This is a genomic window from Sphingomonas sp. Marseille-Q8236, from assembly GCF_965112005.1.
The window spans coordinates 634,089-690,043 of the sequence record NZ_CBCOPO010000001.1 but is presented as its reverse complement, the minus strand read 5'-3'; the positions used below and the strand labels follow the sequence as shown (position 1 = coordinate 690,043).

The 55,955-nt window shown below is 66.2% G+C and carries 56 protein-coding genes, 1 tRNA gene, 1 pseudogene and 1 riboswitch (2 of these 59 cut by a window edge); of the genes and pseudogenes, 32 read left to right on the top strand and 26 right to left on the bottom strand.

What is annotated here, in order from left to right; all coding sequences use genetic code 11:
- The 7 genes from ACWPWT_RS03220 to ACWPWT_RS03190 form a co-directional block, all read right to left on the bottom strand.
- Positions 1–121: the beginning of a hypothetical protein gene (locus tag ACWPWT_RS03220; RefSeq protein WP_454278534.1), read on the bottom strand. Its footprint begins 1,055 nt before the window's first position; the window shows 121 of its 1,176 coding nt (coding positions 1–121); its start codon is at positions 119–121; the stop codon falls past the left edge of the window.
- A gap of 268 nt (positions 122–389) precedes the next feature.
- Positions 390–875, bottom strand: a complete 486-nt coding sequence (locus tag ACWPWT_RS03215) for a hypothetical protein (protein WP_454278533.1) — start codon at positions 873–875, stop codon at positions 390–392.
- An 18-nt stretch (positions 876–893) separates the two neighbouring features.
- On the bottom strand, positions 894–1,874 hold the full coding sequence (locus tag ACWPWT_RS03210) for a MobA/MobL family protein (RefSeq protein ID WP_454278532.1): 981 nt from the start codon (positions 1,872–1,874) through the stop codon (positions 894–896).
- Positions 1,826–2,377, bottom strand: a complete 552-nt coding sequence (locus ACWPWT_RS03205) for a hypothetical protein (protein WP_454278530.1) — start codon at positions 2,375–2,377, stop codon at positions 1,826–1,828. Before ACWPWT_RS03205 ends, ACWPWT_RS03210 begins: the two co-directional genes overlap by 49 nt.
- Positions 2,378–2,463: 86 nt before the next feature.
- Positions 2,464–3,399 carry an AAA family ATPase gene (locus tag ACWPWT_RS03200; RefSeq protein WP_454278529.1) on the bottom strand — a complete coding sequence of 312 codons (936 nt, stop codon included), beginning with the start codon at positions 3,397–3,399 and terminating at the stop codon, positions 2,464–2,466.
- On the bottom strand, positions 3,396–4,010 hold the full coding sequence (locus ACWPWT_RS03195; protein ID WP_454278528.1) for a hypothetical protein: 615 nt from the start codon (positions 4,008–4,010) through the stop codon (positions 3,396–3,398). Before ACWPWT_RS03195 ends, ACWPWT_RS03200 begins: the two co-directional genes overlap by 4 nt.
- Before the next feature lie 77 nt (positions 4,011–4,087).
- Positions 4,088–4,903 (bottom strand): ribonuclease H-like domain-containing protein, encoded by an 816-nt coding sequence (locus ACWPWT_RS03190; protein WP_454278527.1) that lies wholly within the window; start codon positions 4,901–4,903, stop codon positions 4,088–4,090.
- Between the two features lie 205 nt (positions 4,904–5,108).
- Between ACWPWT_RS03190 and ACWPWT_RS03185 the strand changes: the two genes are divergently transcribed.
- The gene (locus ACWPWT_RS03185) at positions 5,109–5,408 is read left to right on the top strand and encodes a hypothetical protein (RefSeq protein ID WP_454278526.1); all 300 of its coding nucleotides are present in this window, start codon (positions 5,109–5,111) and stop codon (positions 5,406–5,408) included.
- Here ACWPWT_RS03185 and ACWPWT_RS03180 read toward each other — a convergent pair.
- A complete protein-coding gene (locus ACWPWT_RS03180; protein ID WP_454278525.1) occupies positions 5,396–7,906 on the bottom strand; it encodes a MobA/MobL family protein in 2,511 nt (836 codons plus the stop codon). The genes ACWPWT_RS03185 and ACWPWT_RS03180 overlap by 13 nt on opposite strands.
- A gap of 239 nt (positions 7,907–8,145) precedes the next feature.
- On the opposite strand from ACWPWT_RS03180, the gene ACWPWT_RS03175 reads away from it, so the two are divergent.
- From ACWPWT_RS03175 to ACWPWT_RS03150, 6 genes are read left to right on the top strand one after another with little or no spacing between them, the layout of a single operon-like run.
- Positions 8,146–8,781, top strand: coding sequence for a hypothetical protein (locus tag ACWPWT_RS03175; protein ID WP_454278524.1), 636 nt, complete (start codon positions 8,146–8,148; stop codon positions 8,779–8,781).
- Complete coding sequence (locus ACWPWT_RS03170; protein ID WP_454278523.1) at positions 8,778–9,575, top strand: hypothetical protein; 798 nt, start codon at positions 8,778–8,780, stop codon at positions 9,573–9,575. The genes ACWPWT_RS03175 and ACWPWT_RS03170 overlap by 4 nt, the downstream gene beginning before the upstream one ends.
- Positions 9,559–11,505: a hypothetical protein gene (locus ACWPWT_RS03165; RefSeq protein WP_454278522.1), complete on the top strand. Its 1,947-nt coding sequence runs from the start codon at positions 9,559–9,561 to the stop codon at positions 11,503–11,505. The genes ACWPWT_RS03170 and ACWPWT_RS03165 overlap by 17 nt, the downstream gene beginning before the upstream one ends.
- 47 nt (positions 11,506–11,552) lie before the next feature.
- Positions 11,553–12,896, top strand: coding sequence for a hypothetical protein (locus ACWPWT_RS03160; RefSeq protein WP_454278521.1), 1,344 nt, complete (start codon positions 11,553–11,555; stop codon positions 12,894–12,896).
- A 28-nt stretch (positions 12,897–12,924) separates the two neighbouring features.
- Complete coding sequence (locus tag ACWPWT_RS03155; RefSeq protein WP_454278520.1) at positions 12,925–13,179, top strand: hypothetical protein; 255 nt, start codon at positions 12,925–12,927, stop codon at positions 13,177–13,179.
- A 13-nt stretch (positions 13,180–13,192) separates the two neighbouring features.
- Positions 13,193–14,815: a recombinase family protein gene (locus tag ACWPWT_RS03150; protein ID WP_454278519.1), complete on the top strand. Its 1,623-nt coding sequence runs from the start codon at positions 13,193–13,195 to the stop codon at positions 14,813–14,815.
- Here ACWPWT_RS03150 and ACWPWT_RS03145 read toward each other — a convergent pair.
- Positions 14,786–14,861 (bottom strand) — tRNA-Thr (locus ACWPWT_RS03145). The two genes, ACWPWT_RS03150 and ACWPWT_RS03145, sit on opposite strands and share 30 nt — an antisense overlap.
- Positions 14,862–14,984: 123 nt before the next feature.
- On the opposite strand from ACWPWT_RS03145, the gene ACWPWT_RS03140 reads away from it, so the two are divergent.
- Positions 14,985–15,803, top strand: coding sequence for a hypothetical protein (locus ACWPWT_RS03140; protein ID WP_454278518.1), 819 nt, complete (start codon positions 14,985–14,987; stop codon positions 15,801–15,803).
- Positions 15,804–15,895: 92 nt separating this feature from the next.
- Positions 15,896–20,497 carry an NAD-glutamate dehydrogenase gene (locus ACWPWT_RS03135; RefSeq protein WP_454278517.1) on the top strand — a complete coding sequence of 1,534 codons (4,602 nt, stop codon included), beginning with the start codon at positions 15,896–15,898 and terminating at the stop codon, positions 20,495–20,497.
- Positions 20,498–20,843: 346 nt separating this feature from the next.
- Here the strand turns inward: ACWPWT_RS03135 and ACWPWT_RS03130 are convergent, their stop codons facing one another.
- On the bottom strand, positions 20,844–22,634 hold the full coding sequence (locus ACWPWT_RS03130) for an aminopeptidase P family protein (RefSeq protein ID WP_454278516.1): 1,791 nt from the start codon (positions 22,632–22,634) through the stop codon (positions 20,844–20,846).
- 137 nt (positions 22,635–22,771) lie between these two features.
- Here ACWPWT_RS03130 and ACWPWT_RS03125 point away from each other — a divergent pair, with 137 nt between their 5' ends.
- From ACWPWT_RS03125 to ACWPWT_RS03100, 6 genes are all read left to right on the top strand, one after another.
- Positions 22,772–23,875, top strand: a complete 1,104-nt coding sequence (locus ACWPWT_RS03125) for a glycoside hydrolase family 43 protein (RefSeq protein ID WP_454278515.1) — start codon at positions 22,772–22,774, stop codon at positions 23,873–23,875.
- A gap of 195 nt (positions 23,876–24,070) precedes the next feature.
- Positions 24,071–26,140, top strand: a complete 2,070-nt coding sequence (locus ACWPWT_RS03120; protein WP_454278514.1) for a S9 family peptidase — start codon at positions 24,071–24,073, stop codon at positions 26,138–26,140.
- The gene (locus ACWPWT_RS03115) at positions 26,116–26,721 is read left to right on the top strand and encodes a DedA family protein (protein WP_454278513.1); all 606 of its coding nucleotides are present in this window, start codon (positions 26,116–26,118) and stop codon (positions 26,719–26,721) included. The genes ACWPWT_RS03120 and ACWPWT_RS03115 overlap by 25 nt, the downstream gene beginning before the upstream one ends.
- Positions 26,718–27,110 carry an acyl-CoA thioesterase gene (locus tag ACWPWT_RS03110; protein ID WP_454278511.1) on the top strand — a complete coding sequence of 131 codons (393 nt, stop codon included), beginning with the start codon at positions 26,718–26,720 and terminating at the stop codon, positions 27,108–27,110. Before ACWPWT_RS03115 ends, ACWPWT_RS03110 begins: the two co-directional genes overlap by 4 nt.
- Positions 27,111–27,160: 50 nt before the next feature.
- Positions 27,161–27,658 carry a methylated-DNA--[protein]-cysteine S-methyltransferase gene (locus ACWPWT_RS03105; protein WP_454278510.1) on the top strand — a complete coding sequence of 166 codons (498 nt, stop codon included), beginning with the start codon at positions 27,161–27,163 and terminating at the stop codon, positions 27,656–27,658.
- Between the two features lie 111 nt (positions 27,659–27,769).
- Positions 27,770–27,994, top strand: coding sequence for a hypothetical protein (locus ACWPWT_RS03100; RefSeq protein ID WP_454278509.1), 225 nt, complete (start codon positions 27,770–27,772; stop codon positions 27,992–27,994).
- A gap of 263 nt (positions 27,995–28,257) precedes the next feature.
- On the opposite strand, the gene ACWPWT_RS03095 is transcribed toward ACWPWT_RS03100, so the two are convergent.
- Positions 28,258–28,662, bottom strand: a complete 405-nt coding sequence (locus ACWPWT_RS03095; RefSeq protein ID WP_309697884.1) for an OsmC family protein — start codon at positions 28,660–28,662, stop codon at positions 28,258–28,260.
- Positions 28,663–28,666: 4 nt separating this feature from the next.
- Positions 28,667–31,342 (bottom strand): phosphoenolpyruvate carboxylase, encoded by a 2,676-nt coding sequence (ppc, locus tag ACWPWT_RS03090; protein ID WP_454278508.1) that lies wholly within the window; start codon positions 31,340–31,342, stop codon positions 28,667–28,669.
- 274 nt (positions 31,343–31,616) lie between these two features.
- Here ppc and ACWPWT_RS03085 point away from each other — a divergent pair, with 274 nt between their 5' ends.
- Complete coding sequence (locus tag ACWPWT_RS03085) at positions 31,617–32,081, top strand: hypothetical protein (RefSeq protein WP_454278507.1); 465 nt, start codon at positions 31,617–31,619, stop codon at positions 32,079–32,081.
- Positions 32,082–32,091: 10 nt separating this feature from the next.
- Positions 32,092–32,709 (top strand): DUF1826 domain-containing protein, encoded by a 618-nt coding sequence (locus ACWPWT_RS03080; protein ID WP_454278506.1) that lies wholly within the window; start codon positions 32,092–32,094, stop codon positions 32,707–32,709.
- Positions 32,710–32,755: 46 nt separating this feature from the next.
- On the opposite strand, the gene ACWPWT_RS03075 is transcribed toward ACWPWT_RS03080, so the two are convergent.
- Both ACWPWT_RS03075 and ACWPWT_RS03070 read right to left on the bottom strand, forming a co-directional pair.
- Positions 32,756–33,202 (bottom strand): hypothetical protein, encoded by a 447-nt coding sequence (locus tag ACWPWT_RS03075; protein WP_454278505.1) that lies wholly within the window; start codon positions 33,200–33,202, stop codon positions 32,756–32,758.
- 20 nt (positions 33,203–33,222) lie between these two features.
- A complete protein-coding gene (locus ACWPWT_RS03070; RefSeq protein WP_261270221.1) occupies positions 33,223–33,789 on the bottom strand; it encodes an HNH endonuclease in 567 nt (188 codons plus the stop codon).
- Positions 33,790–33,884: 95 nt separating this feature from the next.
- Between ACWPWT_RS03070 and gluQRS the strand changes: the two genes are divergently transcribed.
- From gluQRS to thiC, 8 genes are all read left to right on the top strand, one after another.
- Positions 33,885–34,736, top strand: coding sequence for a tRNA glutamyl-Q(34) synthetase GluQRS (gene gluQRS, locus ACWPWT_RS03065; RefSeq protein ID WP_454278504.1), 852 nt, complete (start codon positions 33,885–33,887; stop codon positions 34,734–34,736).
- A gap of 9 nt (positions 34,737–34,745) precedes the next feature.
- Entirely contained in the window at positions 34,746–34,973 is a 228-nt protein-coding gene (locus ACWPWT_RS03060; protein WP_261270223.1) for a twin transmembrane helix small protein, read from the top strand.
- Positions 34,974–34,977: 4 nt separating this feature from the next.
- The gene (locus ACWPWT_RS03055; RefSeq protein WP_454278503.1) at positions 34,978–35,541 is read left to right on the top strand and encodes a cob(I)yrinic acid a,c-diamide adenosyltransferase; all 564 of its coding nucleotides are present in this window, start codon (positions 34,978–34,980) and stop codon (positions 35,539–35,541) included.
- Between the two features lie 38 nt (positions 35,542–35,579).
- Positions 35,580–36,851: an ergothioneine biosynthesis protein EgtB gene (gene egtB, locus ACWPWT_RS03050; protein ID WP_454278502.1), complete on the top strand. Its 1,272-nt coding sequence runs from the start codon at positions 35,580–35,582 to the stop codon at positions 36,849–36,851.
- Between the two features lie 2 nt (positions 36,852–36,853).
- A complete protein-coding gene (gene egtD / locus ACWPWT_RS03045) occupies positions 36,854–37,831 on the top strand; it encodes an L-histidine N(alpha)-methyltransferase (protein WP_454278501.1) in 978 nt (325 codons plus the stop codon).
- A 197-nt stretch (positions 37,832–38,028) separates the two neighbouring features.
- Positions 38,029–39,012 (top strand): ferritin-like domain-containing protein, encoded by a 984-nt coding sequence (locus ACWPWT_RS03040; protein ID WP_454279877.1) that lies wholly within the window; start codon positions 38,029–38,031, stop codon positions 39,010–39,012.
- Positions 39,013–39,045: 33 nt separating this feature from the next.
- Positions 39,046–40,065, top strand: coding sequence for a ferritin-like domain-containing protein (locus ACWPWT_RS03035; RefSeq protein ID WP_261270228.1), 1,020 nt, complete (start codon positions 39,046–39,048; stop codon positions 40,063–40,065).
- Positions 40,066–40,206: 141 nt separating this feature from the next.
- A riboswitch (TPP riboswitch) is annotated at positions 40,207–40,315 on the top strand.
- A 32-nt stretch (positions 40,316–40,347) separates the two neighbouring features.
- Positions 40,348–42,195, top strand: a complete 1,848-nt coding sequence (gene thiC / locus ACWPWT_RS03030) for a phosphomethylpyrimidine synthase ThiC (protein ID WP_454278500.1) — start codon at positions 40,348–40,350, stop codon at positions 42,193–42,195.
- Positions 42,196–42,352: 157 nt separating this feature from the next.
- On the opposite strand, the gene ACWPWT_RS03025 is transcribed toward thiC, so the two are convergent.
- Positions 42,353–43,110, bottom strand: a protein-coding gene (locus ACWPWT_RS03025) for an IS5 family transposase (RefSeq protein ID WP_454278138.1) whose coding sequence is annotated in 2 segments (ribosomal slippage) — positions 42,353–42,777 and positions 42,777–43,110 — 759 coding nt in all. Because the reading frame shifts where the segments join, the coding sequence is not laid out codon by codon here.
- Between the two features lie 107 nt (positions 43,111–43,217).
- Between ACWPWT_RS03025 and ACWPWT_RS03020 the strand changes: the two genes are divergently transcribed.
- Positions 43,218–43,847: a hypothetical protein gene (locus ACWPWT_RS03020; protein ID WP_454278499.1), complete on the top strand. Its 630-nt coding sequence runs from the start codon at positions 43,218–43,220 to the stop codon at positions 43,845–43,847.
- 10 nt (positions 43,848–43,857) lie between these two features.
- Here ACWPWT_RS03020 and ACWPWT_RS03015 read toward each other — a convergent pair whose 3' ends face one another.
- The 3 genes from ACWPWT_RS03015 to ung all read right to left on the bottom strand — a co-directional run bounded on the left by ACWPWT_RS03015 (position 43,858) and on the right by ung (position 45,159).
- Positions 43,858–44,034, bottom strand: a complete 177-nt coding sequence (locus tag ACWPWT_RS03015; protein WP_454278498.1) for a type II toxin-antitoxin system prevent-host-death family antitoxin — start codon at positions 44,032–44,034, stop codon at positions 43,858–43,860.
- A 38-nt stretch (positions 44,035–44,072) separates the two neighbouring features.
- On the bottom strand, positions 44,073–44,384 hold the full coding sequence (locus ACWPWT_RS03010; RefSeq protein ID WP_454278497.1) for an alkylphosphonate utilization protein: 312 nt from the start codon (positions 44,382–44,384) through the stop codon (positions 44,073–44,075).
- Between the two features lie 79 nt (positions 44,385–44,463).
- On the bottom strand, positions 44,464–45,159 hold the full coding sequence (gene ung / locus ACWPWT_RS03005) for a uracil-DNA glycosylase (protein WP_454278496.1): 696 nt from the start codon (positions 45,157–45,159) through the stop codon (positions 44,464–44,466).
- Between the two features lie 114 nt (positions 45,160–45,273).
- Here ung and ACWPWT_RS03000 point away from each other — a divergent pair, with 114 nt between their 5' ends.
- Positions 45,274–45,651 (top strand): hypothetical protein, encoded by a 378-nt coding sequence (locus ACWPWT_RS03000; RefSeq protein ID WP_454278495.1) that lies wholly within the window; start codon positions 45,274–45,276, stop codon positions 45,649–45,651.
- 52 nt (positions 45,652–45,703) lie between these two features.
- On the opposite strand, the gene ACWPWT_RS02995 is transcribed toward ACWPWT_RS03000, so the two are convergent.
- A complete protein-coding gene (locus ACWPWT_RS02995; RefSeq protein WP_454278494.1) occupies positions 45,704–46,060 on the bottom strand; it encodes a DUF1810 domain-containing protein in 357 nt (118 codons plus the stop codon).
- Positions 46,061–46,208: 148 nt separating this feature from the next.
- Between ACWPWT_RS02995 and ACWPWT_RS02990 the strand changes: the two genes are divergently transcribed.
- Positions 46,209–46,739: a hypothetical protein gene (locus tag ACWPWT_RS02990; RefSeq protein WP_261270237.1), complete on the top strand. Its 531-nt coding sequence runs from the start codon at positions 46,209–46,211 to the stop codon at positions 46,737–46,739.
- Between the two features lie 107 nt (positions 46,740–46,846).
- Here the strand turns inward: ACWPWT_RS02990 and ACWPWT_RS02985 are convergent, their stop codons facing one another.
- From ACWPWT_RS02985 to recQ, 6 genes and pseudogenes are all read right to left on the bottom strand, one after another.
- Positions 46,847–47,677 carry a MipA/OmpV family protein gene (locus ACWPWT_RS02985; protein ID WP_405051379.1) on the bottom strand — a complete coding sequence of 277 codons (831 nt, stop codon included), beginning with the start codon at positions 47,675–47,677 and terminating at the stop codon, positions 46,847–46,849.
- Positions 47,625–47,735, bottom strand: a pseudogene (locus ACWPWT_RS02980) (hypothetical protein); the annotation flags it as partial. The gene ACWPWT_RS02985 and the pseudogene ACWPWT_RS02980, both read right to left, overlap by 53 nt.
- Before the next feature lie 79 nt (positions 47,736–47,814).
- Positions 47,815–48,198 (bottom strand): DUF2141 domain-containing protein, encoded by a 384-nt coding sequence (locus ACWPWT_RS02975; RefSeq protein WP_454278493.1) that lies wholly within the window; start codon positions 48,196–48,198, stop codon positions 47,815–47,817.
- Complete coding sequence (locus tag ACWPWT_RS02970; protein ID WP_261270240.1) at positions 48,179–48,997, bottom strand: sterol desaturase family protein; 819 nt, start codon at positions 48,995–48,997, stop codon at positions 48,179–48,181. The genes ACWPWT_RS02975 and ACWPWT_RS02970 overlap by 20 nt, the downstream gene beginning before the upstream one ends.
- 384 nt (positions 48,998–49,381) lie before the next feature.
- Complete coding sequence (locus ACWPWT_RS02965; protein WP_454278492.1) at positions 49,382–49,906, bottom strand: GNAT family N-acetyltransferase; 525 nt, start codon at positions 49,904–49,906, stop codon at positions 49,382–49,384.
- Positions 49,907–49,919: 13 nt separating this feature from the next.
- Positions 49,920–51,689, bottom strand: coding sequence for a DNA helicase RecQ (gene recQ / locus ACWPWT_RS02960; protein WP_454279876.1), 1,770 nt, complete (start codon positions 51,687–51,689; stop codon positions 49,920–49,922).
- Between the two features lie 153 nt (positions 51,690–51,842).
- Here recQ and ACWPWT_RS02955 point away from each other — a divergent pair, with 153 nt between their 5' ends.
- The 3 genes from ACWPWT_RS02955 (at position 51,843) to ACWPWT_RS02945 (ending at position 53,801) form a co-directional block, all read left to right on the top strand.
- A complete protein-coding gene (locus ACWPWT_RS02955) occupies positions 51,843–52,127 on the top strand; it encodes a CsbD family protein (protein WP_454278491.1) in 285 nt (94 codons plus the stop codon).
- A gap of 145 nt (positions 52,128–52,272) precedes the next feature.
- Complete coding sequence (locus ACWPWT_RS02950; RefSeq protein WP_261270243.1) at positions 52,273–52,854, top strand: LOG family protein; 582 nt, start codon at positions 52,273–52,275, stop codon at positions 52,852–52,854.
- Positions 52,851–53,801 (top strand): phytoene/squalene synthase family protein, encoded by a 951-nt coding sequence (locus tag ACWPWT_RS02945; RefSeq protein WP_261270244.1) that lies wholly within the window; start codon positions 52,851–52,853, stop codon positions 53,799–53,801. The genes ACWPWT_RS02950 and ACWPWT_RS02945 overlap by 4 nt, the downstream gene beginning before the upstream one ends.
- A gap of 121 nt (positions 53,802–53,922) precedes the next feature.
- On the opposite strand, the gene ACWPWT_RS02940 is transcribed toward ACWPWT_RS02945, so the two are convergent.
- Positions 53,923–54,240: a hypothetical protein gene (locus ACWPWT_RS02940; protein ID WP_454278490.1), complete on the bottom strand. Its 318-nt coding sequence runs from the start codon at positions 54,238–54,240 to the stop codon at positions 53,923–53,925.
- A 41-nt stretch (positions 54,241–54,281) separates the two neighbouring features.
- Here ACWPWT_RS02940 and ACWPWT_RS02935 point away from each other — a divergent pair, with 41 nt between their 5' ends.
- Positions 54,282–55,955, top strand: the 5' portion of a protein-coding gene (locus ACWPWT_RS02935; protein WP_454278489.1) for a S9 family peptidase. 291 nt of this gene lie beyond the right edge of the window; only the first 1,674 of its 1,965 coding nucleotides appear in the window; its start codon is at positions 54,282–54,284; its stop codon lies beyond the right edge, outside the window.

The following is a 55,955-nucleotide window of genomic DNA, read 5'->3' as shown; positions in this document are numbered from 1 at the left end:
AATCGTTGCGGGCGGGAACGCCCCGCAGTTCCTCGGGACGATCAGTGGGTGGCCCGAACCATTCGACAGCGGCCTGAAGTGCGGCATGCCCGCGCAACGTTCGCGAACGGGAGCGTGTCACGTCGCCCCCGGTTCACGCGCTTCAGTCATGCATTCTGGCGTTGAAAGGCGACATCGCTTGCCGCAATCAGTTTTGTTCACGCCAGCCGCGACGACGATCGGCAATAGGAACTGAACATCCTTCTGGTGCATGTTAACGGGTGCTAATTCTGCGCTCGGCATCTGGCAATATAGCGCATGACGCGATGGCGAATGACAGATTTTGATCGTCGCCTTTGTGGTGACACCATCAGATTCGTTGCCGGGCCAAGGGCGTGACTCATGCGCAATTACATCATCCGCTGCCGCTCAATCTCGTGCAGCGGCAAACGTAAAGCCGCCTGCTTCAGGCGTGCCTGCGCCCGCTTGATGCCAGCGGCGCGATCGCCTGGGTCGCCGGCAAGCGGGATGAGCGCGTGCCCGTCGAAGCTGAAACACACGTTGGCATCGTCCGTCAGCAGGTAAAGCGGACTGTCATGGGTGCCCGCCCAGAAGCTGCAGCCGGTCCAGAGCTTCGCCTCATTGTCGCGCATCTCCTCGACGAACACCTCCACCGGCCCCTTCCACTCCCGGCCGGGAATGAACCCGAGGCCGACCACATCGAACCTCGAGTCCGGACTTGGCAGGGTGACACGCGCTCCCACCGATGCAGGATCGGCTGCGAACGAGCAGCGCCGCGGGTTCGGTTTCAGCGGGGTCGAGAACATCCGCGCCATCAACATGCCGGCCGCGATGGCGAACTTCTGACCGATCTGGTCATCGATATTCCTTTTCATCGTCATCCTTTTCATTCGTCAGGCCGCAGGCATCGCCGCACGAGTTTTGCTCTTATCCGGTGACACCGTGCATTCGGTCTTGAGGCTGCGTGCCAGCCACCGGAATGTTGCCGCGTCCGTCATGGCCCGGTCGTCGACCATGAAAGGCGCGGAAGTCCGACCCTTCACCTTCGCCAGTCCGCACGTAGCGCGCCATGCGCCTTCCAGCCGAACCTGGCTGCCTGCATAGCCCGCCCAGGTCGGCATGCGCTGACCATGCCGGGCTCCCGACCGGAAACGCCGCGCGGGCACGATCATGTGGACATGGGGCGCAATGGCCCAGCCGCCTTCCGGGGCAGCAAGCGCGTGTACCGCATAGGCCACCGGGGCACCCAGGCGGACGAGGTTTCGTTCGGCGAACGTGGTCGCCAGCCATTCCCACCAGCGTTCATCGAGTCCCGCCGGCAACTCGGCCAGGATGTGCCACGCGGACACCTCGGTCGGATCGCCGGTGGCGGCCGTGGCCGCGTCGACCCGATCCCAGATTGCGTAATCCTTGGCCGCCCATCGCGGTGCGCTGCCGGGCAGCAGCAGCCCGGAGGATCGCAGGTCGTAGGTCCGCTCGCCGAACCAGCGCGGCATCGCGCCGAACCGGTCGCGCCCCACTCCATCGCGCCAGATATACTGCACGTTCGCCCGCGCCGTGCGGTAGGCGGGCTTGCGCCCGACCAGCCGCCATTCGGCGCTGACCGGCCGGATGGTGAAGTCGATCCGGCGGTCCGGGTGACCAAGTCCCTGCTCGTCCATCTCGGCGTCGGCATCGTCGTCGCGGAACAGGGTGCGGCGGGCATGTGCCACGTCGGCCTTGGTAATGAACATCGTCGCAATCTCCGTAAGAACGCCGACGCCGCCCGGGTCAGGGGCGGCGTCGGCGATGATCATCATGATGGCGGGCGGCGCCCGCAGGCTCGTCAGGACAGGCGAACCGGTGCGTCGACAGGCGCGTCGGACGCGGTCCATTCGCCACCCATCGGCATGAAGCGGTTGCCGTCGAGAAGTTCGGCATCCCGGCCATCGGCGGCATCGCGGATACGGGCGGCCGCCAGCCGTGCGCCCCGGGCGAAGTGATGCGGCACCCCATGGCCACGCTGCAGCAGGCCGCGGTCGCCGACCCAGACCGTCATCTTCTCCCTGGTCGACACCAGGGCAAGCGGCCCCTCCTCCAGCATGTAGGCGGTGCAGCCGCTCAGCACGTCGACGGACAGCACGTTGCGCAGCACGACGGTGTAGCTTGACGGCCTTTTGGCGTTCGTGTTTGCCCAGTGCGCGCAGATCATGTCGCGCTCGGCCTCCTGGGCGACACGGGCCAGTTCCATCCCGCGCTCGATGCCACCTGGGCCGGTCGCGCAGAACAGGATGCTTTCGTTCACCGGCCTGAACGTCGGCACGCCCGCGAGCGCGCGCAGGGCGAGCATCCAGTTCTGGTGCCGGACCTGCATCGGCAGGGTCTTGGTCGTCGTCATCTCATCACTCCATTCTGGTGACGGCCTGTGGCCGGAGCATTTTTCCCGTTTCCCACGGTGCTCATCATCCTCATTCCCGAAGGGCATCAGTTGACCGTGCGGGGCACGTGTCGCGCGGACACCGCCACCACCGCCTCGATCGCGCGGCGCAGCCGGCGGACGGAGCGGGTGTTGCGGAACAGGCGCAGCAGCGCCGTCTCCGCCGCCGCCTCGATACGCGGCAGCGCCGATGGCGGCAGGCCGACGTCCCAAGCGACGGCACGCCAGAGGCCGGCCAGAACCACTTCGGCATGGTCAGGACCGGGGCCGGTCACCTCGACAACATCGACCCGCGACAGCAGCGGCGCCGGCAGGCGATCCACCCGGTTGGCGGTCAGGATCCAGTTGACATGGGAAAGGTCGATCTCGGCGGCGAGGCAGCCGTCAAAGTATCGGCCGGCGGTGGATCGTTCGAGCAGGCCGAGCAGCGTGCCGACCGGATCGCCCATGTCGCCGCACGCGGCCTTCTCGACCTCGTCGATGACGATGACGGGGTTGGCGCATTGTGCGCGCAGCATCGCCATCGCCGGGAAGCACGGCTGGGCGTGGCGAAATCCGCGCGGGTTACCCGCCAGTTCCGAATTGCCGCTAACCCCGGCCAGCGACAGGATCGCGCTGCCGCAGCCCGACAGTTCGCCGATCCGCCGCGCCAGATGCGTCTTGCCTGCACCCGGCGGCCCGACGAGCAGCAGCGGACGGAATGCCAGCCACGGTCGCCCAACCCACAACTGCATCGCCGCCTGATCGGCGATGCGATCGATGGCGTTGCCCAGCCACGGCGCTTCCGCCCGGAGGGTCGCGGCGAGGCGCGGCTCATCGCTGCCATTGGATCGCGGCAGCGTCGATGCGCCGGCCAGCGGCAGCGGGGACGTCAGCTGCTCATACAGGTGCGGGATCGACGCGATCCATTCATTGGCCTCGTTGCCGTCAAAGGGGATCGACACGCAAGGGCGGACATGCGGCTTGTCGAACAGCACCATCATGCGCGCACCTCCGCGTCCGGCGTGGTCAGCCAGGCATCGGTCGCCGCGATCAGCGAATCGCCATCTTCGCGTCCCTTCAGCCACAGCTGCCATGTCGCCTTCACGCGCGCGGCGAGGTGCTGGCGTATCGCGCCGTGGCACCCGGTTCGATGCGCCTCCGCCAGATCGGCGGAGCTCATCGGCACGAACACCGCACCGGCCGCATGGGCCACCGCGTCGAACGACGTCGCGGCGTATCCGCCATAGCCTTCCGCGACGTCGATCACGTCGCCATCGAAGGCCAGCTTTAGCTCGCGCAGCAGCCGCGCGGCCGCCACCGTGTCCCGCGCGGTATCGCAGGCCGAGATAAGCGAGGGCACGACGATATCCTCGGCGCGCCACAGCAGCAGACGTGCGGGGGGAACGTGCAACCGCTCGGCGAGCCACGTCATGGTTTCGTGCGGGTCGTCGGTGACGGTGGTGCTGTGCGCTTCGAGATCGAAGCCGAGGTCGCCGAAGCGGTAGCGCACGGTGAGCGTGGCCGCGCCGACGATGAGCGTGCGTGCAGGCCGGGTCGACAGGCCGGGCTGATGGATCCACGCGGTCGCGAGGATGACGGTATCGGTGTTCATACAGGGTCCTTCAAACAGAAACGACCCGGCCATCACGGGGATGGCCGGGCCGGCGGTGCTGGCGATGCGGGTAGCGGTCAGGCGGCCGCGAAGGCCCGTTCGTCCTCCTCACGTCCGAGCTTCGCCATGACGCGATCGAGTGCGGCGGCGATATCGGCATGAAGCGCGCGCGGGCGGCACCAGCGCATCAGCGCGCAATCGACGAAGCCGGAGAGATGACCGAGGTCCGGCGTCCGCTCCAGATGCCGGGCAAGCGCCGCCATCGGCCGGGTGACCAGCGTCTCGTCCGCCGCGCGCGAGGCGGCCCAGGCGAAATACAGGCACAGCGTCGCGACCGTATCCTCCGCGACATAGCGGCGGATCCGCTCGGTCTCGCCCTGCTCCCACAATGCCGCGACATCGCCGCCGGCGATATCGGTCTTGATCGGCACGCCGATCTGCTCGGCGATCGCCGCAAGCGATACCTTGCGGCCGTGACTGCAATAGAGGTCCGCCAGATCGGCATGCTCGCCGCCGAAGCGGTTGGCCGCCGCATGGTCTGCGATTGCTTTCACGTTCCAGATTCGCGCACGCTGGGCAGCGAGTCGAAGCACAAGGGCATCGAACTGGCGACCGTTGTACGATGTCACGACCTGCGCCATCGCCATCCGTCGATTGGCCTCAAGGATGAGGTCGGCCTCCTGCGTGTCGCCCGACACGACGAGCGCGGCGATGTCGAAGGCCCATTCTCCACCCCGCAGCCGTGCTTCGGCGAAGCCGGCAGCGACCGGCACATGGGTCGGCCACGGCGGAAACGACCCGTCCGGCATCGGCGGTGCTATCGTCTCGAGATCATAGGCCAGCACCGCGCCGGGCGTGCCGGCATGGCCTGGCTGGCGCGAAGATGCGCGCATGGTTCACCTCATCATGAAAAGCGGGACGCCCCCGCGGATACGATCAGAGCGCCGTGGCCGGCGCGAATACGCACCTTTTCCCCTTCAACACCCTGATCGCAGACGCCGGTCGCCGGCCGGCTTTTCGATCGTCTGAACAAACGGCTGCCGTTCAGGCGGAGGAATCCCAACGGGATGTTAAGGCGGTTGGTTTCATTGGTTCCCAATGCAAAACTCGGCACACGACGAAGACACCGATAGCGATGTGCCGGTAAACCCGTATTTCAGTCCGACGCTTGATCATCTCGAGCATGGTCTCGGTGAGCCAGTGCCTAGCCATCAGGTCGCCTGCCGCGACTGTCCTTCGTCAATGTGGTATTGGACCGAGGGAGACGAACTGTTCTGCCACTGCTCGGTGATGCACCGGATAACCTGGGGCGCAGGCGAAACCCCGATCGAATTTTGTGATGGCCGCGAGCAAGCTGTCGCCAAGCTCATCGACGAGAGGGCTTCTCAGCGCTCCTGACTGCGGTTCGTCGGCGACGGTCGTCGTGCCGGTGTTTGTGCCGGCATCTGCGTTTCAGTCGCCGGCCTGATGGCAAGATGTGCCTCATCCAGTCGACGGTCCTCCTCCCATCGCCTGTTCAAGGCCTCGCGCTGGGCCGCAGCTATGGCGAGGATCTGCCGCATGACCTGCGATTGCGCGGGCAGCCGGGACCCGGCTCGTGCAGGCCCGACACCGCGCCGCACGGCGGAGGGGGCAGCGGGCACTGGTGCTGACATGCGCGGCATCCGCTTCTGCGATGCCTCGAACGCCGCAGCGGTTTCAGAGAAAGCCCTTTGCAGCGCGGGCTCATGGCGCCAGGCGTCGGCTATGCGGCGCAGATCGGCAGGTGCCCGTGCCGACAGCGTCCACCCTTGAGGGGCGTGAACGGCGTCGCCGGCGTGAGAGGCGAGGTGAACCCCAAGGCGTGAAATCTCAGCACGCTGCCGATCAGCAATTTCATCCAGCCGCGCCTGCACGTTTCGAGAAAAGATGATGGCGGGTGCGACACCAAAGCGAGCCAGAACTGCATCGTTGACCACACATCGGTCGTTGCCGTCGAACGCTATCAGAATTCGCTCGGCCTCAACGGCCGTCAGCATCGCGTCGAGAATCTTGGCTGAGTTGTACTCTGCCGCGACACGCCGGGCGTCTGCCGCTTCCTCGCGCTGACGCTCCTCTTCGCGTTTGCGCTGGTCCTCCTCAAGCAGACGTTCGGCTTGGATGCGCTGCAGTGTCAGCCGCTCACGGCGCAGGCGATCTCGTGTCGCCGCCGCCTCGGCTTTACGCCGTTCAAGCAGATCGAATATCTGCTGGACGTTCCGATCGACCGCGTCGACTTCCAACGCGAAAGCCTGCTTCGGCACGTCGATCGTTCGATTCACAGCGTGTTGCGAGAAGCCGATCGACAGTCCCGGGTCATGCCCAACAGCAGCGTTCACGCGAGATGCCGCGAAACGGCTGAATGCAGAAATTGTCGGACGGTGCGGCATCGGCGTCACGGCGCTGACCGAAAGCGAGGGTATGATACGGACTTGGTCGCGGTCCATACCCTTTGGAACGGCGCTCAGCCGATGCTTCCGGTCACGCACTGCCGTCACGCCAGGTATCGCAGGGGTCTTCAAGGGTCCCGGAAGCAAAGCCGCAGCCGGGATAGCCGAGATCGGCCGGACGACCGATTGCAAATTTGCAACCTGGATCGTCATTGGCCGCGGTAGCGCATCGTCACCGATGGTTGCAACAACGCCAGGAACGTCGGCGATCGACAGTCCCTGCGGAAGTGCTGCGGCGATCGACAGATGTGGCACAGGTGTCATCGTAATCAGTATCGGTGCCGCACGTTCCCTGACGCGATCGAGCAACGCCATTTCCGCCGCTGTGTCTTCCTGCGCGTGTCGGAGGTGCTCGTCGAGCAGCGCCGCCTCGCCCGCGAGGCTCTTCTCCCAGTTTCGTTCATTGACAGCGTCCAGCTGACCTCGGCGGACACGCACCGTTCGCGCCGGACCAAGGTGCTGTTGTGGCGCGATGGGCAAACCGCGCTCGGCGTTCGACAAGGCGGTGTACCGAATGCTGAGCCCCGCTTCCTGCACGACCTCGGTTTGGACGGCAGCGTAAAGGTGGCGCATTGCTTCGAACGCGTCCGGGTTGTCGATCTCGCGCCGCATCATTCTGCCGATATCCCATTCATGATCGCCGGTGCGAACCATGGGACGAGTCGAAAACAGGAGGTGCAGATGCCAGTTGCGCTGATCGCCGTCTTCGGACGGCGGGTGCAGCGCCAGCGCAAAGGGCAGATCACGATCGCCGAACTGCTCCTCGGCGAAGCGCCTGCCGATCTCGAACATGCGCTCGATGCCGCGATCCATTTCCAGCAACTGATACGGCACGTTGGCGATGGCGTGGAACAGTACCTTCGCGCCGCCCTGCGCCTCCCGGTTGAACAGTTCGACAGCTTCAAGTGCGGCAACCGCCTCCTTGACCGTCTCGCCGACGTTGGACATGAACAGTATGCGGCCATCGTCCGTTTCGTGCGCGCCCTGCCAGATGTACAGCGTCGCGCGGCGACTCACTCCCGCCTTGGTAGCGTGCCCGTAGTAGCGCACGCGGAAGAAGATGCCCACGCGTCCCGCTCGGTCGGTGATCTGCCCTGAATAACGCGGCAGCTGCGAGGCGGCCGCAAGCCAGCCGGTTCGCGTCGACCGATGCATCTCCGGCTTGCGTTCGATCGCGGTCCGCGGCCGGTCATCCGGCTTTACCCTGATACGCTTCCACAGCGCTCGGTTGCGCCGATCGGCTTCCTGCAACTCCTTCTGCAATTCCCGCTCCGCACGCCGGAACTCGCGAGCTTCCTGTTTCCGAGACTTCCGCGCGTCTCGGATAATCTTGGCGATAGCGCCAGTGCGCTTGCGCACGATCCGATGCGCCTCGGCCGCTGTAACCGACGTCCAGATTTCACCGAAATTGCAAATTTGCAACTGCACTTCTTGAATCCTGGAACGAGGAAAGAGGGGGTGTCCATCAAGTCACGGGAAACGGGACGCGATGCTTTCAGCGAGCTGAAAGATTTATTTCGCCAACACCCCCTCTTGAACTTCACTATCTTAATACCTGATGCCTGCCCCCTCAATGCCGCTACTTTTCCATTTACCGCTCAGCAAAGGGGGGTCCGGTAAATAAAGCTGCGTCGATCTGGTTGATGGCTCCTGGAAGGAGCCAGACCATGAATGACGACAGCGAGTTGATCGGCGTTGCTGGACAGACGATCGATATGGAGGGCGACGCGGCAGGGGTTGCCAGTGAGGCGTTGCTCATCGCGCGCCACACGGCGAACGCGCTCCGGCGGAGAGCGCTGCTGGCCGCGAATACGACGCTGGTCCAGCGTGACCCCAAGGACGTTGCCGGAGCCATCGCGCTCGGCTTCGTCCTGCGCGGTCGCGGGCTGGGTGCTGCCGACAGCTGGCGGCTCGATGGCCTGCTGAGCGGAAGCGTCGACGAACTGATCCAGCGCCTGACCGAGGCGGCGCACCATCTGCCCGGCGGCGATGCCGGCGCGGTGCTGGTGCGCGCGATCGACCTTGCCGCTGCCGAGCTGGCGGCGAGAGGGGAATATGCTGCGTGGAAACGCCGCGCCGATCGCTACTTCGGCGAACACGACGCGTGGCTCGCTGCTGACGAGGAGATGCGCCTCACAGGTGGCTGGCGCCAGCGGCGCATGACGATGGGTCAGCAGGACCTGATCCGCGCGACCTGTGCGCTGTGGGAAATCGATCTGCCGGGGCATCTGCTGCGCGGCAGCGCACACGACTGGCTCGACGCCGCGCGTGCCAACCTGCGCTACAAGGGAGTGAGCGCGTGACGACGACCTTTAGCTGGACCGACCGTCACGGCGTGATGCACGACCTCTCGACCCACGACGATATCGAGCGCGAGCGACAGGAGATCAGGCTGGAACTGCTCGATCTGGGTGCCAGGCTCGCGAGTACCGATGACGCCGTGTTCGTGGCAGCGTACGATGAGGCGGCAGCGCTTGGCGAGCGGCTGATGGCGCTGCAGCAGGACCTGCAATGCTTCGTCCGGCACGAGGCCATGCGCGCTGTGGCGATGATCGAGCAGATCGACCTAGACGCCTCGTTCCTCCGCAGCCTGCACCGTAGCTACGAGCAGCGCAAGGCATGCGGTGACGACCCCGCAGCCTTGGCAGTGCCTCCGACGCCTGACCAGATGTCGGTGCTGCGGAGGCAGGCTATCCGGGATGGCCGGGCGGCGATCATCCCTTCCACCTTCGGCGAAGCGCACACCCTGTTGTTCGCGCATTCGGCAACCCGCCGGACGCCGCTGCCGCCGAGCGCGCCCGGGTTCGAATGGACCGATCGCTACATGCGTTACCACCAGGTGCGTGACCTGCGGCAGATCGAGCGCGAATATGTCGCGCTGGCGGATGACCTTTCGCGCCTTCGGCCGCAACTGGCGGCCGACGTCCCGATCCGGGACGTGATCAAGGCGCTGGAAGCAGGCCGACTCGCGGTGGACCGGGTGTCGATCCTAGAAAGGACCATGACGCGATGGACCGCTCAGGTGATCGCTGTTGCCCGCAGCAACTCCATGGCGTTCCTCGACGAGTTGGAGAAGTCCGATGGCCGCAATGTCTAGCACCAGTTCGCTGCGCTTCCGGCAGCAGCCAGGACATCTGATGGCCAGCGTTGCCGCCGGAATTGCCGCGGAGATCGCCGCCGACCCCGATGCCGTCCCGGCGTCCGTTCTCGACAAGGCGAAGGACTGGTCGGCCCCGTCCGCGGCGGGCATCCACATCATGGGGCATGAGACTCGACGCACTGGATGGCGCCATGGGCGGCTGCCCGGCCTGCGTGACATGGTGGGGGAATTCCACCCCGTGTTCGACCGGATGATGGTCATGGCCCGCCGTTACGAGAAGAACGTGCCGCCCGAGCGGGAGGCGGCGCTTCGGTCGCCGGTCAGCGCCAGCGACCTGTGGCGGGCGGCAATCTATCGCTGGTCGAACTGGTTCGGCGTCGATGCCGATCTCTGTCGCGTGTATCGCGATGACAACGGCAGGCTGGCCGATGATCCGGCTTACGCCGGACATGCTCATGACGCCGACCACGTCCCCGACGAGCTGCTTCGCCAAGTGCTCGACGTCACCCTGATCGACTGGATCGGCCTGCTTGAGACGTTGCGGGTCACATGGCCGGCGATGTTCGACGCCGTCTGGCACCGCGACGCCAAGGCCGTCGACCGCCTCTCGCGCCAGAACCGGCGCTTGCCCGACATGCCGTTCCTGCGCGTCAGGAAGGATTCTGCCGACAAGCTGCGCACCGTCGTCGCGATCTTTTGGGAGGCCGAAAGGGCGTTCGAGCTCATGCACGCGATCGGTGGCAGGCACCGTGTGACGATGACCAAGCTGCTGTCGGCGCTTGCATCCACCTCGATGCTGGGCGCCGCCGTGGCGGCGGAGGATCCGACCGGTCGTTACGTTGGCAGCATGTGGTGTCATCGCGGCGCGCTGGCCCTGCTGTTCGACGAGGGGCTGGCGACCGGCCATGACGCTCGCCACCCGCACCGATCGCTCGGCCCCGGCGGCGATGTCAATGTGACCGACGAGATCGTGGGTTGCGTCAGCGACGCAGGTCTCGACCTCGCCGGCTTCAATGCCCGCACCACGCCGCCCTTCGCGCTCGACTCACGTCTGCGCGACGTCCAAGGCGAGGAACCCGTCGCCTTCTTCGCAGGGCGCGATGTCCGGTCGCTGGCGATCCGCTTCCTGATCGAGGTGCGGGCGTGGCTCGGCGGATCGAAAGGGCGCAAGGCGGTGTTGGGGCCACCGCTGTTCGAGATCGAAACTGACAGTGCAATCGGCCGCCTGGCGTTGCTCATGATTGCACGCATTTGCCCCGACACGGCCCGATCGATCATCCGGGAGGCAACGGAAACGATCACTGCTGTACGAAGCGCGCCTCGATACAGCGCGAAGATCGCGGACAACTCTGCGGAACCCGACCACCCGATTACTCTGAGTGACATCGTCGCGAACCCACGTCGATGGCGTGCAGAACTTGGAAAGGGCTTACCAATCACCGGCTCAATTACCGCGCAATCGAAATGGCTCGGCCACGACGCCTTTGCCGGGATGGTCAAAAAGGCGAAGAAGGATACTTCCCAATTCATCTCGGCCGCTTTCCCGGCACTCGGTCATTCCATCTGCTTCATGCCGCAAGTCTGGTTCGAACCCTATCGTGAGACCGTGGGACTGCAGGTCGCCTGGGAGGATGTCGGCCGCGATCACGAGGCGGCATTCCCCCGCTGCTTCGACCGGTCGATACCGGCGGACGAGCTCGCCTTCTGCCTGCGGGTCGCAGCGCGCCAGCAGGTCGCTGCGACCGACATGCTGCGCGACCCCCATTGCCGCCAGCCCGACAGTATTCGGTCGCCCAAGCGGGGACGTGCAGCAATTGGGTCGCCAGCGCCGCCGCTACCGCCGACCGCCTCACAGCGCCTGCTGCTCGAGCGGCTCAGGCTCGCCGGGATGGGGGGTCCGGTAAATCCGAAGGCCACGAAGCGATAATTGGTCTCCCGCTCGCCGGCGACTCGCCGCGCGACGGGAGACAGAACGTGACCGACCAGACCGACTTCACCCAGATCGCCGCCGATTTCGCGGCAGCCCTCCAGCCTGTCGGTGCGACCGACGATCCTGCGGCAGACCGAGACGACACCCCGCCGCACGACATCGCCTCCGATGAGGAAGGCAACGCAGCCATCCTGCCGGGGGACGACGTCGACCCGGATACAATGCCCGCAATCAGCGACGAAGCAGAAACGGAGGAAACGACCGTATCGCAGGGCAGCGCTGACCCCGCGGCGTCGGACATGTCGCTGACGCAGGAGGAACTGGCCGGCGACGCGGATGGCGATGTCGAGGGGAGCACCGCGCACCTGGTTGGCGGCGATCCGCTGGGAACGGAGAGCGCCGAAATCAGGACCGACGGCGGCCTCTTCGCCGACTTCCCCGCCGCGCCGAGCCAGCCGGGCGAGTTCGAGGTCGCGCTTTGCGACCTTCTGATCGGCGACCAGTCGCCGGGCGGCATCTACGACTTCGACAGCGGCGTAGGGGAGGCGCTGCTCCACGCGGTTCAGACGCCGGAAAATATTGCGCCCATCGTCGTGATGAAGGTCAAGGAAGATTGGCACGTCGTCGATGGCTGGGCGCGCGTCATGGCAATGCGCTACCAGTTCGGCAACACCGCGAACCTCTTGGTCCGCGCTATCGAGTGGGACGGCACGCACGACGCGGACCTCTACAACCGTTTCGCCGCGACGTTCCTGACGCTCAAGAGCCGCAAGATCGACAAGTCGATCCTGCTTCGTCAGTTTCACCTCGCCTGGAACGTGCCGCAGCTGGTGCTGGGCGCCCGGATCGGCTGGATCGACAGCCGGGTCACGCGCGAGCTGGCTGCCGCCCAGGCGATGCTGGAGGCGCCGCGCTTCGCCGAGCTCCACGTCAAGGCCGGCGACCCGCCGATCGACTATATGTACAAGGTCCAGCAGGCTCGGGCCGAAGCCGCGGCGGAGGACAGGGCACATCCGAAGCGCGCGCCCGAGAAGGGCGCGGTCGCGAAGCTCGACGCGAAGCTGGAGGCGGTGCTTGCGAAGCCCGAACGCTTCGCCACCGCGGAGGCGTTGGCGAAGCTCGGTATCGGCAAGTCGGACAAGGCTAAGCCGACCTCCGCGAAGAACGGACCGGAAGACGTTTCCGCCCCGGCTTCCGAACTCGTGGCCCCGACGATCATCGACTGCGTCGAGGACTCCGGCGGCGACGCCGTCGCCATGGTCGAGATGGGCGCCGACCAGCTCCCGAGCATCCGCCTGCTGGTCGACATGACCAAGCTGGAAGATCGTCGAAAGGCCGAGGTGCGCCACCTTGTCCACGAGGCGGTCGACCGGCTCCTCGGTTTCTGAGGCTACCGACCGCATCAGGGATTCGGTCGTGGCCGATCATGATCTTCCGATCTCCTCGCCCGAAAACTCAACGGCGGGCGCGGGTGACTCGTTTTCGGACGAGACGGGTCTATCGGTCCCGTTCACCGGGGTTGACCGATCGCGTCCGGTCGATTCTGATGCGAAGGGCGTCAGCACCGACATCCCCGAGCGGCTCGATGTGCTCCTGCCGGGCGAGGCGGCGCTCGTATACCAGTATCTGCGCGGTCGGCTTGCGGGGCTGTTCGACGATGCTGCCGACTGATCGGAAGACACACATGACCCAGCCGCTTCGTGCCTACATCTACGCTCGTGTTTCGAACGACGACGAGGACGGCAACAACGCCTCAGGCGCCGCTCAGCGCGCCGCCTGTCGCGCCTGGTGCGAGAAGGAAGGCGTCGAAGTCGTCGAGGAATTCGAGGAGCTCAATGTCTCCGGGCGCAAGCTGAAGCGGCGCGAGTTCGACCGGATGATTGCGCAGGCAACGGCGGCGATTCGGCCTGTGCAGATGATCGTTGTTTATGCGCTATCCCGATTTGCGCGGCGGCTGCTCACCCAGATGACGGCGGAACACAAGCTGGATGGAGCAGGTGTCAAGTTGGTGTCGGTGATCGAGAACATCGCCGATGACGCGAATGGCCGTTTCATGCGCGGCATGATCGGTCTGGTAAACGAGAAATACGCCAACGACGCTTCGATCTTTACCGCCCGCGACCGCCGCGGGAACGCTGCCAACGGCTATTGGAATGGCGGCCCCGTTCCTTTCGGTTACGAATCGCGCGTGGTCGTGACCGATGGCCGTAAGGGCCGCAAGAAGCTCTTCACCGCAGAAAGCGAGGCGGCAGTTGTCCGGCTCATCTATGATCTCGCCGACGTGGGCCTCACCGGTCGGCCCATGGGAACGCGGGCGATTGCCGCGCACCTGAACGCTAACGGTTACACACTCCGCGGCAAGCCGTTCTACCATAGCAACGTCGACGGCATCCTCACGCGGCAGCATTACGGTGGTTTCTATCGCGATCGCACGATGGACGCGAAAGGCATCAAGCCAGCAGAAGCCGAGGCGATCGTGGTTACATGCCCGCAGATCGTCGCACCCGATCAGATCGCCCGCGTTGCCGCCATTCGCGCCGGGGCAGCACCCTCCGTCACACCGCCGAGGATCACGAATTCACCCGTTCTGCTGGGCGGTATCGCGACCTGCGGCCATCCCGAATGCGGATCCGGCATGGTGCTGCGCACCGGCAAGGGCGGCGCCTATCGCTATTATGTCTGCAATCGCAAGGCGACTGCGGGAGCAGCAAGTTGCCCGAGCAAGGCGATCCGCGAAGATGCGCTCGACAATATCGTGCTCGACGGACTCCTTGGTCGCGTCCTGCAGCCCGAACGACTGAAGGTGCTTCTGGCGGAAGTTCTCGATCGGTCGGACGACGCCGAAAAACGCCGGAAGGACGATCTCGATCGTGTACGCCGCGAGCGGATCGCAGCCGAGGGGCGGCTGCGTCGCCTGCTTGAACTGGTAGAAGAAGGTTTGATGAGCCCGCGCGACCCGATCTTTGGCGACAAGCTCGCTGAGGTCCGCGCCTCGATCACCGCACTGACCGAAACCGAGCGCAGCCTGCAGACCCAGCTAGGCACGGGCAACCGCCTCGTAGACGAAGCCGCAGTCGAACGATTTGGTGCGATGCTCCGCGCCGAAATCCTTGGGGAGAACGCGGAACTGCGGCGTTCCTACGTGCGGATGCTGGTCGGCGACGTTTCGGTCAACGATAACGAGATCGTCATCGCTGGCTGCACGGCCGTGCTTGAAGCGGCAGCAACCAAGGGAGATATGACCGGCGCAACCGCAGTTCGCGGTTTTGACCGGAAGTGGTGCCGCTTACAGGACTCGAACCTGTGACCCCCGCATTACGAATGCGATGCTCTACCAGCTGAGCTAAAGCGGCACGTGATCGATCGAACCGGCTGGTGCCCGGTCGAGGTGGGCGCGCTTAACAGGTCGTTGGGGGGCTGGCAAGCGTCTTTGCGATCTTTACTCGGGGTTAACTATAGGTCGGCATGACCATGACATGGCCAGGAAGACCGTCACGAACAGCCCGTCGCGCCCCGAAACCCCCATCGGCGGGGATCGGTCGGAGGATCGAGGCGAGGATGCGCTGCTCGACCTGGGAGTCGTCGAACGGCGATTGCATGCGCGGGCCTATCATCACTGGGCCTCGTTGCTCGGGGATGCGCGTTTTCCGGTGATCGGATCGCTCGAGTCCGATGCGATCGGGGATTTCGCGGCCAATTCCGTCCTTCTGGACTTTCGGGGCGATCGGCGCGATCCCACCATCGCTTATATCGGCCAGGCGCTGCGCGAGGAATGCGGCATGGCGGGGGTGGCGAAGCGGGTGTCCGATGTGCCCGAACGGTCGCTGCTCGCCAGGATGACGGGGCACTGCGACCAGATCTTGCGTGATCAGGCCCCGGCCGGGTTCGAGGCGGAGTTCGTGAACGAGCGGGGGCGCACCACCCTCTATCGTGGGATTCTGCTGCCCTATTCGTCCGATGGGTTGATGATCGACTTCGTGCACGGCGTGGTCAGCTGGAAGGAACTGGCGGACCCGCTGTTGCAGGCGACGCTCGATTCGGCCCTGTTGCGATCGGCGAGCCGCCGGGCGGAGTCGGTAGCGCAGGAGCCGGCCGCGGCCTTGTGGAATTCCGCGCCTGCCAAGCCGACTGCGGAACCCGGCGTGATCGGTCATGTTGATTTCGCGGTCGATGCCGCACCGGGAACACCGGTGGTGCTGGTCGGCCATGTCGATGCTGCAGGCGGCGTGGCGATCACCGGTTCGGTGACGGGCGATCCACGGCTGGCCGAAAGGGTATTGCGCGCTACGCGCTGATAATTGCGCTGCGGCGCAATATCTTTTCTCTTGCGGCAAAGGGTTGAGCGGGGCGGAACGCGGGCCTAGGACTTGCACCCATGGCACCGAATATGTCGCATCCGATGGCCGACGCGATTGCCGCACGGCTGACCCAGGGCGCCCTTCCGGCGGAATTGCAGGGGTTCGGCCCCGCGGAGGTGGCTGCCGCGGCGGCCTTCGTCGCGGGGGTGGCCCGGCGGCGCGCGCCGGGCGAGCCGTCGATCGCGCTGGAGCCGATCTCGGGCGACGACACGCATCGCCGGATGCGGCTGGCCATCGTCAATGACGACATGCCCTTCCTGGTCGATTCGATCGCGGCGATGGTCGGCGCGGACGGAATCGCAATCGACCGGGTGATCCATCCCGTCCTGCCCGTGACCCGCGATGCGGAGGGCGAGCTTCAGGCGATCGGCACCGGCGGCCGGTCCGAATCCTTCATTTATCTGGAAATGGAACGCGCCGATGCGCGCGACCGGCGCGGGCTGGTCGACGATCTGCACGCCGTGCTGGCCGATGTCCGCGCCGCCGTGGCCGACTGGTCGGGGTTGCAGGACGCGCTGGCCGCCGATGCGACGACGCTGGGCGAGAAGAATGGCGAGGGGGCCGCGCTGCTGCTGTGGTTCCTGGGCGGCAAGCTGACGCTGCTGGGCCATGAGAAATGGTTCGAGGACGGCCGTGACGCACCCGCGCTGGGCGTGGCGCGGACGCCGCACAAGGTGCCGCTGCTCGCCGACACCTCGCGTCAGCGGGCGCTGGACTATTTCGCGCAAGGTGGGGCGGCGCCGTTGCTGCTCAAGTCCAACGCGATCTCGACCGTGCATCGTTCGGTACCGCTCGACCTGGTGCTGGTGCCGGTGATGGAGGAGGGCCGCGTCGCTGGCCTGTCGATCCATGCGGGTCTGTGGACCAGCGCCGCGCTGGCCAGCCCGCCGCATGAGGTGCCGGTGCTGCGCACGCGGCTCGCCGCGCTTCAGGCCAAGTTCGGCTTCGACCCGCGCGGCCATACCGGCAAGGCGCTGACCCATGCGCTGACCGCATTGCCGCATGATCTGGTCACGGCCTTCCCGGCCGAGGCGCTGGAGCAATTGGCGCTGACCGCCATGTCGCTGGCCGACCGGCCGCGGCCCGAGCTGGTGCTGATCCGGTCGGTGTTGCAGCGGCATCTGTTCGCCTTTGTCTGGCTGCCGCGCGACGAACTGACCACCGCGCGGCGCGTCGCGATCGGCGACATGCTGGGCGAGGCGGCCAATGGTTCGCTGCTCAACTGGTCGATCGCGCTGGAGGACGGCGTCGTCGCGCTGATCCGCTATACGATCGACCTGCGCCAGGACGGTCGCCTGCCCGACACGGCAGCGCTGTCCGAGCGGCTGCGCAAGATGGTGCGCGGCTGGATGCCTGATGTCGAGGCGGCGCTGGCCGAGCAGGTGCCCGCGCCCCGTGCGGCGCGGCTGGCCTTGCGCTGGGCCAATGGCTTTCCGACCAATTACCGCAATGTCAGCGACGCGGCCGAAGCCGCCGCCGACATTCTGCGTCTCGCGTCGCTGGAGAATGAGGGCAGCCGCTCGGTGCGCCTGTTCCCGGTCCAGCCGGGGCAGGATCGCCAGCTGAAGATCTATAAGCTGAACGGCGCGCTGCCCTTGTCGGACGCGGTGCCGGTGCTGGAGAATTTCGGCTTCCGCGTGATCGGCGAGCTGCCGACCCGGCTGCGCGACGAGGCCGATCCCTTCGTCCACGACTTCATCGTCGAGACCGAGGCGACCACCGAGCCCAAGGGTGCGGCAGTGCTGGAGGGCGCGATCGCCGCCGTGCTGGAGGGCAAGGCGGAGAATGATGCGTTCAACCGGCTGATCGTCGATGTCGGCCTCAGCCCGCAGGCGGTGGTGCTGTTCCGCGCCTGGTTCCGCTACCTGCGCCAGGCGGGGTTGCCTTATGGGCTGACGACGGTGGTCGATGCGCTGCGCCGGGCGCCCAAGCTGGCGACCGCGCTGATCGAGCGCTTCACCGCCGCGCATGATCCGAAGGCGACCGGCGAGCTCGCCGCCGCCGATGCCGCGATCGCGGCGGGCCTCGATGCCGTGTCGGCGATCGACGACGACCGTATCCTGCGCAGCTTCCGCGACATGATCGCCGCGACGCTGCGCACCAACGCCTTTGCCGAGGCGGGTAAGGAAGCACTGGCCTTCAAGCTGGACAGCCACAGGATTCCGGGCCTGCCCGCACCGCTGCCGTGGCGCGAGGTCTGGGTCTATAGCCCCCGCGTCGAGGGCATCCACTTACGCGCCGGACCGGTCGCGCGTGGCGGGCTTCGCTGGTCGGATCGCCGCGACGACTTCCGCACCGAGATTCTGGGACTGATGAAGGCGCAGCGGGTGAAGAACGCCGTCATCGTGCCCACGGGCGCGAAGGGCGGTTTCTACCCCAAGCAACTCCCGTCGCCGGTCACCGACCGCGATGGCTGGGCGGCCGAGGGCAAGGAAAGCTACCGCGTGTTCATCCGCGCATTGCTGTCGATCACCGACAATATCGTCGAGGGCGCGGTGGTGCACCCGGCGGGCGTGCGCGTGCTGGACGGCGAAGACCCCTATTTCGTAGTCGCCGCCGACAAGGGCACCGCGACCTTCTCCGACGTGGCCAATGCGCTGGCGCTGGAGCGCGGCTTCTGGCTGGGCGACGCCTTCGCCTCCGGGGGCAGCCAAGGGTATGACCACAAGGCGATGGGCATCACTGCCAAGGGTGCCTGGGTCTCGGTGCAGCGCCACTTCGCCGAGCGGGGCGTGGACGTGCAGACGCAGCCCATCCGCGTCGTCGGCTGCGGCGACATGTCGGGCGACGTGTTCGGCAACGGGATGCTCTTGTCCAAGGCGATCAAGCTGGTCGCGGCGTTCGACCATCGCCACATCTTCCTCGACCCCAATCCCGATCCCGCCACGAGCTGGGACGAGCGGGCACGGATGTTCGCGCTGCCCCGGTCGAGCTGGGCGGATTACGACACCGGCCTGATCTCGGCGGGCGGCGGGGTCTTCCCGCGTTCGGCCAAGACCATTCCGCTGTCGGACGAAATCCGCGAGGCTTTGGGCATCACTGCGACTTCGCTGGAGCCGACCGCGCTGATCTCGGCGATCCTGAAAGCCCCGGCCGACCTGCTCTGGTTCGGCGGCATCGGGACCTACATCAAGGCGGCGGCGGAGAACAACGTCCAGGTCGGCGATCCGGCGAATGATCGCCTGCGCGTCGATGCTGAGGATTTGCGCGTCACCGCGATCGGCGAGGGCGCCAATCTGGGCGTCACCCAGGCCGCGCGCATCGCCTTTGCCGAGCGGGGCGGGCGGATCAACACCGACTTCATCGACAATTCGGCGGGCGTCGATTGTTCGGATAATGAGGTCAACATCAAGATCGCACTGAACCGCGAGATGATTGAGGGCCGTCTAGCGGAGGGCGACCGCAACAGGTTGCTCGCGTCGATGACCGACGACGTGGCGCATATCGTGCTGGAGGATAACCGGCTCCAGACTTTGGGCCTGTCGATCGCCGAGGCGGACGGGGCGGGCGCGATGCCCAGCTATGTCCGCGTTATCGAGATCTTCGAGAGTGCCGGACGGCTCGACCGCGCGGTCGAGGGGCTGGGCAGCAACGACGTGCTGCTGCGGCGCGGGCAGGACGGGATTCCGCTGACCCGGCCCGAGCTGGCGGTGCTGCTGGCGACGGCCAAGCTGACGCTGCAGGACGCGATCGAGACCAGCCCGCTGGCGCTGAACGACGAACTGCGCCCCGATCTGCATGCGGCCTTCCCGCCCGCGATGCGGGAAGCGTTCGGCGAGGCGATCGACCAGCATCGCCTGCGCGGCGAGATCGTCGCGACGAAGTTGGCCAACCGGATCGTCAACCGGATGGGCATTCTCCACCCGTTCGAACTGGCGGAGGAGGAAGGCGCGGCGATGGCCGACATCGCGGCGATGTTCGTCGTGGTCGAGCAACTGTTCGATCTGGGCGGGCTGTGGACCGCGATCGAGACGGCGGCGATGCCCGAAGCCGCGCGCATCGCACTGTTCGATGAGGTGGCGCGGGCGACCCGTTCGCAGATCGCCGATCTGCTGCGTGCCATGCCCGCCGGGACCGCGCCCGGCGCGGCGCTGGAGCGGTTGCAGCCGGGGATCGAGCGGCTGGCGGCCGAAACGCCCGCATTGCTGCGCGACGAAGCCAAGGCGCAGAGCGCGCGAGTCGTCGCCGTGCTCGAAGAGGCGGGGGCTCCGACCGACCTTGCGGCACGGGTCGTGCGGGTGTCCGAGCTCGACGGTGCGGTGGGTCTGGCCGATCTGGGCCAGCGGCTGACGCTGGACGAGACGCGGTTGACCCATGCCTTTACCCGTCTGGGCCAGGCGCTGGGCCTCGACTGGGCACAGGGTCAGGCGGCGCGGATCAACCCCAGCGATCCGTGGGAGCGCCTGCTGATCGCAGGGCTGGCGCGCGATTTCCAGCAGCAGCGGCTCGACTTCCTCGGCCGGGCGGGCGCGACCGACCCCGAAGCGGCGGTCGAGGCTTGGCTGGAGCGCAATGCGGCGCGGGTCGGCCAGTTCAAGGCGGTGATCGACCGGGCCCGCCTGGCGGCCCAACCCAACGCCGCGATGCTGGCCCAGATCGCGGGCCAGGCGCGGGTGCTGCTGGGGCGGTAAGCGGAAAGGGAACACTGTTCCCCGGCGAAGGCCGGGGCCCAGTTCCTTTGCCGTGTGAGGCGCGCAAAACGCCGCGTGGGAGGCCTCTCCCGCGCGGCGTTTTTGTTCACGCGAAGCCGCGAAGGCGCGAAGAAGGTTGGTTCGCGCGGAGACGCGGAGACGCGGAGTAGAAATTTTATTCGCGCAGAGGCGCAGAGGGCGCAGAGAAGACATGACGCGCGCAGCGCCCTCTATCCTTGAGCGCCCGAGATAAGAGGGCCGCTGGCGCGGCAGGCGAGACACCTCCGCGTCTCCGCGCCTCCGCGCGAACCAACCTTCTTCTTCTTCGCGGCTTCGCGCGAAAAAATCAGACCGCCGCGCACTTCCCCAGCAACCAGTCGCGATCCGCGCCCTCCAGTTCCGGCGCCAGCACCTCCGCCACCCGCGCATGGTATGCGTTGAGCCAATCCCGCTCCCCCGCCGTCAGCAACTCCGCCACGATCAGCGTCCGCTCAATCGGGCAGAGGGTCAGCGTCTCGAACCCCAGCATGTCCCGGTCTGCGCCCGCAATCTCACGCGGTTCGACCAGCACCAGATTCTCGATGCGGATGCCATATTCGCCAGCCTTGTAGTAACCCGGTTCGTTGGACAGCATCATGCCCGCCCGCAGCGGCTCCATCGCGGCACCGCCGGGATAGTTGGGCGCGGCGATACGCTGCGGCCCCTCATGCACGGAAAGGTACGCGCCGACGCCGTGCCCGGTGCCATGCGCATAATCCAGGCCGACCTCCCAGAGCGGCCGCCGCGCCAGCGAGTCGAGGTGCCCGCCCAGCGTCCCGTCCGGGAACACCGCCGTCGCCAGCCCGATATGCCCCTTCAGCACGCGGGTGAAGCGGTCGCGCATCTCGTCCGTGGGCGCACCGATCGGCATGACGCGGGTGATGTCGGTGGTGCCGTCCTGATACTGCCCGCCGGAGTCGATCAGGAAGAGCTGCCCCAGCTCGATCGCCGCATTCGATTCCTCGGTGACGTGATAATGCGGGCTCGCGCCATGCGCCCCGGTCGCCGAGATGGTCGAGAAGCTGGTGTCCTTGAGCAGCCCCGTCGCCTCGCGGAACGCCAGCAGCCGGGCGGCAGCGGAGAGTTCGGTCTGGCTGCCCTTGGGGCATTCGCTCTCGACCCAGCGCAGGAACCGCACCATCGCCGCGCCGTCCCGGACCGAGGCGGCACGGTGCCCGGCGACCTCGGCGGGGTTCTTGATCGCCTTGGTCAGCACCACCGGATCGCGAAGTGCCAGCACCTTGGCCCCGCCCGCCTCCAGCGCTTGCGCGATCGCCGCCACCGCGCGTTCGGGATCGGCGACGACGCGCTTGCCCGCAAAGCCGGTCAGATAGCCCTCGAACGCCGCGCGGTCGTGCAGCCGCACCGCATTGCCCAGATGCGCGCGAACCTCGGGCGTGATCTTGTCGGGCGCGACGAACAGGTCGGTTTCGCCATCCGCATGGACGATCGCATAGGACAAGGCGACCGGCGTATGCGCGACGTCCGTGCCGCGCACGTTGAGCGTCCAGGCGATCGAGTCCAGCGCCGACAGCACCACCGCATCGGCGCGCAGCTCGGCCAGCCATTCGCCGATCCGCGCGCGCTTGGCCGCCGCGCTCTCGCCCGCCACCGCATCGTCCTGCACCGTCATCACGGCGGGCGAAGGGGCGGGGCGGTCGGTCCAGATCGCATCGATCGGATTGGCGCCGACCGCGACCAGTTCCGCGTCGCGGTCGGCCAGCGCGGCGGTCATGTCGGCCACCTGCTGGCGGGTGTGCAGCCACGGGTCGTAGCCGATCCGCTGCCCCGCCGCCGTCTCGCGGCCCAGCCAGCCCGCCACGCTGTCCTGGGGCACGGGGATATAGGCATAGTCGTCGCCCGACACCTGCTCGCGCACCTGGAGCGTATAGCGGCCGTCGGTGAAGATCGCCGCCTTGTCCGCCAGCACCACCGCGCTGCCCGCCGAACCGCCGAACCCGGTCAGCCAGCCCAGCCGCTGCGCATAGTCGCCGACATATTCGCTCATATGCTCGTCGGTCAGCGGAACGACGAAACCGTCAAGGCCAAGGGATGCCAGTTCGGCACGAAGGGCGGCAAGACGGGCGGAGTGGGACATGAGAAGCGGCCTGACAGCAATGGGAAACGGGGCCGGTCTAGCCCTGCGCCCGTACAGCGTCGAGCCTCTCCGGGGGCTTGAGGAATTTGTCAGACGATATACGATCCGCTGCGACGGGCATTTGGGAGGATCGGATGATGATCGACCGGCGGGATATGCTGGTGGGGGCGGGCGCGGCGGCGCTGATCGGGGGCGGTGGCGCGCGGGCGGTCGGGCTGGACGCCTTTCGGCCCGGAGAGGTGTGGAACGACACGAAGGGGGTGGCGATCAACGCCCATGGCGGCGGGCTGTTGCGGCACGGCGGGCGCTGGTGGTGGCATGGCGAGCACAAGACCGCGGGCGAAGGCGGCAATACCGCGCTGGTCGGCGTCCATGCCTATAGCTCGACCGATTTGGTGAACTGGCGCGACGAAGGGGTCGCGCTGTCCGTGTCCGACGATCCCGCCAGCCCGATCGCGCGGGGCTGTATCCTGGAACGGCCCAAAGTGGTCTATAATCCGCGCACTCGCAAATTCGTGATGTGGTTCCATCTGGAACTCAAGGGGCGGGGATATGGCGCCGCGCAGGCGGGCGTCGCCGTGGCCGACCGGCCGCAGGGGCCGTTCCGCTTCCTGCACGCGGGCCGGGTCAATCCCGGCATCTGGCCCGCCAACGCGACGGCCGAGGACAAGGCGCCCGGCACGATCCTGGCGCGCGACTTTCCCGGCGGACAGATGGCGCGCGACATGACCGTCTTCGTCGATGGCGGCACCGCGTGGCACATCTATGCCTCGGAAGAGAATGCGACGCTGCAGATCGCCCGGCTGGCGCCCGACTGGACCCGGCATGACGGCTATTATGTCCGCGCGCTGCCCGATGGCGGGAACGAGGCGCCCGCGCTCTTCAAGGCGAAGGGGCGCTATTACATGTTCGCTTCGGGCCTGACCGGGTGGCGGCCCAATCCGGGGCGTGTCTATGTCGCGGACGCGGTCACGGGGCCGTGGCGCTCGCTGGGCAATCCGGTGCGCGGGAGCGAAATCGACCAGAAGACGACCTTCCACTCGCAATCGACCTTCGTCCTGTCCCTGCCGCCCGAGCGGCCGGGTGGCGAGCCGCGCTTCATCTTCATGGCGGATCGCTGGCGGCCGGAAAATGCGATCGACGGGCGCTATGTTTGGCTGCCGGTGGAATGGGAGGGCGAGACGCCGGTCCTGCACTGGCGGGATCGCTGGACGCTGGCGGATGGGTGGAAGGCCAGGTAACCCCGCCCGCCGTTCAGCCTGAGCGAAGTCGAAGGCCACGGGATTCCCTTCGTGGCCAAGCGCGGAACGTGCGCTTCGACTTCGCTCAGCGTGAACGGTTGTTGGGGAGCCACGTAGCGAGGGGATGGCGGGGCATGAGAAATAGCCGAGCCGCCGCCTCTTCCGGCAGACCCCAACCCTAGCTACATCCGTGGGATGACCGAACCCGTTGCGCTGACTCCGCCCGTTGCCGAAACCCGTGCCCACAGCTTCACCGCGCATGGCATCACCATCGAAGATCCCTATGCCTGGCTGAAGGACCCCGCTTACCCGGAGGTCACCGACAAGGACGTCCTGTCCTATGTCGAGGCGGAAAACGCCTATTTCGAGGCGGTCATGGCCCCGCGCCAGCCGCTGATCGAGCGGCTGTATGAAGAGATGAAGGGGCGGATCAAGGAGGACGAATCCTCCGTGCCGCAAAAGGATGGCGACTGGCTCTACTGGACCGCGTTCGAGACGGGCGGGCAATATCGCAAATGGTGGCGCAAGCCGGTCGCGGGCGGCCCCGACGAGCTGCTGCTCGACGAACCGGCGCTGGCCGAGGGCAAGGAATATTTCCGGCTGGGCGCCTTCTCGATCAGCAACAATGGCCGCTACCTCGCTTATGCGATCGACGACAATGGCTCCGAACGGTTCGAGGTGCGGATCAAGGACCTGACCACCGGCGAACACCTGGCGGAAGTCATTCCCGGCATGTTGTCGGAGATCGTCTGGACAAAGGACGACAGCGGTTTCCTCTACGGCGTGGCCAATGCCCAGTGGCGGACCGACAATGCGCGCTTCCACAAGCTGGGCACGCCGGTCGCGGATGATGTCGAGCTGTTCCACGAGGATGACGAGGGCTACCGCGTCGCCGTCGCCGAGACCTCCGCACGCAACTGGATCGTGATCGTGACCGGCGACCATGTCACCAGCGAGGTGCGGCTGGTCCCGTCCGACAATGTCTTCGCCGAACCCATCCTGGTCGCGCCCCGCAAGGAGGGCCGCGAATATGATGTGGACGAGCATGACGGCACGCTGTTCATCCACACCAATGACGTGGACCCGCAATTCCGCCTGTGCACCGCCTCGATCGAGGCACCCGGCGACTGGCACGAGCTGATCGGGCCCAACCCGCATTTCTACATGACCGGGGTCGAGTGCTATAAGGACTTCTTCGTGGTCGAGGGGCGCGAGGGCGGTTTGGACCGTATCGCCATCCACCGCTACGACGCGCCAACCATGGCGCAGCGGATCGAATTCCCCGAGGCGAGCTACACGGCGGGCCTGGGCGACAATCCCGAATATGACGTGTCGGTCCTGCGCCTGGGCTATGAATCGATGGTCACGCCGGGCACCGTCTATGACTATGACGTAGCGACCGGCGGGCTGACCGTGCTGAAGGTCCAGGAAATCCCCTCGGGCTATGACGCGGACAAGTACCGGACCGAGCGGCTGAAGATTGCCGCGCGCGACGGGACGATGGTGCCGGTGTCGATCGTCTACCCGAAGGATTTCCCGCGCGACGGGTCGGGCAAGCTGTTCCTCTATGCGTACGGCGCCTACGGCTATGCGATCCCGCCGGGCTTCTCCACGGGCCGCATGAGCCTGCTCGATCGCGGCTTCGCCTATGCCATCGCGCATATTCGCGGAGGCGACGATCTGGGCCAGCAATGGTATCTGGACGGCAAGCTCGAAAAGCGCACCAACACCTTCCACGATTTCGTCGATGTCGCGAATGGGCTGATCGCGGGCGGCTGGACCAGCCAGGGGCAGATCGCGATTGCGGGCCGCTCGGCGGGCGGCGAGCTGATGGGCGCGGTGGTCAATTCCGACCCCGAACTCTGGGGCGCGGTGATCGCCGACGTGCCCTTTGTCGACGTGCTCAACACGATGATGGATGCCGAATTGCCGCTGACGCCGGGCGAATGGCCCGAATGGGGCAATCCGATCGAGGACAAGGCGGCGTTCGAGCTGATCCACAGCTACAGCCCCTATGACAATGTCCGGGCCCAGGCCTATCCGCCGATGTTCATCTCGGGCGGGCTGAACGATCCGCGCGTCACCTATTGGGAGCCCGCGAAGTGGGCCGCCCGGCTCCGCGCGACCAAGACCGACGAAAATCTGCTGCTGCTCAAGACCAATATGGGCGCCGGGCATGGCGGCAAGTCGGGCCGGTTCGAGAGCCTGCGGGAAGGTGCGGAGGAACATGCCTTCGTCCTGTGGCAGATGGGAGTGGAATCCTGAGCATCGAGGCGATCGTCGCGCGCTATGGTGTCGTCGCGATCGCGCTCGGCGCAGGGCTGGAGGGGGAGACAGCGGTCGTCACCGGCGGCATCCTGGCGCATCAGGGATTGATCGGCTGGCCCGCCACGCTGGTCGCGGCGGCGGTGGGGTCGTTCCTGGCGGATCAGATCTTCTTCACCATCGGCCGCCGGTCGCGCGACGGGCGCTGGGTGGCCAAGCTGCGCAAGCGACGGGTCTATGCGCGCGTGACGCGGATGATGGAACGCTATCCCGTCGGCTTCATCTTCGCCTTCCGCTTCCTCTACGGCCTGCGGACGATCAGCCCGGTGGCACTGGGCACTAGCAAAGTGTCGACCCGGCTGTTCGTCGCGGTCAACGCCGCATCCGCCGCATGCTGGGCTTCGATCTTCGTCGGCATCGGTTATCTGTTCGGTGAGGCGTTCCAGGAACTGGCGGCGCGCTATCGCCCCAGTCTGCGCCATATCCTGATGGCGGCGGCACTGGTCATGGTCGCCGCCGCGATCGGCTGGGGCGTCCGCGCGTTGTGGCAAAGGTACAGGGACCCGAACGAACAGGCATGAGCCGCTTTTCGATCCAGATCACCGCAGGCCCCGACCATATCGACGAGCTGGGCCATGTGAACAACGCCGTCTGGGTCCAGTGGATTCAGGCGATCGCCACCGCCCATTGGGAAACGGTCGCGCCGCCCGAACATGTCGCGGCGCATGTCTGGGTCGTGACGCGGCACGAGATCGACTATCGCGGCAATGTCGTGGCGGGGGAAACGGTGACGGCGGAAACCTGGGTCCCCAACCCGCCCAAGGGCGCGCGGTTCGACCGGCATGTCCGCTTTCTGGATGCCGAGGGGCAGGTGAAGGTGGAGGCGGTGACGACCTGGGCGCTGCTCGACCGCGCCACCGGCCGGCTGTTGCGCGTCACGGCTGAGATCGCCGCGCCCTTCATGGTTTGACCGCAAGAAGCGGGACGCGCGGGGCGCGGGGATCGGCTAGGGTCGGTCCCATGTTGAGCGAATGCACCATGGCCTCGCCGGTCGGCGAACTGACCCTTGTCGCCAGCGAGCGCGGCCTGCGCGCCATCCTGTGGGCCGAGGAGAGGGCAGGGCGGGTCCGGTTGCCCGAACGGCGCGACGATCCCGCCCATGCCGTCCTGGCCGAGGCGGTGCGCCAGTTGCGCGACTATTTCGAGGGACGGCGCCGCACCTTCGACCTGCCGCTCGATCCCGAGGGCACGGACTTCCAGAAAGCGGTGTGGACCGGCCTGAACGCCATTCCCTATGGCGAGACGCGCAGCTACGCCGCGCTGGCCGCCGCGATCGGGCGGCCGGGGGCCTCGCGTGCGGTGGGGGCGGCGAATGGCCGTAATCCGTTGTCGATCGTGACGCCGTGCCACCGGGTGATCGGCGCGAACGGGACGCTGACCGGCTTTGCGGGCGGGCTGGCGGTCAAGCAATGGCTGCTGGCGCACGAACGCGGCGAGCGGCAACGCGCGCTCGCCTGAGCGATCCACGACGGCCGCACCCGTCCGCGCGGCCGATCGAAGGGCTGCGGGCTTGGCCGGTCGAAGCCTGGGGGCGTATCCGTCCGCCGGCTTCCACCGGGAGAATCGGATATGCGATCGATGCTCTCGCCCGTAGCGGCCGCCCTGCTGACCGCCGCGAGCCCCGCGCCGACGCCGTGCTGCCGCAATCTGGGCGAGGTGCGAATCCGGCAGATCCTGGCGCCCATCCGCGAAAAGGTCGCGCGGCAGGGGGTGAACCCCGATGTGGCGGAGGCGACCTTCCGCGCGATGGTCGAGGGCTTTGCCGCCGAGGAAGCGCGGCAGGTCGGGCGCTGAATTCCTTTCCGGCGGATCGACATTCAGCATTGCTTCTTCTTCTTCCCCTCTCCCCTGGACAGGGGAGAGGGTTAGCGAAGCTTGCCAGCCTGCTGGCTAGCACAGCTTGGGTGAGGGGTTGAGCGAGCCGAAAGGCTCGCGCGCTCGCCAAGCGAGCGCCCACCCCTCACCCAGCTCCGACTAAGCCTTTGCTTTCGCAAAGACCAAGTCTGCGCAACCCTCTCCCCTCTGCGAGGGGCGAGGGAAGGAAGGCCATCGGGCCGTCAGTCCTCGTCCCACAGAATGGCGATCGGCGCGTCGATGCCCAGCACCGCATGGACCGGGCAGGCCGCCGCCGCCGCTTCCAGCCTTTTGCGCTGCGCCGGATCATAGCGTCCCGGCACGCGCACCGTCACGGCCAGCGTCGTGATCCGGCGCGGGGCGTTGCCCATCTCCTTGGTGACGGTCGCCGTCGCGCCCGCCAGCTCCAGCCCGGCGACGCGCCCCGCCATCGCCATGATGCTCAGCACGCAACCGCCCAGCGATACCGACAGCAAATCGCTCGGCGAAAAGCCCTCGCCGCTGCCCCCCAGTTCCTGAGAGGCATTGGTGACCAGCACCGCGCCGGAGTCGGGATGCTCGGTCCGGCAGCGCAGGCCACCTTCGTACCGGACCACGAAATCGGTCACGTTCTTACCCGCTGTTGCGCAGCGCGGTGGCGATGCCGTTGATCGACAGCAGGATGCCCTCGCCGATGCGCGGATCGTCCTCGCCCGCGCGGTGGCGCTTCATCAGCTCGATCTGGAGCAAATTCAGCGGCTCGATATAGGGCAGGCGCAGGCGGATCGACGCCTCCAGCGCGGGATTGTCCGACAGCAGTCGCGTCTGCCCCGTCACGGTCAGCAACCCGTCGCGCGCGCGGTGCCAGCCGTCATGGATGCGCCCGAAGATCGAATCCCGCAAGGCTTCGTCCTCGACCAGCCCGGCATAGCGGCGCGCGATGCCGATGTCCGACTTGGCGAGCACCATCTCCATATTCGCCAGCGTCGCGGCGAAGAACGGCCAGTTCTTGGCCATGTCGGCCAGCAGCGCCTTGTCCTCGAAATTGGCGATGGCGGTGCCGACGCCGAACCAGCCGGGCAGCATGACGCGCGCCTGCGCCCAGCTGAACACCCAGGGGATGGCGCGCAGGTCCTCGATCGCGTCGGACTTCTTGCGGCTGGCCGGGCGGCTGCCGATCTTCAGGCCCGCAATCTCCGCGATGGGGGTCATCTGGCGGAAGAAGGTGCGGAAACCCTCGGTGCCATAGACCAGGTCGCGATAGGTGGTGAAGGCGGTCGCCGACATCTCCTCCATCGCGGTGGTGAAGCGCGCATTGTCCGCCGCCGACAGCCGGTCCGGCTCCAGGCTGGCGAGCAGTGTCGCCGATGCCATCGCCTCGAGATTGGTCAGTGCGGAATCGCGCGTGCCATATTTGCCCGCGATCACCTCGCCCTGTTCGGTGATTCGGATGCGGCCCTGCACCGTATCGTGCGGCTGGGCGCGGATCGCGGCGAAGGCGCTGCCGCCGCCCCGTCCCACCGCGCCCCCGCGCCCGTGGAACAGCTGCATCCGCACGCCCGCTTCCTCGAAGACCGGGCGGAAGGCGCTCGACGCCTTGGACAGCGACCAGGTGGAGGTCAGGTAACCGCCATCCTTGTTCGAGTCCGAATAGCCGATCATCACCTCCTGATGCCCGCGCGCGCGGACGATGGCGGCGATCTCGGGCAGCGCGAAATAGGCGCGCATGATCTCGGGACCCGCCTCCAGATCCTCAATCGTCTCGAACAGGGGCACCGCCATGATCGCGGCAGTGGCGGGTTCGCCGGGACGATAAAGGCCGAATTCCTTCAGCATCAGGTTGATTTCGAGCAGGTCGGACACCGACTTGCCCATCGAGACGATATAGTTGGTCAGGCACTTCGGGCCGTATTTGGCATGCGCATCGGCGGCGGCCTGAACGATGGCGAGTTCGGAGCGGGTCTCGTCCGAATAGTCCGCATAATGGCTGAACAGCGGTCGGGCGTTGGCGAGTTCGCGGCGGAGCAGCGCGATGCGCGCATCCTCGTCCAGCGCCAGATAATCCGCCTCGACCCCAGCCACCTTGAGCAGTTCGGCGACGACGCGTTCATGCACCGCCGAATTCTGCCGCAGGTCGAGCGTGGCGAGGTGGAATCCAAAGGTTTCGACCGCGCGGATCAGCCGCCCCAGCGCACCGCCGCTGGCCAGCGCCCCGTCGCCGCGTGCCGCCAGACCGCGCGCGATCGCGACCAGATCGGTGCGCAGCGCCTTGGGGTCGGGATAGGGCTCACCGGTCAGGCGGCCGGGGCGGGGCGGGGTCTTGCCGGTCAATGCCCGATGGGTGGCCGCCAGCCGCGCATAGATGCCCGACAGCGCGCGGCGATAGGGTTCGTCGGTGCGGCTCAAGGCTTCGTCGCCGCTCGCATCGGCCAGGGCCAGCACGGCCTCGTCCACCTCGGAATGTTCGGTCGAGATGGAGAGTTCGGCCCCCAGCGCGTGAACCCCCTCGCAATAATGGGTCAGCACCGCATCGGCGGCCTGGGCGAGCGCGGTGGTCAGCGAGTCGGCGGTGACGAAGGGATTGCCGTCACGGTCACCGCCGATCCACGAACCCGGACGCAGGAATGCGGGCACGCGCGCGCCGAACGCCTTGTCCCAGCGCTGGTAGAGGGCGGGCAGCACCGGCAGGAACACGTCGCGCAAGTAGGAGAGCGCGGTTTCCACCTCGTCGGTGACATAGAGGCGTTCACGGCGCAGGACGCGGGTCTGCCACAACAGCGCGATCTGGCGACCGATCGCCGCCTCCACATCGTCGCCATCGGGGGTGACGTCGCGGCCCGCATCGCGCATCGCCAGCAATTCGGCGATTCGGTTGCGGTGATCGATCATGCTCTTGCGGCGCACCTCGGTCGGGTGCGCGGTCAGCACTGGAACGACGAGCGCGCGGGCCAGCAACTCCATCGCCGCCTCTCGGTCGATGCCCTTGGCCGCCAGCGTCTCCAGCACTTCGCCAATATCGGTGCCCGGCTCGCGCGCGATCCCCTGCCGATCCTCGGCGAGATTGGCGAGCATCGAGAACAGCATGAAGCCGCGCACGAAATCCAGCGTCTCGTCGAGCGCGAGCCGTTCGAGTTGCAGGTCGACAGAGCCGTCCTCGCCCAGCCCGCGATAGCGGTCGACCGACGCACGGCGAATCGCCTCGGTCGCCTCGAACAGCGCGTCTCCACCATAGCGGCGGATCACATCGCCCAGTTGCGAGCCCAGGAAACGGATATCGGCGTTGTTCGCGATGGGAGGCAATTTGTTCATGCGCGCATTGCTGCAACGCAATAGGCCGGGCGTCAACCGATTGCAGATGGCAATGTTCGTATAATATCTTGTGCCGTCATGCCCTAAAGTTGCGTTTAAGCCAATCGGTTCGCAGCTTTTTCGATCGGGGCAGCGCCAACAGCAAGATTTCCTCACACATTAGCGAAGATATGTAATATCATTAACAATATGGGTTGGCGTGGTTTGCAACTGGCGGAAGCGCGATCGCGCAGGCGCCGGACGACACCACGATCATTAGAGAAAGGTAGGGGCTATGTTTACCGAAGAGCTGGTCCACACGGCGTTACAGACATGGTGCGACAATGTGGTGGCGGTCGGCCGGGTTCATGCCGAAGGCGGCGACGTCGGGGCCTTCGCCTCCCGGATCCTGAGCGACAATTATGATTACGACCATGGCAAGGTGCTGTTCAAGCCGACGCTGACCTTCGGCGCAAAGACCTATCGACCGACCAAGGAGGGGGCGCTCGCCTATTTCATCGGCGGCAATCCGGACTTCCCGGACGACAAGGGGTTCAAGCTGAAGCCCTGGGTGAAGGTCTGGTACAGCAAGCTCGACTATATCCTGCGCGGCGACCTGGCGATCGTGCAGTGCAACGTCCACTTCATCGGCGAGGATGACAGCCACATCTTCGTGAACAAGAGCTTCGTGTTCAAGCAATGCGAGGATGGGAAGGTGCGGATCATCCTTCACCAGTCGTCGCTGCCCTATCAGCCGTAACGCCGGGGCGATGACCGCGATCGGCATGGCGCGGCGGGTCGCCATCGGTGGCGATAGCGCGCTGCTCGATCATATCGCGCGGCCCGATACGGCTCTGGCCATCTGGTGGCGTCGGTTGCCCCCGCCGCTCCGGGCGGCGCTGGACGCGCTCGACCTGAACGGTGTCGACAGCCTGTCGGTCGAGACCGATCTCGGTGGGTCGATCGAGGCCTCCTTGCACGCGGCGGGATATGCGCGGGCGGTGTGCGAGATGCTGGGGGCGGACATCGACCGTCTCGTCCGGCGTCTCGCCGCGCTGACCGGCGAGGATTGTCTGCGCGTCCGGCTCGCGGTCGGCCACGGAGGGGACGGCCACCAGTTCCACGCCGACCGCACCCCCCTCGCGCTGCGATGCACCTATATCGGCCCAGGCATTCAATGGTGCTGCGTCGATGGGCTGGACGCGATCTGCGAGGTTCCGACCGGGGCGGTGGGCGTGTTCAAGGGGCGGATGCTGCTAGACCCGCCCATGATCCTCCACCGTGCGCCGCCTGGCGGTGATCGTCGCCTCGTGCTGTCGATCGAGCCCGCGCATGGCGGAGAGTGGGAGCGATCACTGCCGATCCTGCCCAGCGCCGATCCCTGTTGAGGGGAGAGTTGTACGGCGAACGATCCGGCGGCGGCCCTCGTTAGGCTCAGTTCATATTCCCCGGTTCGCCATTGGTGGCCCCCGTCGCCACCGGGTTGGTCGGCGCGGCGGGGCGTTCGGTGCGCGAGGCTTCGCGTTCCTCGGAGGTCACCGTGCCGTCACGATTCAAGTCCATCCGGTCGAACCGCGCCAGCATCCCCTCGAAAAATTCGCTTTCGGTGATCTCGCCGTCTTTGTTGCGGTCCAACTCCCACAGACGCGAATTGGTGGTGGGCATTTCCTCGGCGGTGATGATGTCATTGCCGTCGCGGTCCAGTTCGCGGAAGCGGCGCGCCATCATGCCGCCGAAATCGACACGGCTGGTCACGGATGGCGGAACGAAGCCGGCCTTGGCGGCAGCGCGATCGGCTTCGGCACGGTTCTCTTCCTTCTTGCCGCACGCCGCCGTCGCCATCATCGCCACCAGCCCGAGGCCTATCGCCCAATCCCGCATTCCCGACTCCCAACGGTTCGTTACGCTTCCAGCTCAACGTCCCAGTACAGCCAGTCGTGCCATGTTTCATGCAGATAATTGGGCGGGAAGCTGCGGCCATGTTCCTGCAAATGCCAGTTTGTTGGGCGGATCGGCTCGATATGCAGCGGCATTCCGGCCTGTCGCGGGGTGCGTCCGCCCTTCTTCAGATTGCAGGGCGCACAGGCGGTGACGACATTTTCCCAGGTCGTCCGGCCGCCTTGGGCGCGGGGAATGACATGGTCGAAGGTCAGGTCGCGGTGCGATCCGCAATATTGGCAGGAAAAACGGTCGCGCAGGAACAGGTTGAAGCGGGTAAAGGCCGGGAATTGCGACGGCTTCACGAATTGCTTCAGCGCGATGACCGAGGGCAGCTTGACCTTGGCGGTCGGGCTGCGCACCTCGCGCTCATAATGGGCGACGATATCCACCCGGTCGAGGAACACGGCCTTCACCGCGGTCTGCCAGGGCCAGACCGACAGCGGGTAATAGGACAGCGGCGTATAGTCCGCATTCAGTACGAGCGCCGGACAACTATCCGGGTGTCGGATCAGGTCGGGATGAAACACAGCTCCTCCCTTCGTGGTACTGCTGCGCCTTTCGCCCAGCAGCGTGACATGGCTATGACAGCATGGGACGGGAATCGCGGTCAAGGGGGTGGGCGATGAGCGGAGTGGGTCCCGTGACGCGTTTCGCGCCCAGCCCGACCGGGCGGCTGCATCTGGGCCATGCCCTGTCGGCGGTTCGCGCGCATGATCTGGCGCGGCGCGGCGGTGGCCGTTTCCTGCTCAGGATCGAGGATATCGACGGCACGCGCAGCCGCCCCGAACATGTCGAGACGATCTTGCGCGACCTGGAATGGCTGGGGCTGGAATGGGACGATCTGTCCTTCCAGTCCGAACGACTGGATCATTATGCGGCGGCACAGGGGCGGTTGGCGGACCTGCTCTATCCCTGTTTCTGCACGCGCGCCGAAATCGCCGCCAGCCTGTCCGCGCCGCATGGGGCCACGCCGCTCTATCCGGGGACGTGCCGCCATCTGTCGCATCACGAGCGTGGCGCGCGGATGGGGGATCCGCATGGCTGGCGGATCGACATGGCGCGTGCGGTCGAGCGGGTGGGCGCGCTTCACTGGCATGACGAACGCGAAGGGGCAATCGTCGCCGATCCGCTGAGCCATGGCGACGTCATCCTGGCGCGCAAGGATGCGCCCGCCAGCTATCATCTGGCGGTGACCGTGGACGACGCGGCGCAGGGCGTGACCGACGTGGTGCGCGGCGTCGACCTGTTCGAGGCGACCCATGTCCACCGGCTGCTACAGGCGCTGCTCGGTCTGCCGACGCCGCGCTATCATCACCATCCGTTGATCGTCGGGGCGGATGGACAACGTCTGGCCAAGCGTCACGGCGCGCCCGCGCTGGCGGCGATGCGAGAGGGTGGCGAAGATGGGCGCGCACTGGCGGACGCGCTGCGCCGCAATATGCTTCCCGCTGGATTTCGGCTGGGGGAGGCGTAAGCTTCGGGGATGAGCACTTTCCTCGTCATCCTGCTGATCGCGGCGATGATCGCCACCGTCGTCGCGCTGGTGCGTGGCATCATCTCGTTCCTGCAGGAGGCCACGGCCGAGGCGAAGGGCGAGGGGCCGGCCGCGTCGCAGCTCAAGTCCAACCGGATGATGCAGCAGCGCATCTTCTTCCAGGCGCTGGCGATTACCATCGTCGTGCTGCTGCTGTTCCTGGCAGGGCGGACTTGATCCCTTGGTCAAGCTGACGAAAATCTACACCCGTACCGGCGACGAGGGCACCACCGGCCTGGTCGACGGCTCGCGCCGGTCCAAGGCGGATGCGCGCATGGTCGCGATCGGCGAGGTGGACGAGGCGAACAGCGCGATCGGCGTCGCCTTGCTCGCTATCGACGGGCCGCTGGCCGCGTCGCTGACGCATATCCAGAACGATCTGTTCGATCTGGGCGCCGATCTGGCCACCCCCGGCGACGTCCAGGGCGCGCTGCGCATCCTGCCTGAACAGGTCGTGCGGCTGGAAAAGGAGATCGACGCGATGAATGCGCGCCTGACGCCGCTCACCAGCTTCATCCTGCCCGGCGGCACCAGTGCGGCGGCGCATCTGCATCTGGCCCGCGCCATCGCCCGGCGAGCGGAACGGGCCAGCGTGGCGCTGGGCGAGCAGGAGGCGATCAATCCGCCTGCGCTCGCCTATCTCAACCGATTGTCGGACTGGCTGTTTGTCGCGGCGCGGGTGATGAACCAAAGCGGCGCATCGGACGTTCTTTGGGTTCCAGGAGGGGTGCGCACGGAACGGTAAAGGGCCGGCCGGGTCCCCCGCTATCCGGGGAGCGCCCTATGCCGACTTCAATACCGTCCCCCGTGACGGCCGTGACGCCTACCGATCATCTGGCGTCCCGCTATCGGTCGGTGCGCGCACTGACGCTCGCCCTTGCCGAGCCTTTGTCCGACGCCGATGCGACTGTGCAGTCGATGCCCGACGCCTCGCCCGCCAAATGGCATATGGCGCATACGACCTGGTTCTTTGAAACCTTCGTGCTGCGCGACCATGTGCCGGGCTATGCGCTCCACGATCCGCGCTTCCCGTTCCTGTTCAACAGCTATTATGAGGCCGAGGGCAAGCGTCATGCGCGCCACCGCCGGGGGATGATCACCCGCCCGACGCTGGACGAGGTGCGCGCCTATCGCGTTCATGTCGATGCGGCGCTGCTCGCCGCGCTGCCCGACCTGCCCGAGGCGGCGCGCGAGCTGGTGGCGCTGGGCTGTCATCATGAGGAACAGCATCAGGAACTGTTCGTCACCGACATCCTCCACCTCTTTTCCGAAAACCCGCTGGAGCCTGCGCTCTATGCGCCCCTGCCCAAGACGCCGGTCGCCATGCCGGGCCCGATCGGTTGGATCGCGGGGCGGACCGGCATCGTGCAGATGGGGCATGACGGACAGGGTTTCGCCTTCGACTGCGAAGGGCCGCGTCACGATGCGCTGCTCCATCCCCATGCGCTGGCGGACCGCACCGTCACCAATGCCGAATGGATGCAGTTCATCGACGATGGCGGCTATCGCGATCCCCGGCTCTGGCTGTCGGACGGCTGGGCCTGGGTGAAGGCGGAAGACGTCGGCGCGCCGCTTTATTGGGAGATGCGCGACGGCGGCTGGACCCGGTTCGGGCTGGACGGGCGGCGCGCGGTCGATCCGGCCGCGCCAGTGACGCATGTCAGCTTCTACGAGGCGGATGCCTTTGCCACATGGGCCGGTGCGCGGCTGCCGACCGAGATGGAATGGGAGGCGGCGGCCTCTGGCTTTGATGCTTCGAGCGGCAATCAGATGGACGCAGCGGGGGCGATCGAACCCCGCCCCGCTACCGATGGCCCCGCCTTTTTCGGCGATGTCTGGGAATGGACCGGCAGCGCCTATCGCCCCTATCCCGGCTTTCGCGCCGTAGAGGGCGCGGTCGGCGAATATAATGGCAAGTTCATGAACGGGCAGTTCGTCCTGCGCGGCAGCAGTTGCGCGACCCCGCGAGGGCATGGCCGCGCCAGCTACCGCAACTTCTTCTACCCCCATCAACGCTGGCAGTTCACCGGCGTCCGTCTGGCAAAGGACCTGTGACCATGTTGAAGCCTGAGATCGAGGACGGGCAGATGTCCCTGGCCGACCCCGCCTTCCGCGCGGACGTGCTTGCCGGACTGGAGCGTCGCCCGCGCGCCATTCCCGCCCGCTGGTTCTATGACCGGCGCGGTTCGGAATTGTTCGAGGCGATCACCGACCTGCCCGAATATTATCCCACCCGCACCGAAACCGCGATCCTGAAGTCCATGTGCCCCGAACTGGTCGCGCATGTCGGCAAGGGGCGCGCGGTGGTCGAGTTCGGATCGGGTTCCTCTACGAAGACACCCGTTCTGCTCCGCTGCGTCGAGCCTTCGGCCTATGTGCCGATCGACATTTCCGGCGACTTCCTGCGCGAATCCGCCCGCAATCTGCAACAGGCCTTTCCCGATCTTCCCATCCATCCGCTGGAGGGGGATTTCATGCGACCGCTGACGCTGCCCGCGATGGTGGCGGACGCGCCGAAGCTGGGCTTCTTCCCCGGATCGACCATCGGCAACATGACGCCCGCCATGGCGACCGACCTGCTGCGCGCGATGCGCGGATCGCTGGGCGAGGGGGCGATGCTGCTGATCGGGATGGATCGCGCCAAGCCCACCAATATTCTCGTTCCCGCCTATGACGATGCCCAGGGGGTGACGGCGGCCTTCAACCGCAATCTGCTCGACCGGATCAATCGCGAACTCGACGGCACCATCCCGGTCGAGGCCTTCCGCCATCGTGCGGTGTGGAACGACGACCGGTCGCGGATCGAAATGCATCTGTCGGCGGAGCGCGACGTGGACTTCACCGTCGAGGGTCGGCCCTTTGCCATGGCGGCGGGTGAGACCATCCATACCGAGAACAGCCATAAATACGGCCCGCGTGACGCCCGCATACTGCTGCGCGCCGGCGAGTGGACACCCGTAGCGCAATGGAGCGACCCGGACGAACTGTTCGCGGTCTATCTGGCGGAGGCGCAATCGGTCAGGCTGGCTCCGTAAGCGGCCTGCCTACAATTCTTATGGCAAAAGCATTTATTTAACAAAAGTTGCGTCTTTTTTTCCGGGGTCACGTTTCGCTTCATGGTTCGGCCGAAAACTTTGCATGCGAAGTCTTCGGCCATACCCCTTTATGAGATCTTCTGACGGTGACTCAAATACAGAAGCTCTCATCTTGGTTCCTTACTGGGAGGAGCATGATGACGGAAAGCGCACAACTGCTCGACGCGTTCGACGCGCGGGTCGAGCGCCGCAATCGGCGGCGCGACTTCTTCAAGACGGCGATCGGCGCGGCGGCGGCGGGCGTGACCGCCTTTACCCTGACCAGCCGGGCCGGAGCGCAGGCAGCGATTACCGACACCGATATTCTGAACTTCGCGCTGAACCTCGAATATCTCGAAGCGCAATTCTATGCCTATGCCGCCAACGGCACGGGCCTGCCCGCCAGCCAACTGACGGGTACGGGCACGCAGGGTGCGGTGACCGGCGGCGCGCAGGTCAATTTTGCGACCGGTAACAGCGGCGACGCGATCATCGGCCAATATGCGCGCGAGATTGCCGCCGACGAAGCCGCCCATGTCGCCTTCCTGCGCACCGCGCTGAGCAGTGCCGCCGTGGCGCAACCGGCGATCAACATTTCCGGCGATGCCAATGGCCCGTTCACGGCGGCGGCTCGCGCGGCGGGCGTGGTCGGTGCCAACGAGACCTTCAACCCCTATGCCTCGCCGACCGCGTTCCTGCTGGGTGCGTATATCTTCGAGGATGTCGGCGTGACCGCCTATAAGGGGGCGTCGCCGCTGATCAGCAACAAGACCTTCCTTCAGGCCGCTGCGGGCATCCTGGCGGTCGAGGCCTATCATGCCGCGATCGTCCGCACGACGCTTTACGGCCTCGGCTATGACATGGCCAACCCGCAGTCCTCGCTGATCACCGCTGCAGGCCGCATCTCGGACGCCCGCGACAGTCTGGACGGCTCGACCGATCTCGACCAGGGGATCGCGCAGACGACCGTCAATGGTCAGCTCGTGTCCAATATCGTGCCGCTCGACAATAACGGCATCGCGTTCAGCCGGACGCCGCAGCAGGTGCTCAACATCGTCTATCTGAACAATGCGGCGGCGACGCTCGGGGGCTTCTTCCCGGCGGGCGTGAACGGCACCCTGCGCGCCAGCGCGGCGAACTAATCCCTTTTTCCTCGTTTCGAGAGGATTATCATCATGAGCGAAGAACGCTTCATTCTCGACGTCATCGACGAAGCCTCGGCCAAGCGCCGGGCCGATCGCCGCCGGTTCATGCGCATGGCCGCCGGGGCGGGGGCCGTGGGCGGACTGGCGATGCTGGGCGCCTGCAACAATGACGATGACGACGTGATCGTCGTCCCCACCCCGACGCCGACCACCGCCCCGACCGGTTCGGTGACCGATGCCGACGTACTGAACTTTGCGCTTCAGCTCGAATATCTGGAAGCGCAATTCTACAGCTATGCCGCTTTCAATACGGGCCTTGCCGCGTCGTTCCAGACGGGTACGGGCACGCAAGGCGCGGTCGCGACCGGCACGAGCGGCCAGCCGCGCGGGGTCGCGTTCAAGGACCCGATCGTCGCGCAATATGCGCGCGAGATTGCCCTGGACGAGATCGCGCACGTCAACTTCCTGCGCACCGCGCTCGGCACTTCGGCGGTGGCGCAACCGGCGATCAACCTGTCGGGCGATGCCAATGGCGCCTTCACCGCGGCGGCGCGTGCCGCCGGCGTGATCGGCGCGAACGATACCTTCGACCCTTATGCCTCGGACGAGAATTTCCTGCTCGCGGCCTATATCTTCGAGGATGTCGGTGTGACCGCCTATATGGGCGGCGTCACCCTCTTGAGCAACAAGACCTATGTCGAGGCGGCGGCGGGTATCCATGCGGCGGAGGCCTATCATGCGGGGCTGGTCCGCTCGGTCCTGTATCGCAAGGGGCTGACCACCTCGTCGCTGATCACCGCGGCGGGCCAGATTTCGGATGCTCGTGACAGCCTCGATGGCTCGACCGATCTGGATCAGGGGATCGTCGCGACCGTCAATGGGCAGCAGGTGGCGAATATCGTGCCCGCCGATGCCAATGCCATCGCCTTCACCCGCACGCCGCAGCAGGTGCTGAACATCGTGTATCTGAACAAGGCGGCGGTCACCGGCGGCGGCTTCTTCCCCAACGGCCTGAACGGCAACGTCCGGACCAGCGCCGCCAGCGGCTGATCGCCTTTATCCTTCCCAAGGATCCCTGCCCCGGTCGGCCATCTTCCCCTGCCCGATCGGGGCTTTTTTTGTCGTTCGCCCCGGCGATGGGGCGTTCCGCGCAAAACCGCTTCTTATCCGTCGCAAATCCGCTTATGCAGGGACTATCCCCGGGGGAGCGCTGGCCTGCGCTTGAGAGGGGGGCAAGAGCCCCCGACCCGCTGAACCTGATCCGGCTGACACCGGCGTAGGGAGGGAGCGGCCCCATCTCTCATGGTCCGTTTCCTCCGCATGGAGTGGACTATGGCAGATATTCCCGCAAAGGCTGAAATTGGCGTCACCACCGGCCCCATTCGTGGGTCGAAGAAGATTCATGTCGGGCCGCTGGATGTCGCGATGCGCGAAATCCATCTCGACCCGTCCTCGGGCGAGCCGCCGCTGCGCGTCTATGACACGTCCGGCCCGTACACCGATCCGAACGCCCGCATCGATATCATGGCGGGCCTTCCCCAGCGCCGCCGTGCCTGGATCGAGGGACGCGGCGATGTCGAGGCCTATGACGGCCGCGAGATCCGCCCCGAGGATAATGGCCAGCTGGGCCCCGACCGGTCGGGCGGCGTGCCGCAATTCCCGCGCACCGGGCTGAACCGCCCGCTACGCGCCAAGCCGGGCATGAACGTCAGCCAGATGCACTATGCTCGGCGCGGCATCATCACGCCCGAAATGGAATATGTCGCGACCCGCGAGAATCTGGGCCGCGAGATGCTCAAGGACTATGTCCGCGACGGCGAGAGCTTCGGCGCGAGCATCCCCGATTACGTGACCCCCGAATTCGTCCGCGACGAAGTGGCGCGCGGCCGGGCGATCATCCCCAACAACATCAACCACCCCGAATCCGAACCGATGGCGATCGGCCGCAACTTCCTGGTCAAGATCAATGCCAATATCGGCAATTCGGCGGTCGCCTCCAACGTCGCGTCCGAGGTCGACAAGCTGGTCTGGTCGATCCGCTGGGGCGCGGACACGGTCATGGACCTGTCGACGGGGCGCAACATCCACGACACGCGCGAATGGATCATCCGCAACTCGCCCGTGCCGATCGGCACCGTTCCCATCTATCAGGCGCTGGAAAAGGTCGGCGGCATCGCCGAGGAACTGACCTGGGACATCTTCCGTGACACGCTGATCGAACAGGCCGAGCAGGGCGTCGACTATTTCACCATCCATGCGGGCGTGCGCCTGCCCTATATCCCGCTGACCGCCAAGCGCGTCACCGGCATCGTGTCGCGCGGCGGATCGATCATGGCGAAATGGTGCCTGGCGCATCACAAGGAGTCGTTCCTCTACGAACGCTTCGACGAGATCACCGAGATCATGAAGGCGTACGACATCGCCTATTCGCTGGGCGACGGCCTGCGCCCCGGCGCGATCGCGGACGCCAATGACGAGGCGCAGTTCGCCGAGCTCTACACGCTGGGCGAGCTGACCAAGCGCGCGTGGGAACAGGACGTGCAGGTGATGATCGAGGGGCCGGGCCATGTGCCGATGCACAAGATCAAGCAGAATATGGACAAGCAGCTTGAGGCGTGCGGCGAGGCCCCCTTCTACACGCTCGGGCCGCTGACCACCGACATCGCGCCGGGCTACGACCATATCACCAGCGGGATCGGCGCGGCGATGATCGGGTGGTACGGCACGGCGATGCTCTGCTACGTTACGCCCAAGGAGCATCTGGGCCTGCCCGATCGCGACGACGTGAAGGTCGGGGTGGTGACCTACAAGCTGGCCGCCCATGCCGCCGATCTGGCCAAGGGGCACCCGGCCGCCAAGATGCGCGACGACGCGCTGAGCCGCGCCCGCTTCGAGTTCCGCTGGCGCGACCAGTTCAACCTGTCGCTCGACCCCGACACGGCGGAATCCTACCACGACCAGACGCTCCCGGCCGAGGGCGCCAAGACCGCCCATTTCTGTTCGATGTGCGGCCCGAAATTCTGCTCGATGAAGATCACGCAGGAAGTGCGCGAGTTCGCGGCCAAGCAGAACGCCCCGGTCGAAACCTTCGTCGCGGCGGAAGACGCCGAGGCGGGGATGCAGGAGATGAGCGAGAAATTCCGCGAGAAGGGCGGGGAGGTTTACCTTCCGGCGGAGTAATGAAATGGGGCCGCACTCAACGCGAGTCTGGCCCCATTGCCGACGTCCGTTCAGCCTGAGCGAAGTCGAAGGCCATGGGAAAGCGAAGTATCTAGTTTCGACACAGTTTTGATATAAGCCTGTTTCTCGCAGTGGTTTTAGGGTCAGGACTCGTTGATCACAGCCAGAAGATGACGGTGGCAGCGAGGGTGACGGCGGCAAAGAAGGCAGTGGGGCAGCGATCGTAGCGGGTAGCGACCCGACGCCAGTCTTTGAGGCGGCCGAACATGATCTCGATGCGGCTGCGGCGCCGGTAGCGGCGCTTGTCGTATTTGACCGGCTCGTTGCGTGATCGCCGGCCCGGGATGCAGGGCTGGATGCCTTTGGCCTGGAGGGCGTCCCTGAACCAGTCGGCGTCGTAGCCGCGGTCGCCGAGCAGCCACTGCGCCTTCGGCATGTCATCCAGCAGCGCTGCCGCGCCGGTGTAGTCGCTGACCTGGCCCGCGGTCATGAAAAAGCTTAAGGGGCGCCCGTTTGCATCGGCGACGGCATGTAGCTTGGTATTCATACCGCCTTTGGTGCGGCCGATCAGGCGGCCAAGATCCCCTTTTTTACCCGCAGGCTTGATGCCGTGCGGTGCGCCTTCAGATAGGTTGCGTCGATCATGACCGTCTGCGGCTCGGCGCCAGCTGCAGCCAGACCTTCCATCATTCGCGTGAACACGCCGGCCTCGCCCCAACGCTTCCACCGATTGTACAGCGTCTTGTGGGGGCCATACTCGCTAGGCGCATCTCGCCAGCGAAGCCCGTTGCGATTGACGAATACGATGCCGCTCAGCACCCGCCGGTCGTCCACCCTCGGCTTGCCATGGCTCTTGGGAAAGAAGGGCCGCAGCCGCTCCATCTGCTCGTCCGTCAGCCAAAACAGGTCACTCATCTCGGTCTCCTTGCGGAGCCTGAATCAGATCGCGACGCTCACATCAATGGGTCCTGACCCTAGGAATAGATGCCTGTATGCTTTCCTGAACATCCTAGGAGAAGGCGATGTTGCAGATCGCAACGGCAGGCGTCACGGCACTTGCGCAAGTTTACGGATTTTCCGACGCTTCCAGCTTTCTCGCCAGTCATGTCGAGACGCTCAAAGGGCTCGACAATGTTTTGCTAAGCCGTTGTGGCCATGTGCTTGAGGCCGTACAGATCGGGTTCGGCGCCGGTTCGAAACATGGCTTGATGCTGATCGGCGTAGGTCGAGCCTTGTTGGGTGCAGGCGTCCTGCCGGTTGGGGGGACGGTTGCCTTAGCCAGCCCGGTTATGATGACCTGTGCCGCGATTGGCGCCGTTCACTATGGCTGGCATGCGCTCAGCGAAGACGAACGAAACAAGCTGCTCGACACCGTCGCCGATGCCTTTTCCATGGGCAAGCAACTGGTGAAAGCCGTTGCCGATTTTGCCGTGGAAACGATCAAGGCGCTTCTCTCCAGCGAAAACCTTGCTGAACTTAAGCGCATGGTCGCAGACGCAGCGACAACGTTCGGGCGTCGCCTAGGCGACATTACCCGGTCCATCACGGATCGAGCGCTCGACGTGCGCAACATCGCCGCAGGTCACGCTTCGTCGGTGATGAGCGCCATTCCGAAGCGTTTGCCATTTCAGCGCCCGGCAGAACCGTCTTAAGCCGAGCCCCCTAGGCGGGGTGGCTTCTCTTTAAGGTCTTCTCGATCGACGCCCATTCGCTGGCAGACATCAAAACCGCGCCTTCCCCGCGATCAAGCGTGATCGCGAGTGGCGCGCGGTCGGCGATGACCTTGTCGATCATCGCCTCCAGATTTTCGGACGCTTCGTCATAGGAGACCGCTTGCATAGGTCGAAGCTCTTCTAAGCTTCGTCGAACGTCAACCCTCACCGCTTCCGCACAAACTCCGCGCGCAACACCAACCCCTTGATCCCGTCGAACTTGCAGTCGATTTCCTGCGCATCACCGGTCAGGCGGATCGACTTGATCAGCGTGCCGCGCTTCAGCGTCTGGCCTGCGCCCTTGACGGTCAGGTCCTTGATCAGCGTCACCTGATCCCCGTCGCTCAGCACATTGCCGACCGAGTCCCGGACCACCACCGCATCATCCTCGCCGACCGAACCGGCCTTGGTGGCAGCGTCGGACGCGCTGATCCATTCGCCGGTCGCTTCGTCATAGACATAGTCTTCGTCGGCCATCGCCGTTGGTCCTTATCATATCTGCGAATTGGCGGCCCCTATGCGCGCTCCCAGCAACTGATGCCATAGCTATTACAGATCAGGAGAGGGGTGGCAGTGCCCAGTCGATCGGCTCGCGGCCATGTTCGATTAGAAAGGCATTGGCGCGCGAGAAGGGCTTCGACCCGAAAAAGCCGCCGCGTGCCGACAGGGGCGAGGGGTGGACCGAGGTCAGGACGCAGTGCCGCCCCGCGCCCAGTTCGCGAACGAACCCCGCCTTTTTCTGGGCATAGGCGCCCCAGAGGATGAAGACGACCGGCTCGGGCTTGGCGGCGACGGCGCGGATCACCGCGTCGGTGAACCGCTCCCACCCGCGCCCCTGGTGCGAGGCGGCCTGGCCCATCCGCACGGTCAGCACCGAGTTGAGCAGCAGCACCCCCTGCCGCGCCCAATGGTCGAGCAGCCCGTGGCCGGGCGGGGCGATGCCCAGATCGGTCGCCATCTCCTTGTAGATGTTGACCAGGCTGGGTGGCGGGCGGACGCCCGGCTGGACCGAGAAGGCCAGGCCGTGCGCCTGGCCCTCGCCATGATAGGGGTCCTGCCCCAGGATCACGACGCGCACCTCGGGCAGCGGTGTCAGGTCGAGCGCGCGAAACCATTCGGACGGGCGGGGGAAGATGCGCTGGCCACTCTCGCGTTCCTGGGCCAGGAAGGTCTTGAGCGCCTGCATATAGGGCTCGTCGAACTGGTCGCGCAGGACGGCCAGCCAGCTTGGATCCAGACGGATGTCGCTCATCGCTTCCTCTTGCCTCTCGTGCGATTGCCGCGCAACCGGCTTGGCGGATAATCGTTATGCACCCGATACGGTCGTCAACCTGTCGGCCGGGGAGCCTTTTGGAGGATCATGGTCATGAAGCGTTCGACGATCACCCTCGCCGTGATGACGGCCGCATTGCCGCTGGCGGCCTGTGGTTCCTCGACCGAGCCGACCGGTGCCAACACGACCACCGCCATAAGCAATGGCAGCGTGATGAGCGCCGATGCGCTGGGCACCAAGATTCGCGCCTTGCCCGAGGGGCAGCGTCGCGGGGTCCTGTTCCGCGCGATCCGCGATGCCGGCCCGAGCGGTGCCGGCTGCCAGTCGGTCACCGCGATGAAGGAAGCGGCGGCGGTCAACGGCAATCCCACTTGGAATGCGGTCTGCGACAACAGCACGCAATGGACGATCGTGCTGACCGCCGATCAGTCGGCCAGCGTGACCGGCCCCGGGCCCGTCACGATCAAGTGAGTGGACTGGCGAGTGATCGACTTGGCGACAGGCTCGGCCATGATGCGCGTCATCATGCGCGCCGGTCGAGCCTTGCCAGCGTCGCCTGGTCGTCAACTCCGCCGAAGAACCGATCCAACCCGGCGCGGAACGGTGCGGGGTCGTTGGCCACTGCCGCGAACAGCGTCAGCGACGAACGCAGCTTCATCGCATCGATCCCGCCGAACACCGCCTCTGCCGATCCCGGTGCGCCGATGGCGGTTCGAACCGCGTCGAGCAGGCGGGGCCCCAGGATCGGATGCGCCAGATAGGCTTGCGCCTCGGTCGCATCGCGGATCGCATAATGTTGCGCGGTGGCACTGCGGCCCAGCCCGGCGATCTGGGGAAAGATGAACCACATCCAATGGCTCCGTTTCCGTCCCGCGCGCAATTAGGCCATGGCAGTGGCGAAGCTGTCCGCCTGGGCCGCGACGAAGCGGTCCAGCGCGGGATCCGGGGCGGGGAAGGCTGTCATGTATTGGCAACCGGCCATGCCGTCGAAGCGTTCCCGCCAAAAGCAATTGATTCAGGAGAGAGAGATGCGCCGTTTCGCCTTCCTTGCCCCTATGGCCCTGCTGGCACCGGCGCTGGCCTTGGCGCTGGCGGCGTGCGGCGGGAAGGCGGAGGAGGCCGACTCGGATGTCGCGCCGGGCAACTTCACGCCCCCCGGCACCGCCCGACCCACGCCGATCGCCGGGGTGGCGCAGGTCAATCCGCTGACCGCCTATATCGGCCATTACCCGAATGACGCCGTGGACGGCGTGACCTTCTTCGACCGGACCGAGGTGGCAAGCGCGCTGCACGATGCCGTGGGGAACCAGCAACTGGTTCAGCGGATCATGTCGCGCGGGGCGGTGACGGTGCCCATCTTCCGCAAGGGCGAGCAGGTGATCGCGGCGCATGGCTGTACCCCGCACGATTGCGCCGACAACAACTGGACGGTCGAGGTCGATACCAAGGCGTCCAGCGCGCGGGTCTGCTATCATGACCGCGAAACGATGGGCGACCGCAGCCAATGGTATATGGGTGGTGCGCCGGTAACCCAGCCCGGGGAATGCCCGCAGGAATAAAGCGGCTATCTCCGAGGTCCTGAAGCTAAGGGGGCGTCACGCGCTCGACGGCGCAACACCCCTCGACCATCTTCGCCTGTACCTCCCCCATGCGGGGGAGGGGGTTTTCAGAAGGTATAGGCCACACCCAGCGCGCTCAGCCACTGGCCGCGCGAACCGGCCTGCGAGACGATCGGGCTGTCGGCGAAATCATTGACCATGCGACCATAGGTCACGCCGCCGACCAGTTTCCAACCCTTCAGCAAATTGCCGGTGATCGAATAGGTGGCGAGCCCGCCGACCGACCAGTCCTTCCACCCCGACCGGGCATTGTAGACCGGCAGGCCGCTCGCCACGCTCTGGTTCGGGTCGATCGAGAAATAGCGGCGGGCATAGCCGCGCCCGGCATGTTCCGCCGTGGCGAACAGGCCGACCGCCGCCTTGGTCGACAGCGGCGTGAAATAGTTGACCGAGGGCTGCCAGATGCCGCTGTCGTGCACGCCGGTCACGTCGTGGCGATAGCTGACCGAGACGGAGAGGCGGTCATAGGGGCTGGTCACCACGCCGACCTTGCCGATGCCGACATAGCCGCCCAGTTCCACCGCCGCGCCGATCTTGCCCAGCGCGCGGACGCGGGGATCGTCGATGCGTGACGGGGCGGTGCGATCGAGATTGACGACGCCGATCGGCCCCGCCTGGAAATCCCAGTCGCGGTTGTTCTTGTCGCCGATCAGGTCGACCGACAGGCGGTTGCCGATCAGGGTGATCGTGTGACCGTCGATATAGGCCAGCGCGGCGGGCGCTGGCGAAAAGGAATAGTCGTTCGACCCCTCATAATCCGGGAGATAGGCCGCACCCAGACCGATGGTGATGGTGTTCTTGCCGAGCTGACCCGCCATTTCGGCGGCGGCGGGATTGGTGGCGACGGTCGTGTCCTGCGCCAGGGCAGGCGCCGCCAGGGACAGCGCGCCCGCGACGGCCAGCGGGGCGATGACGCGCGACGATAGGCGCGAAAATGAACGCAAGACGGAAAACTCCCCGATTGGATTATCCGAAATGGAACGCCAGGGTGAGGATTTCGCTCCGATTCCGCCGTTCAGAAAATGTAACGCATCCGAATCTGTTGTGTTTCGGCAACAGAATCCAGGGTGAACCGCGCGGCCTTGAAGCGCGGCGGGCCGAAGCGGATCGCCGGATTGCGCGAGAAACCAAAGCCTTCGCGCGGGATGCCGGCCAGCGTGTCGAGCTTGGCATTGCCGTTTTCGTCATGGATGACGGCGGCGGCGTAATCGCCATGCGGCAGGCCGTCGAGGTGCAACGCCTTCTGCCCCGCCGGGACCGAGCGCGTCATCGCGCGCGCATCATCGACACAGGCGGGAAAATTGTCCGGATCGGCGGTCAGGCAGAGGCGGATCATTCCCTTGGCCGAGCGCATCTGGTCGATGCCGATGTCCAGTCGGCTAACCGGTGCGGCGCTCATCAGCGGCAACGCGGCCAGGACCAGCGCCAGCCCCCGCGACGCGGCGTGCCGCCTGCGCATGGGCGCGTTCGAAATCGCCAAGACCCCGGTCGGTCCCGCACAGTCGATCCCAGAAGCGGAAATAGAGTCCATAGTTGCACCCATATTGCTCATGATGCCGTTGGTGATGGCTTGCGGTAATGAGCCACCCCCCCAGGTGCCCCTGCCACATGAAGCGGGGAAAGATTTCCCACCCCATATGGTTGGTGACGCCCATAACGGTCATGATCGTCAGGACCAAGCCGAGTGCGGCGACATGGATCGGAATCACGAAGACCAGTAGCGGAATGGCCACAGCACCGGTCACCGCCTCGATCGGGTGAAAGGCCATGGCGGCCCAGGCGGTGGGCGGACGGCTGGCATGATGGACGGCATGGGCGCGCTTGAAGATCGCCGGGCGGTGCATCCAGCGATGCGTCCAGTAGAACCACGTATCGTGCGCGATCAGATAGAGCAGCACCGAGACGGGCAGATACCAGAGCGGCCAGGCATGGACATCGGCATAGATTCGCGTCCACCCGCGATTCTGCCAGCCCCAGGCGACGATCCCGGCGGGCACCCCGTAAATGGCGGCGGAGGCGAGGCTCCACCAGATTTCGCGGCGGATCTGCGGGTCGAGCCCGGCATAGAGGTTGGGATGCCGCGCCCTGGTCGCCAGCGCGAACGCGCCCGAGGCGAGCAGATAGCGCACGCCGACGATCAGCGTCATGGCGATGGCGGAAAGGATCAGGGCAAGCGTCACGGGGGCAGTGTAACCCATTGCAGGCGGGGCTTGAACCGCCAACGTCGGGCGCGGGGCCTTTTGTTCGCGCGGCGGCGCGAAGGCGCAGAGAGGTTTGAGCGGGCGTCGGCGTCCGGTGCCTCTTCGTCCGTCCCCCCTGACGCATCGTCGGTGACGAGAAGCGGCCTTTGGTCGGGCACTCCCTCTCCACACCCCCGCACAAACCCCCGCCCCATCCGCGAGCGCATTCCCGTGCACTTCGACTTCGCTCAGTGCGAACGGAGGGCGGGTCCGCGTCTCCGCGCCTTCGCACGAACCCCCGCCCCCGTTCAGGCTGAGCGAAGTCGAAGCCCACGCCCCACCCCATCCGCGAGCACATTCCCATGCGCTTCGACTTCGCTCCCCGCGAACGGAGGGCCGGGTTTACCCCCGGTGGAAAATCCGGATCGGCCGGTCGTGATACACCCCCTCGACCGGCGCTGCATAACCCAGCTTGCCCGCGAGGCCGATCGACGCCGCATTGCCCGGATCGATGATGCAGCAGGTCCGCCCGATGCCTCGCGCGTCCGCCCAGTCGAGCACCGCGCGCATCGCCTCGCCCGCATAGCCCCGGCCATGGGCCTTCGGAACCAGCGTCCACCCCGCTTCCGGCACCGTCAGTTCGGGCCGGATCTCACGGCGCGCTTCCAGCAGGCCCATATCGCCCAGCACATCGCCCGTCGCCCGGTCGCATACCACCCAGGCGCCATAGCCGAACACCGTCCAGCATCCGACCGACCGAAGCAGTCGAATCCACACATCCTCGCGCGGGCGGGGCTTGCCGCCGATCATGCCGTACACCGCCGGTTCGGCCCACATCGCCGCCAGCGCGTCGAGATCGTCGGGATGGTGACCACGCAGGATCAGGCGCTCGGTGGTCAGGGTCGGGGCGGGGCTGGTGAAGGTCATGACGCGCCCGATACTAACCGGCGTCGCGGATCACCGCCAGAAAGGCTTCGCCATAGGCATCCAGCTTGCGCGCGCCGATGCCCGACAGCAGCGATAGCGCCGCGCGGCTGGTCGGCCGCTGCGCCGCCATGTCGCGCAGCACCGAGTCGTGGAATATGACGTAAGGCGGCACCCCCGCCTCCTGCGCCAGCTCGCGCCGCTTGGTGCGCAGCGCCTCGAACAGCGGATTGTCCGCCGGGTTGGCGGCGACCGGCGCGGCACGACGGCCCTTGCGCTCGCGCTTGGGCGGCACGACCAAGGAGAGCCGCGCCTCGCCCTTGATCAGTGCGCGTGCGGCGGGGCCGAACTCCAGCCCGCCATGATGATTGGTGCGCAGCGCATCGCGCAGCAGCAGCGCGCGGTGGACCGGCTTGAGCAGCGCCACCTCGTCGCCGTCGACGATATTCCACACCGATAGCGCCTCATGCCCGTTCATCAGGCTGCGCTCGGTCGACTGGCCGGTCAGCACCTGCTCGATATAGCCCGCGCCGAACATCTGGCCGGTGCGGAACACCGCGGACAGGAATTTCTGCGCGGTCGTCGTTGCATCGACCGCATCGGGCGAGCCCAGGCAATTGTCGCAATTGCCGCAATCCTCGGGCAAATCCTCGCCGAAATGGCGCAGCAGGATGCGGCGGCGACACCCGCCCGTCTCGACCAGCGCGCCCAGCGCCGCCAGCCGCGCGCGCTCGCCGGGCTGGCGTTCGGGCTCCACCTCGGCGATGCGCTGGCGCGCGCGGGCGAAGTCCTCCGCACCCCAGAAGAGATGCGCGACCGACGGATCGCCGTCGCGGCCCGCGCGCCCGGTTTCCTGATAATAGGCCTCGATCGACTTGGGCAGCCCGGCATGCGCGACGAAGCGCACATCGGGCTTGTCGATCCCCATGCCGAAGGCGACGGTGGCGCAGATCACCATATCCTCGCTCGCCACGAAATCGGCCTGGTTCTTCGCGCGGATCGCGGGGTCGAGCCCGGCATGATAGGCGCGCACCGGCCGCCCGGTCCGGGCCAGCGCCTCGGCCAGCTTCTCGGTCGCGGCGCGCGTCTGGGCATAGACGATGCCGGGGCCCGGCGTGTCGGCGACCACCCGCGCGATCTGCAGGTTTACATTGGCCTTGGGACTGATCGCATAGCGGATATTGGGCCGGTCGAAGCCCGAGACGATCATCCCCTCGACCGGAATGCCCAGCTGCTTGGCGATGTCGGCGCGGGTATGCGCGTCGGCGGTCGCGGTCAGCGCGAGCCGGGGCACGTCGGGGAACGCATCCATCAACGGCTCGAGCAGGCGATAATCGGGGCGGAAGTCGTGGCCCCATTCGCTGACGCAGTGGGCCTCGTCGATCGCGAACAGGCTGAGCGGCGCGGAGCCCAGCAGCTCGCGGAAATGCCCCGACGACGCGCGTTCCGGGGCGACATAGAGCAGGTCGAGCTGGCCGTCGCGGAAGCGCGCGACCGTCTCGGCGCGATTCTGGTCGACGCTGGTCAATGTGGCGGCGCGGATGCCGACCGCCTCGGCCGCGCGCAACTGGTCGTGCATCAGCGCGATCAGCGGGCTGACCACGACGCAGCATCCGTCCATCATCACGGCGGGAAGCTGGTAGCAGAGCGACTTGCCCGCGCCGGTCGGCATCACCGCCAGCGTCCGCTGGCGGTTCAGGACACGGTCGACCACCTGTTCCTGGACACCCCGGAACTGGCTGTACCCGAAAACTTCGTGGAGCTTGGCAAGGGGGTCGGCGACCATCGCCGTGCATGTAGCGACGCCGGGCGGATGGGGAAAGGGCGCGACGACGCGCGCCGGTCGATCCCGGCTCTCCATCGCGGCCGTTTCGGAAACATCGGCGGCCTTGCGGGTTTGACGCCCCAATCATTCCTGCCTCGTGAAAGGAGAAATTTCATGAACACCGACACGATCGACGGCGCAGCCACCAATTTCGGCGGTCAGGTCAAGGAAGGCTTGGGCGGCGTGCTGGGCGACAAGACCATGCAGGCCGAAGGCAAGGGCGAACAGCTGGGCGGCAAGGCCCAGAAGGCTTTCGGCGACGCCAAGACCAGCGTCGACCAGACGGTGCGTCCGCTGTTCAATCAGGTCCGCGACTTCGTCCGCGAGCGTCCGCTGGCCTCGGCCGCGCTGGGCGGCGTGGTCGGCATCGCGCTGCTCAACACGCTGCGCGGCAAGTAAGCGCCAGTCCGACGGATGTGACGGGCGATGCGGGGCGACCGCATTGCCTCTTTCGTCATGCGCCGACGGTGCCCGGCGGGCAGCGGCAGGCGGTTCGCCGTAACCCGCTTGCTCCGTCCCGCCCCATCGCCTAGCGCTCATCACCATGAAGCGATTGGCCATTTATTGCGGGTCGGCGACCCCCAGCGACCCCCTCTATATCGAAACGGCGCGGAGCGTGGGGCGCGGGCTGGCGGAGCGGGGGATCGGCGTCGTCTATGGCGGCGGACGGCTGGGCCTGATGGGCGCGGTCGCCGATGCGGCGCTGGCGGCCGGGGGCGAGGTGATCGGCATCATCCCGCAGGCGCTGGTCGATGCCGAGGTCGCGCATCGCGGCCTGACCGAGCTGCACGTCGTGCCGGGTATGCACGAGCGCAAGAAGGCGTTCACCGACCTGTCCGACGGTTTCATCACCATCGCGGGCGGCACCGGCACGATGGACGAGTTGTGGGAGGCGCTGAGCTGGGCGCAGCTGGGCTATCATGCCGATCCGGTCGGACTGCTCAACACCGGCGGCTATTACGATCATCTCGTCGCCTTCTGGGACAAGATGGGCGAGGTCGGGTTCCTCCGGCCGCAGCACCGCGACCTGCTGATCGTCGACGATACGCTCGACGGGCTGCTCGACCGGATGGCGGCGCACGTCCCGACCCAGCCGATCGTGCGCATGAACGCGGGCGACCTGTGAGCCAGCCCGCCGCCCCGACCGAGCGGGCGGCGCTGGTGGCGGCGGCCAAGGCCTCGATTGCGCGTGGGTCTAAGAGCTTCGCGGCGGCCAGCCTGTTGTTCGATCCCGACACGCGCGAGCGCGCCTGGCTGCTCTATGCCTGGTGCCGCCGGTGCGACGACATCGCCGATGGGCAGGACCATGGCCATGGCATGACCCGCGTCGCCGATGCACCCGCCCGGCTGGCGGAGCTGACCGAGAAGACCGAGGCGGCGCTGGCAGGGCAGGTCGTCGGCGATCCCGCCTTCGATGCGCTGCGGGTCGTCGCGGCGGAAACGGGGATGCCGCATCGCTGGCCACGCGACCTGATCGCTGGGTTCGCGCTGGATGCCGAGGATTGGCGGCCCGAGACCGAGGAGGATCTCTACCGTTACTGCTATCATGTCGCGGGCGTGGTCGGTTGCATGATGGCGGTGACGATGGGCGTGGCACCCGATGACGAGGCGGTGCTCGACCGTGCCTGCGACCTGGGGATGGCGTTTCAGCTCGCCAATATCGCGCGCGACATCGCCGAGGATGCGGGGGCGGGACGGCATTATCTGCCGCGTGAATGGCTTGCCTATAAGAGTATCTCGCCCGACGCGATCATGGCGCCGTCGCACCGACCGGGCCTGAGCGCATTGGCCCGCCGCCTGACCGACCAGGCGGCCCGGTTCGAGGCGAGCGCGCGGATGGGCACGCCCGCTTTGTCCTATCGGTCGGCCTGGGCGGTCCTGTCGGCGGCGGCGATCTATGGCGCGATCGGGCGCAAGGTGGCGCGGCGTGGCCGGCGGGCCTGGGACAACCGCGTTGGGACCAGCAAGACCGAAAAGCTGCGTTTCATGGTGGCGGCAAGCATGCAGGCTGCGCGGCGGGCCCGGATGACGATCACGCCGCGCGACCCGACGCTATGGACGCGACCGCGTTAATCGTCCTTGCTCCCGTTCAGTTCGGGCGAAGGCCAAGGGATGAAGGCCACCAAGCTGTCGGCTGGGATCGATCCTTTGTCTTCGACTGCGCTCTGGCCGAGCGGGGGCAAGGATATATGGCTCAGCCCCGCGACGGTTTACGCTCGGCCTTCGCCATTTGCGCGCCCATGCGACGGCAATCCGCGCCGATGACCGGGAAGGGAACATCGGTATTGGTGGCGATCCGGTTGGCGAGGTCGGCGCGGCACTGCGCCATGGTTTCATATCGTGCGGGGACCATGCGGGCCTCGGTGCAATCGATGCTGCCATCGCCGCAGCCCAGGATTGCCATCACATAGAAAATCGGTTCCATTCGACCGCCTCCACTTGTTTTTGAAAACGCGGGGGTGCGCCAAGTTGTTCCGATTTTGCGCTTGCCGGGGCTTGGCGGCGCTGTCATGCTCGACCAATACAGTCCGTGGGTGGGAGCATGAGATGGTGTTGAAGGCTTTATTGGCGGCAGGAGCGGCGATGATGGTGGCGCAGTCGGCAATGGCGGCGGACGTGCCGCTGATCGAACGGACCAAGTTGTTCGGCAATCCGACCAAGATCGGCGGGCAACTTTCGCCCGATGGCAAGTGGATCAGCTTCATCGCGCCGCGCGACGGTGTGCTCAACGTCTGGGTCGCGCCGATCGCAACGCCCGACCAGGCCAAGCCACTGACCGCCGAGAAGGGGCGGCCGATCCGCCAGGCCTTCTGGTCGCCTGATTCCAAGTCGATCCTGTTCGTCAACGACAAGGGCGGCGATGAGAATTTTCTGCTCTACGGCGTCAATGTCGCGACCGGCGAGCAAAAGGCGCTGACCCCGTTCGAGAAGACGCGCGTCCAGATCGTCGGCACCAGCGAGACGATCAAGGACCGTATCCTGGTCGGCGTCAACAATCGCGATCCGCGCTGGCATGACGTGTACGAGCTGAACCTGACCAGCGGCGCGCTGACCAAGGTGATGCAGAATGACGGCTATGCCGGGTTCCTGGCCGACGACCAGCTACAGCTGCGCATGGCGGCCAAGGCGCGGCCTGATGGCGGTTCCGACTATTACCGGGTCAACGGCACCACCGTCGAGGCGACGCCGGTCGTGCAGTTCGGGCTGGACGATTCACTGACCACCTCGCCGCTGGGCTTCACGGTGGATGGCAAGACGCTCTACTGGATGGACAGCCGCGGCCGGAACACCGCCGCGCTGATGGCGCAGGACATGGGCAGCGGCAAGATGGCCGTGATCGGCGAAAGCCCCAAGGCCGATGTCGGCGGCGGGCTGTTCAATCCCAAGACCGGTCGGGTCGAGGCCTATTCGGTCAACTATCTCAAGCGCGATTATGTGCCGGTCGGCGATGCGGTGAAGGCCGACCTCGCCTTTCTCAAGGCGCAGAATAAGGGTGAGTTCTCGATCGGGTCGCGCACCGATGCCGACGACAAGTGGATCGTCACCTTCGATCCGGTGACCGCGCCCGCCTCGACCTGGCTGTACGATCGCAAGGGCAAGACGCTGACTCAGCTTTATGTCAGCCGCCCCGAACTGGCCGATGCGCCGCTGGTGCCGATGGAGGCGGTGGAAATCCCGGCGCGCGACGGGCTGACGCTGGTGTCGTACCTGACCAAGCCGAAGGGCGTGACCGGGCCGGTGCCGATGGTGTTGTTCGTTCATGGCGGCCCCTGGGCGCGCGATGCTTATGGCTATAACGGCTATCACCAGTGGCTCGCCAATCGCGGCTATGCGGTGCTGTCGGTCAATTATCGCGGCTCGACCGGCTTTGGGAAGAACTTCATCTCGGCGGGCGACCTGCAATGGGGCCGCAAGATGCATGACGACCTGATCGACGCGGTCGACTGGGCGGTCAAGCAGGGCGTCACCACACCCGACAAGGTGGCGATCATGGGCGGTTCCTATGGCGGCTATGCGACGCTGGCGGGCCTGACCTTCACGCCGGAGAAATTCGCGTGCGGCGTCGATATCGTCGGTCCGTCGAACCTGTTCACCCTGCTCAAGACGATCCCGCCTTATTGGGAAGCGGGTAAGCAGCAATTCTACAAGCGGATGGGCGACCCCACCACCGAGGAGGGCCGCGCGCTGCTGAAGGAGCGTTCGCCGCTGACCTTTGTCGACCGGATC

Excerpts from the sequence above, each read along its gene's own strand:
- ACWPWT_RS03190 (WP_454278527.1), bottom strand. The coding sequence starts at position 4,903 with ATGCGCGCATCTTCGCGCCAGCCAGGCCATGCCGGCACGCCCGGCGCG.
- ACWPWT_RS03000 (WP_454278495.1), top strand. The coding sequence starts at position 45,274 with ATGAAGCGTTCGACGATCACCCTCGCCGTGATGACGGCCGCATTGCCG.
- ACWPWT_RS03060 (WP_261270223.1), top strand. The coding sequence starts at position 34,746 with ATGAGCACTTTCCTCGTCATCCTGCTGATCGCGGCGATGATCGCCACC.
- ACWPWT_RS03210 (WP_454278532.1), bottom strand. The coding sequence starts at position 1,874 with ATGGACCGCGTCCGACGCGCCTGTCGACGCACCGGTTCGCCTGTCCTG.
- ACWPWT_RS03200 (WP_454278529.1), bottom strand. The coding sequence starts at position 3,399 with ATGATGGTGCTGTTCGACAAGCCGCATGTCCGCCCTTGCGTGTCGATC.
- ACWPWT_RS03135 (WP_454278517.1), top strand. The coding sequence starts at position 15,896 with ATGTCGCATCCGATGGCCGACGCGATTGCCGCACGGCTGACCCAGGGC.
- ACWPWT_RS03105 (WP_454278510.1), top strand. The coding sequence starts at position 27,161 with ATGTTGAGCGAATGCACCATGGCCTCGCCGGTCGGCGAACTGACCCTT.
- gluQRS (WP_454278504.1), top strand. The coding sequence starts at position 33,885 with ATGAGCGGAGTGGGTCCCGTGACGCGTTTCGCGCCCAGCCCGACCGGG.
- recQ (WP_454279876.1), bottom strand. The coding sequence starts at position 51,689 with ATGGTCGCCGACCCCCTTGCCAAGCTCCACGAAGTTTTCGGGTACAGC.
- ACWPWT_RS03015 (WP_454278498.1), bottom strand. The coding sequence starts at position 44,034 with ATGCAAGCGGTCTCCTATGACGAAGCGTCCGAAAATCTGGAGGCGATG.
- ACWPWT_RS03085 (WP_454278507.1), top strand. The coding sequence starts at position 31,617 with ATGTTTACCGAAGAGCTGGTCCACACGGCGTTACAGACATGGTGCGAC.
- ACWPWT_RS03140 (WP_454278518.1), top strand. The coding sequence starts at position 14,985 with ATGGCCAGGAAGACCGTCACGAACAGCCCGTCGCGCCCCGAAACCCCC.
- ACWPWT_RS02965 (WP_454278492.1), bottom strand. The coding sequence starts at position 49,906 with ATGACCTTCACCAGCCCCGCCCCGACCCTGACCACCGAGCGCCTGATC.
- ACWPWT_RS03165 (WP_454278522.1), top strand. The coding sequence starts at position 9,559 with ATGGCCGCAATGTCTAGCACCAGTTCGCTGCGCTTCCGGCAGCAGCCA.
- ACWPWT_RS03075 (WP_454278505.1), bottom strand. The coding sequence starts at position 33,202 with ATGCGGGATTGGGCGATAGGCCTCGGGCTGGTGGCGATGATGGCGACG.
- ACWPWT_RS03195 (WP_454278528.1), bottom strand. The coding sequence starts at position 4,010 with ATGAACACCGATACCGTCATCCTCGCGACCGCGTGGATCCATCAGCCC.
- egtD (WP_454278501.1), top strand. The coding sequence starts at position 36,854 with ATGTTGAAGCCTGAGATCGAGGACGGGCAGATGTCCCTGGCCGACCCC.
- ACWPWT_RS03175 (WP_454278524.1), top strand. The coding sequence starts at position 8,146 with ATGAATGACGACAGCGAGTTGATCGGCGTTGCTGGACAGACGATCGAT.
- ACWPWT_RS03215 (WP_454278533.1), bottom strand. The coding sequence starts at position 875 with ATGAAAAGGAATATCGATGACCAGATCGGTCAGAAGTTCGCCATCGCG.
- ACWPWT_RS02990 (WP_261270237.1), top strand. The coding sequence starts at position 46,209 with ATGCGCCGTTTCGCCTTCCTTGCCCCTATGGCCCTGCTGGCACCGGCG.
- ACWPWT_RS03110 (WP_454278511.1), top strand. The coding sequence starts at position 26,718 with ATGAGCCGCTTTTCGATCCAGATCACCGCAGGCCCCGACCATATCGAC.
- ACWPWT_RS02975 (WP_454278493.1), bottom strand. The coding sequence starts at position 48,198 with ATGAGCGCCGCACCGGTTAGCCGACTGGACATCGGCATCGACCAGATG.
- ACWPWT_RS02955 (WP_454278491.1), top strand. The coding sequence starts at position 51,843 with ATGAACACCGACACGATCGACGGCGCAGCCACCAATTTCGGCGGTCAG.
- thiC (WP_454278500.1), top strand. The coding sequence starts at position 40,348 with ATGGCAGATATTCCCGCAAAGGCTGAAATTGGCGTCACCACCGGCCCC.
- ACWPWT_RS03185 (WP_454278526.1), top strand. The coding sequence starts at position 5,109 with ATGCAAAACTCGGCACACGACGAAGACACCGATAGCGATGTGCCGGTA.
- ACWPWT_RS03130 (WP_454278516.1), bottom strand. The coding sequence starts at position 22,634 with ATGTCCCACTCCGCCCGTCTTGCCGCCCTTCGTGCCGAACTGGCATCC.
- ACWPWT_RS03100 (WP_454278509.1), top strand. The coding sequence starts at position 27,770 with ATGCGATCGATGCTCTCGCCCGTAGCGGCCGCCCTGCTGACCGCCGCG.
- ACWPWT_RS03040 (WP_454279877.1), top strand. The coding sequence starts at position 38,029 with ATGACGGAAAGCGCACAACTGCTCGACGCGTTCGACGCGCGGGTCGAG.
- ACWPWT_RS03205 (WP_454278530.1), bottom strand. The coding sequence starts at position 2,377 with ATGACGACGACCAAGACCCTGCCGATGCAGGTCCGGCACCAGAACTGG.
- egtB (WP_454278502.1), top strand. The coding sequence starts at position 35,580 with ATGCCGACTTCAATACCGTCCCCCGTGACGGCCGTGACGCCTACCGAT.
- ACWPWT_RS03080 (WP_454278506.1), top strand. The coding sequence starts at position 32,092 with ATGACCGCGATCGGCATGGCGCGGCGGGTCGCCATCGGTGGCGATAGC.
- ppc (WP_454278508.1), bottom strand. The coding sequence starts at position 31,342 with ATGAACAAATTGCCTCCCATCGCGAACAACGCCGATATCCGTTTCCTG.
- ACWPWT_RS02940 (WP_454278490.1), bottom strand. The coding sequence starts at position 54,240 with ATGACAGCGCCGCCAAGCCCCGGCAAGCGCAAAATCGGAACAACTTGG.
- ACWPWT_RS03010 (WP_454278497.1), bottom strand. The coding sequence starts at position 44,384 with ATGGCCGACGAAGACTATGTCTATGACGAAGCGACCGGCGAATGGATC.
- ACWPWT_RS03035 (WP_261270228.1), top strand. The coding sequence starts at position 39,046 with ATGAGCGAAGAACGCTTCATTCTCGACGTCATCGACGAAGCCTCGGCC.
- ACWPWT_RS03125 (WP_454278515.1), top strand. The coding sequence starts at position 22,772 with ATGATCGACCGGCGGGATATGCTGGTGGGGGCGGGCGCGGCGGCGCTG.
- ACWPWT_RS02970 (WP_261270240.1), bottom strand. The coding sequence starts at position 48,997 with ATGGGTTACACTGCCCCCGTGACGCTTGCCCTGATCCTTTCCGCCATC.
- ACWPWT_RS03120 (WP_454278514.1), top strand. The coding sequence starts at position 24,071 with ATGACCGAACCCGTTGCGCTGACTCCGCCCGTTGCCGAAACCCGTGCC.
- ACWPWT_RS03020 (WP_454278499.1), top strand. The coding sequence starts at position 43,218 with ATGTTGCAGATCGCAACGGCAGGCGTCACGGCACTTGCGCAAGTTTAC.
- ung (WP_454278496.1), bottom strand. The coding sequence starts at position 45,159 with ATGAGCGACATCCGTCTGGATCCAAGCTGGCTGGCCGTCCTGCGCGAC.
- ACWPWT_RS03150 (WP_454278519.1), top strand. The coding sequence starts at position 13,193 with ATGACCCAGCCGCTTCGTGCCTACATCTACGCTCGTGTTTCGAACGAC.
- ACWPWT_RS02950 (WP_261270243.1), top strand. The coding sequence starts at position 52,273 with ATGAAGCGATTGGCCATTTATTGCGGGTCGGCGACCCCCAGCGACCCC.